This is a genomic window from Streptomyces sp. NPDC046931, assembly GCF_040644655.1.
Classification (GTDB): domain Bacteria; phylum Actinomycetota; class Actinomycetes; order Streptomycetales; family Streptomycetaceae; genus Streptomyces.
Map to the genome: position 1 here is coordinate 113927 of NZ_JBEYWX010000017.1, position 56702 is coordinate 170628.

At 71.7% G+C, this 56702-nt stretch carries 51 protein-coding genes, 2 pseudogenes and 1 riboswitch (2 of these 54 running past the window's edge); of the genes and pseudogenes, 20 read left to right on the forward strand and 33 right to left on the reverse strand.

Annotated features, from left to right (window positions below; translation table 11 throughout):
* The 4 genes from ABZ876_RS26640 to miaA all read right to left on the reverse strand — a co-directional run.
* Positions 1-2116 carry the 5' portion of an HD domain-containing protein gene (locus ABZ876_RS26640; protein WP_361786162.1) on the reverse strand. Its footprint begins 83 nt before the window's first position, so only the first 2116 of its 2199 coding nucleotides appear in the window; it begins with the start codon at positions 2114-2116; its stop codon lies beyond the left edge, outside the window.
* Between the two features lie 427 nt (positions 2117-2543).
* Entirely contained in the window at positions 2544-3413 is an 870-nt protein-coding gene (gene dapF / locus ABZ876_RS26645) for a diaminopimelate epimerase (RefSeq protein ID WP_361786165.1), read from the reverse strand.
* Positions 3414-3588: 175 nt separating this feature from the next.
* On the reverse strand, positions 3589-4077 hold the full coding sequence (locus ABZ876_RS26650; protein ID WP_361786312.1) for a hypothetical protein: 489 nt from the start codon (positions 4075-4077) through the stop codon (positions 3589-3591).
* 108 nt (positions 4078-4185) lie between these two features.
* A complete protein-coding gene (gene miaA / locus ABZ876_RS26655) occupies positions 4186-5124 on the reverse strand; it encodes a tRNA (adenosine(37)-N6)-dimethylallyltransferase MiaA (protein ID WP_361786168.1) in 939 nt (312 codons plus the stop codon).
* Between the two features lie 181 nt (positions 5125-5305).
* On the opposite strand from miaA, the gene ABZ876_RS26660 reads away from it, so the two are divergent.
* Together ABZ876_RS26660 and ABZ876_RS26665 are read left to right on the forward strand one after the other, a co-directional pair.
* Complete coding sequence (locus ABZ876_RS26660; protein ID WP_361786171.1) at positions 5306-5566, forward strand: hypothetical protein; 261 nt, start codon at positions 5306-5308, stop codon at positions 5564-5566.
* 25 nt (positions 5567-5591) lie between these two features.
* Positions 5592-5840 (forward strand): antitoxin, encoded by a 249-nt coding sequence (locus ABZ876_RS26665; protein ID WP_361786174.1) that lies wholly within the window; start codon positions 5592-5594, stop codon positions 5838-5840.
* Positions 5841-6042: 202 nt separating this feature from the next.
* Here the strand turns inward: ABZ876_RS26665 and ABZ876_RS26670 are convergent, their stop codons facing one another.
* On the reverse strand, positions 6043-6762 hold the full coding sequence (locus tag ABZ876_RS26670) for a class III extradiol dioxygenase subunit B-like domain-containing protein (RefSeq protein ID WP_361786177.1): 720 nt from the start codon (positions 6760-6762) through the stop codon (positions 6043-6045).
* A gap of 121 nt (positions 6763-6883) precedes the next feature.
* Entirely contained in the window at positions 6884-8413 is a 1530-nt protein-coding gene (gene miaB / locus ABZ876_RS26675) for a tRNA (N6-isopentenyl adenosine(37)-C2)-methylthiotransferase MiaB (protein ID WP_361786180.1), read from the reverse strand.
* Between the two features lie 92 nt (positions 8414-8505).
* On the opposite strand from miaB, the gene ABZ876_RS26680 reads away from it, so the two are divergent.
* Entirely contained in the window at positions 8506-9168 is a 663-nt protein-coding gene (locus tag ABZ876_RS26680; RefSeq protein WP_361786183.1) for a protein-L-isoaspartate O-methyltransferase, read from the forward strand.
* Between the two features lie 186 nt (positions 9169-9354).
* On the opposite strand, the gene ABZ876_RS26685 is transcribed toward ABZ876_RS26680, so the two are convergent.
* Positions 9355-10104, reverse strand: coding sequence for a PP2C family serine/threonine-protein phosphatase (locus tag ABZ876_RS26685; RefSeq protein ID WP_361786186.1), 750 nt, complete (start codon positions 10102-10104; stop codon positions 9355-9357).
* Between the two features lie 119 nt (positions 10105-10223).
* Positions 10224-10614 (reverse strand): annotated as a pseudogene (locus ABZ876_RS26690) (DUF2083 domain-containing protein); the annotation flags it as partial.
* Here ABZ876_RS26690 and ABZ876_RS26695 point away from each other — a divergent pair.
* A pseudogene (locus ABZ876_RS26695) lies at positions 10592-10874 on the forward strand (3-hydroxyacyl-CoA dehydrogenase family protein); the annotation flags it as partial. The pseudogenes ABZ876_RS26690 and ABZ876_RS26695 sit on opposite strands and share 23 nt — an antisense overlap.
* A gap of 256 nt (positions 10875-11130) precedes the next feature.
* Positions 11131-11721, forward strand: a complete 591-nt coding sequence (locus tag ABZ876_RS26700) for a histidine phosphatase family protein (RefSeq protein WP_361786189.1) — start codon at positions 11131-11133, stop codon at positions 11719-11721.
* A 20-nt stretch (positions 11722-11741) separates the two neighbouring features.
* Here ABZ876_RS26700 and ABZ876_RS26705 read toward each other — a convergent pair whose 3' ends face one another.
* The 3 genes from ABZ876_RS26705 to ABZ876_RS26715 form a co-directional block, all read right to left on the reverse strand.
* Positions 11742-12095, reverse strand: coding sequence for a hypothetical protein (locus tag ABZ876_RS26705; RefSeq protein WP_361786192.1), 354 nt, complete (start codon positions 12093-12095; stop codon positions 11742-11744).
* Between the two features lie 92 nt (positions 12096-12187).
* A complete protein-coding gene (locus ABZ876_RS26710; protein WP_361786195.1) occupies positions 12188-12940 on the reverse strand; it encodes a CbtA family protein in 753 nt (250 codons plus the stop codon).
* Between the two features lie 22 nt (positions 12941-12962).
* Complete coding sequence (locus tag ABZ876_RS26715) at positions 12963-13184, reverse strand: CbtB-domain containing protein (RefSeq protein ID WP_086692985.1); 222 nt, start codon at positions 13182-13184, stop codon at positions 12963-12965.
* Between the two features lie 36 nt (positions 13185-13220).
* Positions 13221-13362: riboswitch (cobalamin riboswitch) on the reverse strand.
* A 122-nt stretch (positions 13363-13484) separates the two neighbouring features.
* Between ABZ876_RS26715 and ABZ876_RS26720 the strand changes: the two genes are divergently transcribed.
* On the forward strand, positions 13485-13715 hold the full coding sequence (locus ABZ876_RS26720; protein WP_361786199.1) for a hypothetical protein: 231 nt from the start codon (positions 13485-13487) through the stop codon (positions 13713-13715).
* Between the two features lie 22 nt (positions 13716-13737).
* Here ABZ876_RS26720 and tatA read toward each other — a convergent pair whose 3' ends face one another.
* The 4 genes from tatA to ABZ876_RS26740 all read right to left on the reverse strand — a co-directional run bounded on the left by tatA (position 13738) and on the right by ABZ876_RS26740 (position 17754).
* On the reverse strand, positions 13738-13995 hold the full coding sequence (gene tatA, locus ABZ876_RS26725) for a Sec-independent protein translocase subunit TatA (protein ID WP_361786202.1): 258 nt from the start codon (positions 13993-13995) through the stop codon (positions 13738-13740).
* A gap of 141 nt (positions 13996-14136) precedes the next feature.
* Positions 14137-16626: a magnesium-translocating P-type ATPase gene (mgtA, locus tag ABZ876_RS26730; RefSeq protein WP_361786315.1), complete on the reverse strand. Its 2490-nt coding sequence runs from the start codon at positions 16624-16626 to the stop codon at positions 14137-14139.
* 79 nt (positions 16627-16705) lie between these two features.
* Positions 16706-17065, reverse strand: a complete 360-nt coding sequence (locus ABZ876_RS26735) for a metalloregulator ArsR/SmtB family transcription factor (protein WP_361786205.1) — start codon at positions 17063-17065, stop codon at positions 16706-16708.
* Between the two features lie 269 nt (positions 17066-17334).
* Positions 17335-17754, reverse strand: a complete 420-nt coding sequence (locus tag ABZ876_RS26740; RefSeq protein WP_361786208.1) for a MazG nucleotide pyrophosphohydrolase domain-containing protein — start codon at positions 17752-17754, stop codon at positions 17335-17337.
* 97 nt (positions 17755-17851) lie between these two features.
* Between ABZ876_RS26740 and ABZ876_RS26745 the strand changes: the two genes are divergently transcribed.
* Positions 17852-18850 carry a TAXI family TRAP transporter solute-binding subunit gene (locus tag ABZ876_RS26745; protein WP_361786211.1) on the forward strand — a complete coding sequence of 333 codons (999 nt, stop codon included), beginning with the start codon at positions 17852-17854 and terminating at the stop codon, positions 18848-18850.
* Between the two features lie 21 nt (positions 18851-18871).
* Here the strand turns inward: ABZ876_RS26745 and ABZ876_RS26750 are convergent, their stop codons facing one another.
* Together ABZ876_RS26750 and ABZ876_RS26755 are read right to left on the reverse strand one after the other, a co-directional pair.
* Positions 18872-20296, reverse strand: coding sequence for a HAMP domain-containing sensor histidine kinase (locus ABZ876_RS26750; protein WP_361786214.1), 1425 nt, complete (start codon positions 20294-20296; stop codon positions 18872-18874).
* Positions 20297-20305: 9 nt separating this feature from the next.
* Positions 20306-20992 (reverse strand): response regulator transcription factor, encoded by a 687-nt coding sequence (locus ABZ876_RS26755; RefSeq protein WP_361786217.1) that lies wholly within the window; start codon positions 20990-20992, stop codon positions 20306-20308.
* A 359-nt stretch (positions 20993-21351) separates the two neighbouring features.
* On the opposite strand from ABZ876_RS26755, the gene ABZ876_RS26760 reads away from it, so the two are divergent.
* From ABZ876_RS26760 to ABZ876_RS26795, 8 genes are all read left to right on the forward strand, one after another.
* A complete protein-coding gene (locus ABZ876_RS26760) occupies positions 21352-22128 on the forward strand; it encodes an amino acid ABC transporter ATP-binding protein (protein ID WP_361786220.1) in 777 nt (258 codons plus the stop codon).
* A gap of 88 nt (positions 22129-22216) precedes the next feature.
* A complete protein-coding gene (locus ABZ876_RS26765) occupies positions 22217-23134 on the forward strand; it encodes a glutamate ABC transporter substrate-binding protein (protein WP_361786223.1) in 918 nt (305 codons plus the stop codon).
* 164 nt (positions 23135-23298) lie between these two features.
* Positions 23299-23946: an amino acid ABC transporter permease gene (locus tag ABZ876_RS26770; protein WP_361786226.1), complete on the forward strand. Its 648-nt coding sequence runs from the start codon at positions 23299-23301 to the stop codon at positions 23944-23946.
* Positions 23943-24881, forward strand: coding sequence for an amino acid ABC transporter permease (locus ABZ876_RS26775; RefSeq protein WP_361786229.1), 939 nt, complete (start codon positions 23943-23945; stop codon positions 24879-24881). The genes ABZ876_RS26770 and ABZ876_RS26775 overlap by 4 nt, the downstream gene beginning before the upstream one ends.
* Positions 24882-25258: 377 nt before the next feature.
* A complete protein-coding gene (locus ABZ876_RS26780) occupies positions 25259-26854 on the forward strand; it encodes an FAD-dependent monooxygenase (RefSeq protein WP_361786232.1) in 1596 nt (531 codons plus the stop codon).
* Positions 26855-26966: 112 nt separating this feature from the next.
* Positions 26967-27038, forward strand: coding sequence for a putative leader peptide (locus ABZ876_RS26785; protein WP_311710492.1), 72 nt, complete (start codon positions 26967-26969; stop codon positions 27036-27038).
* Between the two features lie 73 nt (positions 27039-27111).
* Positions 27112-27675 carry a cysteine dioxygenase gene (locus tag ABZ876_RS26790; protein WP_361786235.1) on the forward strand — a complete coding sequence of 188 codons (564 nt, stop codon included), beginning with the start codon at positions 27112-27114 and terminating at the stop codon, positions 27673-27675.
* A complete protein-coding gene (locus ABZ876_RS26795) occupies positions 27672-28073 on the forward strand; it encodes a rhodanese-like domain-containing protein (RefSeq protein ID WP_361786237.1) in 402 nt (133 codons plus the stop codon). Before ABZ876_RS26790 ends, ABZ876_RS26795 begins: the two co-directional genes overlap by 4 nt.
* A 231-nt stretch (positions 28074-28304) precedes the next feature.
* Here ABZ876_RS26795 and recX read toward each other — a convergent pair whose 3' ends face one another.
* Complete coding sequence (gene recX, locus ABZ876_RS26800; RefSeq protein WP_361786239.1) at positions 28305-29081, reverse strand: recombination regulator RecX; 777 nt, start codon at positions 29079-29081, stop codon at positions 28305-28307.
* Positions 29082-29084: 3 nt separating this feature from the next.
* Positions 29085-30212: a recombinase RecA gene (gene recA / locus ABZ876_RS26805; protein ID WP_361786242.1), complete on the reverse strand. Its 1128-nt coding sequence runs from the start codon at positions 30210-30212 to the stop codon at positions 29085-29087.
* A 343-nt stretch (positions 30213-30555) separates the two neighbouring features.
* Here recA and ABZ876_RS26810 point away from each other — a divergent pair, with 343 nt between their 5' ends.
* On the forward strand, positions 30556-31395 hold the full coding sequence (locus ABZ876_RS26810; protein ID WP_361786245.1) for a hypothetical protein: 840 nt from the start codon (positions 30556-30558) through the stop codon (positions 31393-31395).
* 16 nt (positions 31396-31411) lie between these two features.
* Here the strand turns inward: ABZ876_RS26810 and ABZ876_RS26815 are convergent, their stop codons facing one another.
* Together ABZ876_RS26815 and ABZ876_RS26820 are read right to left on the reverse strand one after the other, a co-directional pair.
* On the reverse strand, positions 31412-32626 hold the full coding sequence (locus tag ABZ876_RS26815; RefSeq protein ID WP_361786248.1) for an AI-2E family transporter: 1215 nt from the start codon (positions 32624-32626) through the stop codon (positions 31412-31414).
* A 78-nt stretch (positions 32627-32704) separates the two neighbouring features.
* Positions 32705-32899 carry a DUF3046 domain-containing protein gene (locus tag ABZ876_RS26820; protein ID WP_361786251.1) on the reverse strand — a complete coding sequence of 65 codons (195 nt, stop codon included), beginning with the start codon at positions 32897-32899 and terminating at the stop codon, positions 32705-32707.
* Between the two features lie 80 nt (positions 32900-32979).
* Between ABZ876_RS26820 and ABZ876_RS26825 the strand changes: the two genes are divergently transcribed.
* Entirely contained in the window at positions 32980-33924 is a 945-nt protein-coding gene (locus ABZ876_RS26825) for a hypothetical protein (RefSeq protein WP_361786254.1), read from the forward strand.
* Positions 33925-33934: 10 nt separating this feature from the next.
* On the opposite strand, the gene ABZ876_RS26830 is transcribed toward ABZ876_RS26825, so the two are convergent.
* From ABZ876_RS26830 to ABZ876_RS26840, 3 genes are read right to left on the reverse strand one after another with little or no spacing between them, the layout of a single operon-like run.
* Positions 33935-34243 carry an AzlD domain-containing protein gene (locus tag ABZ876_RS26830; RefSeq protein ID WP_361786257.1) on the reverse strand — a complete coding sequence of 103 codons (309 nt, stop codon included), beginning with the start codon at positions 34241-34243 and terminating at the stop codon, positions 33935-33937.
* Positions 34240-35016, reverse strand: coding sequence for an AzlC family ABC transporter permease (locus tag ABZ876_RS26835; RefSeq protein ID WP_361786260.1), 777 nt, complete (start codon positions 35014-35016; stop codon positions 34240-34242). The genes ABZ876_RS26830 and ABZ876_RS26835 overlap by 4 nt, the downstream gene beginning before the upstream one ends.
* A 20-nt stretch (positions 35017-35036) precedes the next feature.
* Entirely contained in the window at positions 35037-35909 is an 873-nt protein-coding gene (locus ABZ876_RS26840) for an AraC family transcriptional regulator (RefSeq protein ID WP_361786263.1), read from the reverse strand.
* 110 nt (positions 35910-36019) lie between these two features.
* Here ABZ876_RS26840 and ABZ876_RS26845 point away from each other — a divergent pair, with 110 nt between their 5' ends.
* Genes ABZ876_RS26845 through ABZ876_RS26855 form a run of 3 tightly spaced genes read left to right on the forward strand, consistent with a single transcriptional unit; the run spans position 36020 to position 42641 of the window.
* Complete coding sequence (locus tag ABZ876_RS26845; protein WP_361786266.1) at positions 36020-40957, forward strand: ATP-dependent helicase; 4938 nt, start codon at positions 36020-36022, stop codon at positions 40955-40957.
* A gap of 46 nt (positions 40958-41003) precedes the next feature.
* Positions 41004-41846 carry a DNA-formamidopyrimidine glycosylase family protein gene (locus ABZ876_RS26850; protein WP_361786269.1) on the forward strand — a complete coding sequence of 281 codons (843 nt, stop codon included), beginning with the start codon at positions 41004-41006 and terminating at the stop codon, positions 41844-41846.
* 33 nt (positions 41847-41879) lie between these two features.
* On the forward strand, positions 41880-42641 hold the full coding sequence (locus ABZ876_RS26855; RefSeq protein WP_361786272.1) for an SDR family NAD(P)-dependent oxidoreductase: 762 nt from the start codon (positions 41880-41882) through the stop codon (positions 42639-42641).
* Positions 42642-43268: 627 nt separating this feature from the next.
* On the opposite strand, the gene ABZ876_RS26860 is transcribed toward ABZ876_RS26855, so the two are convergent.
* The 9 genes from ABZ876_RS26860 to ABZ876_RS26900 all read right to left on the reverse strand — a co-directional run.
* Entirely contained in the window at positions 43269-43739 is a 471-nt protein-coding gene (locus tag ABZ876_RS26860; protein WP_361786275.1) for a DNA starvation/stationary phase protection protein, read from the reverse strand.
* Positions 43740-43983: 244 nt separating this feature from the next.
* Positions 43984-44361: a helix-turn-helix transcriptional regulator gene (locus tag ABZ876_RS26865; RefSeq protein ID WP_055511872.1), complete on the reverse strand. Its 378-nt coding sequence runs from the start codon at positions 44359-44361 to the stop codon at positions 43984-43986.
* 109 nt (positions 44362-44470) lie between these two features.
* Positions 44471-45016 carry a CinA family protein gene (locus ABZ876_RS26870; RefSeq protein ID WP_361786278.1) on the reverse strand — a complete coding sequence of 182 codons (546 nt, stop codon included), beginning with the start codon at positions 45014-45016 and terminating at the stop codon, positions 44471-44473.
* Positions 45013-45831 carry a CDP-diacylglycerol--glycerol-3-phosphate 3-phosphatidyltransferase gene (gene pgsA, locus ABZ876_RS26875; RefSeq protein WP_361786280.1) on the reverse strand — a complete coding sequence of 273 codons (819 nt, stop codon included), beginning with the start codon at positions 45829-45831 and terminating at the stop codon, positions 45013-45015. The genes ABZ876_RS26870 and pgsA overlap by 4 nt, the downstream gene beginning before the upstream one ends.
* Positions 45828-47300 carry a 30S ribosomal protein S12 methylthiotransferase RimO gene (gene rimO, locus ABZ876_RS26880; protein WP_361786283.1) on the reverse strand — a complete coding sequence of 491 codons (1473 nt, stop codon included), beginning with the start codon at positions 47298-47300 and terminating at the stop codon, positions 45828-45830. The genes pgsA and rimO overlap by 4 nt, the downstream gene beginning before the upstream one ends.
* 125 nt (positions 47301-47425) lie before the next feature.
* On the reverse strand, positions 47426-48310 hold the full coding sequence (locus ABZ876_RS26885; RefSeq protein ID WP_361786286.1) for a RodZ domain-containing protein: 885 nt from the start codon (positions 48308-48310) through the stop codon (positions 47426-47428).
* A gap of 289 nt (positions 48311-48599) precedes the next feature.
* A complete protein-coding gene (locus ABZ876_RS26890) occupies positions 48600-51335 on the reverse strand; it encodes a DNA translocase FtsK (RefSeq protein WP_361786289.1) in 2736 nt (911 codons plus the stop codon).
* A gap of 189 nt (positions 51336-51524) precedes the next feature.
* Positions 51525-52208, reverse strand: a complete 684-nt coding sequence (locus tag ABZ876_RS26895) for a response regulator (protein ID WP_361786292.1) — start codon at positions 52206-52208, stop codon at positions 51525-51527.
* Between the two features lie 297 nt (positions 52209-52505).
* A protein-coding gene (locus ABZ876_RS26900) for a HAMP domain-containing protein (protein ID WP_361786295.1) crosses the window boundary here: on the reverse strand, positions 52506-56702 show its 3' portion. 1272 nt of this gene lie beyond the right edge of the window; the window shows 4197 of its 5469 coding nt (coding positions 1273-5469); the start codon falls outside the window, past its right edge — the gene reads right to left on this strand; it ends in the stop codon at positions 52506-52508.

Here is a 56702-nt window from a genome sequence, read left to right on the forward strand (position 1 = left end):
GAAGGTGTGCCGCGTCGGGGAGTTGCAGGGTGTACGTGTGGCGCACGCGCTGCTGGCTGGGCGGCTCGACGGTGGCGGAGACGATCGCCACCCCCTCCACGGCGATGGCCTCGGTGAGGTCCGCGAGAAGGTGGGGGCGCCCGAAGGACTCGACGACGAGGGTGACCCGGCAATCGGTGGTGTCGCCCCAGCGCACGCCGATCTCCGCGCGCCCGGCACTCTTCATGCGCGCCACTCCGGCGCATTCGACGCGGTGCACGGTCACCGCGCCCCCGCGCACGGCGAAGCCGGTGACCTCGTCGGGTGGTACGGGCGTACAGCAGCCCGCGAGACGTACGGAGGCGCCAGGCAGATCGACGACCGCGCTGGCGGCGCGTGCGCCGGGCGCGTCCGTTGTGGGGCGCCCGGGAGGCGCGGGTGGGCGTGCGGCGGTCTCGGACGCCGCGGTACGCGCTGCGGCGCCGTCCGGCGCGGCCTCGGTGTCGTGTCGCGCGGCGCCCGGCGCGGACGCGTCGCCGGACGGGTCCGCCGGCGCGGGGTGCGCCGCCAGCCGGCGCTGGATGGCGATCCGCGCGGCGGGCGTGCGCGCGTGGTCCAGCCACTCCCTGGAGGGCTCGGAGGCCGGGTCCTGGCCCATGAGGAGCTGCACGGTGTCGCCGTCCCTGAGGACGGTGCCCAGCGTCGCGAGCCGGCCGTTGACGCGGGCGCCGATGCAGGCGTGCGCGTCCTCTCCGTACTGCGCGTAGGCGGCGTCCACACAGCTCGCGCCCTCCGGGAGCCCCAGCGCGGCCCCGTCGGGGCGGAAGACGGTGATCTCCCGGTCCTGGGCGAGGTCCTCGCGCAGGGTCGACCAGAAGGTGTCGGTGTCCGGAGCGGCCTCCTGCCATGTCAGGAGCCGTGAGAGCCAACCGGGGCGGGTGGGGTCGGCGCGCTCGCCGTCGGAGGGGTCGTCGGACGCGGGGGCGTAGGGATTGCCGAGCGCGATCACGCCCGCCTCGGCGACCTTGTGCATCTGATGGGTGCGGATGAGGACTTCGGCGATCTCGCCGTCCTCGCGCGCGATCGCGGTGTGCAGCGACTGGTACAGGTTGAACTTGGGGACGGCGATGAAGTCCTTGAACTCCGAGACCACCGGCGTCATGCAGGTGTGCAGCTCACCGAGGACTCCGTAGCAGTCGGCGTCCTCGTTCACCAGGACCAGAAGCCTGCCGAAGTCGGCGCCGCGCAGCCGGCCCCGCTTGCGGGAGATGCGGTGTACGGAGACGAAGTGCCGTGGTCTGATGAGGACTTCGGCCTGGATGTCCGCCTCACGCAGCACGGTGCGCACCTGTTCGGTCATGTGGGCGAGCGGGTCGTCCCCGTGCGCCGCGTTCTCGAGGATCAGCTCCCTGGTGTGCTCGTACTCCTCGGGATGCAGGATCGCGAAGACGAGGTCCTCGAGTTCCGTCTTGAGCGCCTGGACGCCGAGGCGTTCGGCGAGCGGGATGAGGACGTCCCGGGTGACCTTGGCGATGCGTACCTGCTTCTCGGGGCGCATCACGCCGAGGGTGCGCATGTTGTGCAGGCGGTCGGCGAGTTTGATCGACATCACGCGGACGTCGTTGCCGGTGGCGACGAGCATCTTCCGGAAGGTCTCTGGCTCGGCGGCAGCGCCGTAGTCGACCTTCTCCAGCTTGGTGACACCGTCGACGAGGTAGCGCACCTCCTCGCCGAACTCCTGGCCCACCTGGTCCAGCGTCACATCCGTGTCCTCGACGGTGTCGTGGAGCAGGGAGGCGGTCAAGGTGGTGGTCTCGGCCCCGAGTTCGGCGAGGATCAGGGTCACGGCGAGGGGGTGCGTGATGTACGGCTCGCCGCTCTTGCGCATCTGGCCGCGGTGCGAGGACTCGGCCAACAGGTAGGCCCGGCGCAGGGGTTCGAGGTCGGCGTCGGGGTGGTGGGCACGGTGCGCCTCGGCGACGTGGCCGATCGCGTCCGGCAGCCGGTCGCGGGTGGCGGGGCCGAGCAGGGCGGCCCGCCCCAGGCGGCGCAGGTCGATCCGGGGGCGGCTCTTCCTGCGGTGCGCCCCCGGCGTCGCGGGGGCGGGGCTGGCAGGGTTCGTGGCCTCCGCACTCATGGGGCACCTCCGGCTCGTTGACCGGCGGACGGAGTGCCCCTTGCCCCACGCGGCGCAGGGGATGGCGTCGGTCCCCCGTCCGGGCCGGTGCTTGATGCTATCGAGCCCATCACGTCCGCCCGACCGGCTCTCGCCGAGCGTGAAACGGATCACCCATTCGAGCGATGAAACCGATGTTTGCGGCTTTCAGCCATGAGGCGAGGCATCGGCCGTCGATCCGAACACACTCCGCCGTCCTGGGCTGCGGATCGGAACGGTGCGGGGGGAGCGGGCTACGATCCGGAGCCTCGCGGGGTGTATCGGAGGGCGCTTTCCGGCCACCGGACTGTGCGGAGCATCACTGTCCGCGTGCTACCCCGTGCTTCAGCGCGCCACCCGTTCGCCCCCAAGGAGGCGCGGACCGGGGTGGGTTGGCGGGATGGCCGGGTCAGCGGGCCGCGGCCCGCAGCCGGTCGGTGTCGATCTCCCCCTCGGCGATGATCACCGCCGGACCGGTCATCTCGATCTCGCCGTCCGGGTGCTCGGTGATCCGGAGGGTGCCGCCCAGGACGTCCACGGTGTACGTGACCGGGGTGCCCGTGACGGCCGGGTCGGCGCCGTCGCGGCGGGCGGTGGCGACGGCCACCGCGCACGCGCCCGTGCCGCACGAGCGGGTCTCGCCGGAACCCCGCTCGTGGACGCGCATCGCGACATGCCGAGGAGCGCGGTCCACCACGAACTCGATGTTCACCCCGTCCGGGTACACGGAGGCCGGGCCGAACGGGGGCGGGGTGAACAGGTCACCCGCGTGCGCCAGGTCGTCGACGAAGGCGACCGCGTGCGGGTTGCCCATGTCGACGTTGCGCGCGGGCCAGCTGCGCTCGCCGACGCTCACCGTGACCTGTCCCTCCGGGAGGAGCGCCTTGCCCATGCCGACGGTGATGTCACCGTCCTTGGCGATGTGCACGGTCTTGACGCCTCCGCGCGTGGCGATCGCGAAATCGCCCTCGACCGCGAGCCCCGCGCGCTGGAGGTAACGCGCGAACACCCGTACGCCGTTGCCGCACATCTCCGCGATCGAGCCGTCCGCGTTGCGGTAGTCCATGAACCACTCCGCCTCGACGGCCATCTCCTCGGCCTCGGGGTGCGCGGCGGAGCGCACGACGTGCAGCAGACCGTCGCCGCCGAGACCAGCGCGGCGGTCGCACAGGGCGGCGACGGTGGCCGGGGGCAGGTCGATGACGTTGTCGGGGTCCGGGACGATCACGAAGTCGTTCTCGGTGCCGTGCCCCTTGAGGAAGGCGATCCGCGTGCTCATTCCTCGATCGTACGGGGTGGCCACGACACCCGGGACGACCGGTTCGGCGGGCGGACGGCCGGGGCGGACGGCCACGGCCGGGGGGGCTCACGGCGGAGCGGGCGCTCAGGCGTGGAAGGGGCGCTCGGGCGGAAGCGGGGCCCGGTGCGGCCGCGCCCGGTGCGGCCGTGACGGCTCAGCGCAGGCGGGCCACGCGCCACACGGCCAGCACGACCACCGCGGCGACCAGTACGGCGTAGCCGAGGACGACCCGCCAGTCCGGGCGCCGCCCGGAGCCGCGCTGCGGCAGGCCCGGCCACGTGTAACCGACCCGGCGGGCGGCCATCATGCCCCAGCCGGCCGCGCAGGAGAAGATCAGCAGACCGAGCATGGCGACCACGGCGCCGCCGTCACCGAACTCGAAGGCCAGCGGGAAGGCGAACATCAGGGAGCCCATCGCCGCCAGCGCCACGATGGGGGCGAGCTGCCAGATCCGCAGCCGGCGCTGCGGGCGCAGCTCGACCTCGACCTCGGGCCCGGCGGACAGTTCGTCCGCGCCCGGCCCGTCGTCCGTCACACCGCCCGGGGGCTGATCGTCGGGACCGTCGGAACTGAGCCTCTGGTCCCCGGCCTCCGCGGTGTCATGTTCCCCGCTCTGTGCGGTGTCGCGAGGGCCGGCCTCCATCGCCACGCGCCCTCCCAACTCGGACTCCACTTGGTCGATCGAAGCTCGATGATGGCATGCCGCCGCAGGCCCGTATGACGGGCGGGGCGTCCCGATGCCATCACGTGATCAGGCTGTAACCGGTCGTTCGACCAACGCCAGCGCGAGGTGCGGAAGTTCCCGCAGGTCCGCCGCGGCGCCGCTGAGCCAGTGCACCCGCGGGTCACGGCGGAACCAGGAATCCTGACGGCGCGCGAAGCGTTTGGTGGCACGCACGGTCTCCGTGCGCGCCTCTTCCAGCGTGCACTCCCCCGCGAGCGCCGTGAGCAACTGCTGGTACCCCAGCGCACGCGACGCCGTACGCCCCTCCCGAAGACCCTGCGCCTCCAGAGCGCGCACCTCGTCCACGAGTCCCGCCTGCCACATCCGGTCGACCCGCCGCGCGATGCGCTCGTCGAGTTCGGGGCGGGCCACGTCCACGCCGATCTGCACGGTGTCGTAGACCGAGTCATGGCCGGGGAGGTTGGCCGTGAAGGGCTTGCCGGTGATCTCGATGACCTCCAGGGCCCGGACGATACGACGGCCGTTGCCGGGCAGGATCGCCCGCGCTGCCTCCGGGTCGACGGCACCCAGGCGCGCGTGCAGCGCTCCCGGGCCGCGCAGGGCGAGTTCGTCCTCGAGCCGGGCGCGCACCTCGGGGTCGGTTCCGGGGAACTCCAGGTTGTCGACCGCGCCGCGCACATACAGGCCGGAGCCGCCCACCAGGATCGGCCAACGACCCTCGGCGAGCAGCGCGTCGATCCGGGCGCGGGCGAGGCGCTGGTACTCGGCCACGGACGCCGTGACCGTCACGTCCCAGATGTCCAGCAGGTGGTGCGGGATGCCACCGCGCTCCTCGGGGGTCAGCTTGGCGGTTCCGATGTCCATCCCCCGGTAGAGCTGCATGGAGTCGGCGTTGACGACCTCGCCGCCGAGGCGCTGGGCAAGGAATACACCCAGATCGGACTTTCCGGCCGCGGTCGGTCCGACGACGGCGATGACCCGCGGTGCGGGGGCTGCGCTACTCACCGGAACAGTTTCGCAAACCTACGGGCCCCACCTCGAACGAGCGACGTGACGCCCCGTATGCGGGGTCGTTGCCTGTTGCGAGGTTCCGGTCACCGGTTCGAGAGCGGGATGGCCGGGCGATGCAAACGGGCGCACCGAGCTACGCGGTATTTCGCCCGCACGAGTAACGTATGGAGTGGATATGGGCGTTTTTGCACGGCTCTTCCGGCGGTCGAGGACAACGGAGGAGGCGCAGTCCGCCGTGACGGAGGCCGCGCGGACGACGGCTGGGACGGAGGCGGAGGCGACGGACGAGGACAAGGGAGCGGCCGAGGCCGGGACCGGTTCGGAGACGGTGACGCAGGAGACCGCTCCGGCCGGTGACGACGGCGTCGCCATTCCCAGGCAGCAGTCCGCCGCGGAGGCCGCCGAGACCGAGGCCGAGGAGGGCGCCCGCACGTAACCGCGCTCCGCAGGGAAGGTGGACCATGGGTCTCGTGGACAACCTGATGGCCAAGGTCACGAACTTCGCGCAGCAGCACGAAGAGAAGGTCGATCGGGGCCTCGACAAGGCCGCGAAGATGATCGACGAGCGGACCAAAGGCAAGTACAGCGGCAAGATCGACACGGGCACGGGCAAGGCGAAGAACGCGATGGAACGCCTCGCGCACCGGGGCACCGGCCCTGCGACCGGTGACAGGACGCCGGGAGCACCGCCACCGCCCCCGGCCTCCTGACACGGCATGACGCATCGGCGGACGGCCGCGAGGCACACAGCCTCCCGGCCGTCCGCCGTGTCCGGGGCCGGGACGTCACCGGCCGCCGATCCGAGTCGCGCACGGGCACGCGCCCATGCCGGGCGCAGGCGCGCGCCGGGCCGTCCATGCCGCCGTCCATGCCGTCGTGGCGGTACGCCCCCGCCCCCGGTGGCCGAAGACGCTACGACCAGACCGCCACCAGATACCCCACGCCGTACGGCGCGTCGTCGTACAACAACGCGCCGGCGAGATCCGCGCCCTCCGCCGCCCCCGCGAGGACCTGCCAGGGAGCTCGGCCCCAGGCCTTCAGCTCGTGCGCAAGCCGGACGTCCAGCGACCTCAGGGCCGCCACATCGGCCGCGCCGAGCGCACGCGCCACGGCGGCGTCGAAGCCGGCCGCGCGCTCGTCCAGGTAGCCCGGCGCCTTGACCGTGCGGCACGCGCTCGCATCCCCCATGACCAGCAACGCCACCCGCTCGTCCTGCCGGGCGAGTTCCGCCCCCACCTCGACGCACCGCTCGGGGGCCAGGAGTTCGGGCACGCCGAGCCCTTCCACGGGCACGCCCTCCCAGCTCAGGCGCTCCAGGAGCCCCGCGGCGACGGCCAGCGAGAGCGGAAGCTCCCGCTCCGGCACTCCCGGATGCGTCCCCCCGTCGCCCAGCCGTACATCGACATCCACGCCGAATCCGCGAAACGATCCCCGCCCGCCCCGCGGATACCGTCCGCACCCGCTCTCCGGCGCGGGTCCGACGACCACCAGCCGGCCGGGGCGCGCGGCGGCCAGCACGCCCAGTGCGTCCCTGCACGCGGCACGGGCGCCCTCCAGCTCGGGCGCGGCACCCGCGGCGACCTCGGGCACGAGCAACGGCGGACAGGGGCAGACGGCGGCGGCGACAAGCACGATCCGCAGCGTAACCCCGCCGGACGGCCCCATGCCGCTGCCCGGGCACAACGGCGCCGTACGCGCAGGCCCCATGCGGCCATGCGCGCACGCCCTCACAGGTCCGTGACGCCGCTGTCCCTCAGTCGCAGCCGCACGCAGCCGCCGTGGCCGCCGGCAGCGGCTCCGGGATCCCGACCTTCGGCAGCCCCAGCATGACGCCGGCCGGCTTGGCGGCCTCCGCCGCGTTCCGCTTCGCCCACGCGTCGCCCGCGCGGGTGCGGCGCACGCCCAGGACGGGGCCCTCGGCGAGCAGATGGTGCGGGGCGGCGTACGTGATCTCGACCGTCACCACGTCACCGGGCCGGGCCTCCTCGTCCGGCTTGGTGAAGTGGACCAGACGGTTGTCGGGGGCACGGCCGGACAGGCGGTGGGTCGCGCCGTCCTTGCGGCCCTCGCCCTCGGCGACCATCAGCTCCAGCGTGCGGCCGACCTGCTTCTTGTTCTCCTCCCAGGAGATCTCCTCCTGGAGGGCGACGAGACGCTCGTAGCGCGCCTGGACGACCTCCTTGGGAATCTGGTCCTCCATGGTGGCCGCCGGGGTGCCGGGCCGCTTGGAGTACTGGAAGGTGAACGCCTGTGCGAACCGCGCCTCGCGCACCACATGCAGCGTCTGCTCGAAGTCCTCCTCGGTCTCGCCCGGGAAGCCCACGATGATGTCGGTGGTGATCGCGGCGTGCGGAATGGCGGCCCGCACCCTCTCGATGATCCCCAGGTAGCGCTCCTGGCGGTACGAGCGGCGCATCGCCTTCAGGACCGTGTCGGAGCCGGACTGGAGCGGCATGTGCAGCTGCGGCATCACGTTCGGCGTCTCGGCCATGGCCGCGATGACGTCGTCGGTGAAGTCACGCGGGTGCGGCGATGTGAAGCGGACCCGCTCCAGGCCCTCGATGGCCCCGCAGGCGCGCAGCAGCTTGCCGAAGGCCTCCCGGTCGCCGATGTCGGAGCCGTAGGCGTTGACGTTCTGTCCCAGCAGCGTGATCTCGGAGACGCCCTCGGCGACCAGGGCCTCGACCTCGGCGAGGATGTCGCCGGGACGGCGGTCCTTCTCCTTGCCGCGCAGAGCGGGGACGATGCAGAAGGTGCAGGTGTTGTTGCAGCCCACGGAGATCGACACCCAGGCCGCGTATGCGCTCTCGCGGCGCGTCGGCAGGGTCGAGGGGAACGCCTCCAGCGACTCGGCGATCTCGACCTGCGCCTCCTCCTGCACACGGGCACGCTCGAGCAGGACGGGCAGCCGGCCGATGTTGTGCGTACCGAAGACGACGTCCACCCAGGGCGCCTTCCTCACGATGGTGTCGCGGTCCTTCTGCGCGAGACAGCCGCCGACGGCGATCTGCATCCCGGGGCGCTCGGCCTTCCTGGGCGCGAGACGGCCGAGGTTGCCGTAGAGGCGGTTGTCGGCGTTCTCGCGGACGGCGCAGGTGTTGAAGACGACGACGTCGGCGTCGCCGTCCGACCCCTCGGGCGCGCGCACATACCCGGCCTCTTCGAGCAGACCGGCCAACCGCTCGGAGTCGTGGACGTTCATCTGGCACCCGTAGGTGCGGATCTCGTATGTCTTGGAGGATCGAACGTCCACTGCCGGGCTCCGGTCGCTGCTGCTGGTCATGCGTCAAGGGTAGGCGCTGCCGGCGGACGTCCGTCCCGCGTATCCGGCAGGGGGTGCGCGGCCGCCTAGCCTGGTGGTGTGGTGACCCGCTCATGAACCCTCTGCCCAGGCAGCCCGACGATCTCCTGCGGGCCCTTCGAGCCGCCGGGATCGGGGACGAGCGGCTGCTTCAGGCGGTGCGGGCCACGCCCCGGGCGGGATTCGTACCGACCGGTGAGGTGGCCGCCGCCTACCGGGATGTGCCCGTCGCGATCGGGCACGGACAGGTCACCACCCAGCCCTCGCTGTCCGCCAGGATGATCGAGAGCCTCGCGCTGGACGGGAGTGAGTACGTCCTCGAGGTCGGTACCGGTCTCGGCTTCCAGACCGCGCTGCTCGCCCGGCTGGCCGCCGACGTGGTCAGCATCGAGATGCGGCCGGACATAGCACGGCGGGCGCGCGCGAATCTCTCGCGGCAGGGCGTACGGAACGTGGAACTGCGGATCGGCGACGGCAGCGGCGGTGTGCCCGACCGGGCCCCGTTCGACGCGGTGGTGGTGTCGGCCGCGTTCCCGGAGGTGCCCGCGCCACTGGCCGCGCAGGTACGGCAAGGCGGCCGCCTGGTACAGCCGATCGGGCCGGGCGGGCACGAGGAGGTGGTGTGCTTCGAGCGCACCCCGTCCGGACTGGTGCGGCTGCGTGTGGTGACCCCGGCCTGCTTCGTCCGGCTGCATGGGCGGTACGGCTTCCCGCCGGACGGCACGGACGGCCTGTGACCGTTCCCCGAAGTGAGCGTCCCCGGCGAGAGATACGGAGATGTTCCTCCAGGCGCGCCGCATGCGGCCACGCGCGGACGCGCCCTCATGCCGCCACGCCCGACGCACCCCATGCCGCCATGCCCGGACACGCCCCATGGCCGCCGCGCCCGGACACGCCCCATAGCCGCCGCGCCCGGACACGCCCTATGCGTCCGCGACGCGTACGACCGCCAGCGTGATGTTGTCGGGGCCGCCCGCCGCGATGGCGGCCTGCCACAGCTCGAAGACCGCCCGGCCGTCGTCGTGCTCCCGCATCACCCCGTCGAGCACGTCCGTCGGCACGGGATCGGTCAGACCGTCGCTGCACACGAGGTAGCGGTCGCCGGGGGACAGGGACTCCGCCGTCACATGGGGCTGGACGGCCCGGTATGTGCGGGTGCCGCCCAGGCACTGGGTGACGATGGACGTGGTGCGCCGCCCGGGTTCGAGTGGGGGGCTGTCGTCGACGCTCACCTGGCGCAGCCCGTCAGGGGAGGCCGCCAGGACCCGGCTGTCGCCCACGTTGAACACCAGCAGCGAGCCGGGCCGCACAACGGCCCCGGCGACCGTCGTCCCCATGGCCGCGAGCTCACCTCCCGCATCGCCGCCGGCGGCCTCGTACACGGCGCGGTTGCAGGCGTTCAAGGCGTCGCGCACCGCCTCCTCGCTGCTCAGGGCGGGTCCGATCGAAGCGATCCGGCGCACGACCAGGGCGCTGGCCACATCGCCGCCGGGATGCCCGCCGAGCCCGTCGGCTACGGCGACGACCAGGGGTGTCCCGAGCGGGAAGACCAGGGTCTGCGGACTTTCGGTCACCGTGGCGCACAGGGTCCACGGCCCGATCACCAGGCTGTCCTCGTTCCGTTCGCGGAGCAGTCCGGGATGACTCAGCGCACTCACCGCCACGTACCGCATGCAACGCCACCGCCTTGCCGCCGGTCATGGCTCAAGCGTAGGCGGTGTCCGGAAACCGCTCCCCCCGGCGCTCGCGGGCAGCGGATCACCGGATGGCGGCCGCCGGGATCGCCGCCGGGTCACGGCATGGAGTCGGTCACGGGGTACGGCACGAAGGTGCTGGTGTTCTGGTCGATGCGCAGGGGACGTCCCAGCGGCGGCGCGGCTCGCTGGGGGCAGTCGAGGCGTTCGCAGACGCGGCAGCCCATGCCGATGGGGGTGGCGGCGGAGGTGTGGGCGAGGTCGAGTCCCTCGGAGTAGACGAGTCTGTGGGCGTGGCGGATCTCGCAGCCCAGGCCGATGGCGAAGGTCTTGCCGGGTTGCCCCAGCCGCCGCGGTGCCGGGTGACGGCTCGGGCGGTCCACAAGTAGCGCTGCCCGTCCGGCATTTCGGCGATCTGGACATGGATGCGCCCCGGGGGCGGCGAAGGCCTCGTACACGTTCCACAGGCTTCGTCGTCAACGCCCTGCTGGTCCCGTATCTGCTGTCGGCGATCCGCATGGCGGAGTCCGGCTTCGCCACCGCCGCCGACATGGACACCGGCACGGAGCTGGGCTGCGCCCACCCCATGGGACCGCTCAAACTCGCGGGCCTGATCGGGCTCGACACCGTCGCCTCGATCGCCGAATGTCTCTACGACGAGTTTCGGGAACCCCTCTACGCCCCTCCCACTGCTCCAGCGGATGGTGGAGGCAGGGCTGCTGGGCCGCAAGACCGGGCGGGGGTTCCACGTGTACGCCTCGACGATCCGAGCTTCGGCCCGGGAAGCCTGGGCTAGGCTGGCCGCGGCAGCGGGTTCGCCCGGCCCTTCAGGCGGGAGACATCACAAGAGAGCTGTGTCCCCGCCAGGGCCGGGAGCCAGGGACAGGGCCGGGAGCCGAAGAAGGCGATCGAGGGCTACCGGAAGAAACGCGTCACCACCGACGCCCTGTGCGCCACCACCGCCGTACTGCCTCAGCCCCTGGGCGAGCCACAAGGAGCAACCGCGTGACCAGCCGTGTCACCCTCATCTCGCCGGCGATCACGCCGTCGCTGCGGCGGGCCCGCTTCGACGACGGTGACTCGATCGAGGACAGCGCAGCCGTACGCGCCGGATCGGCGGCGCTGTCCCTGCCCGCCGCGGCCCGCGTCTTCGCCTCCCCCAGCGTGCGCTGCCGGGAGACGGCCTCGGCACTCGGCCTCGACGCCTCGGAGCACAGGGAACTCGCGGGCCTGGACGTCGCCCGCTGGCGCGGGCGGACGCTGGACGAGGTCGGCGCCGCCGAACCCGAGGCGGTGGCCCACTGGCTGGCCGATCCGGGCGCCGCGCCGCACGGCGGGGAGTCGGTACGGGAGCTGTGTGAGCGGGTCACGCGCTGGTGGGAGACGGCCGGGGCGGCCGAGGGCAGGACGGTCGCCGTGGTGGAGCCGGAGGTCGTGCGGGCCGTGGTGGTACACGTGTTGGGCGCGCCCGAGGCCGCGTTCTGGCGCGTCGACGTCCCACCGCTCACGGCGACGGAGTGCACCGGCCGTTCCGGGCGCTGGAATCTACGGGTCGGACACGTCCTCGCCTCCCCAGGCGACGTCTCGGATCGCTGAGCCGGTCGTATGACGTGTGCTCAGCAGGCCTCGTCCCGGTGGCGACGCAGCAGCGCCGCGATGGCGCAGCGCAGGCAGTCGGTGTCCCCGTCGCCGGTGGCGCCCTGGTGGCCGCGGCACTCGGCCGCCCGTGGGAACCCGGCCTCCTCGTCCTGCGTGCGACAGGCCGGCGCGGTGGCACCGACCAGGGCCTCCAGCTCCTGAAGCAGTCGCTCGGTCCGTTTGGCCTGCTGGCCGAGGACCCGGACGCGCGCGCTCTGGCCGCCGATCTGACGTCGGCTGGCGATGAGTTGTTCGTACTCCTCCAGGGTCAGGGCGACCGCCTCCCGTCCACCGAGAGTGATGTGGCTCGGTCGGGGATGTCGTCTGGGCACGGGGCTCCTCCGCTCGTCGCCTGCGCCGGTGTCCCGGGAACGCCAGAGGGCCCTCGGACAATTCCGGAGGGCCCTCTGGTGTCGTGAAGGGTTCAGTGCGCGGCCGGAACCGCCCGCCCCGACGCGGAGGCCGCGGGCTTCGGATTCAGCAGCCGCTCGGCCAACTCCCCGAAGACCAGGCCGAATCCACCCCACAGCACCGCCTGCATGGCCAGGGCGGACAGGCGGAACCGCCACAGCAGGGTGGCCGGGAAGTCCTTCGGCACCTCGTTGACGACCGGCAGGAAGGCGTACGCCAGACCGATCACGAGGACGAAGCCGGCCACCGCGACGACGGTCGCGTACCAGGTGCCCAGATTGGGTGCGAGCCGTTTGCCCAGCATCGTCGCGGCGATCGCGAGGAGGACGCTGAGCACCATCATCAGGAAGTACAGGCCGGTCCGCTTGCCGATGGTGTCGGGGTCGCCGACCGACGGCGGGTTGGCCGGGTACTTCAGGAACGGTACGACGTACACGGCGAGAAGCGCGCAGCCGGACAGCAGCAGTGCGGTCGCCCGCGGGCCGAAGCGGCCGACACGGCCGAGCGCGAAGCAGAAGGCGAGTGCGGCTATGCCGCCGAAGGCGACTCCGTAGACCAGGACACCGGTGGCGAGACCGGCGGTGGACTGCAGAGAACGCGAGACGACCTCCATCTCGTGCTCATGGGAGTGGGCCTCCTCGAAGCCGATCGCGCTGTCGACGTTCGGCTCGCCGAGGAAGTAGGCGGCGATCAGGGCGAGCACGCCGGCACCAAGGCCGGCGAGCATGCCCCGCACCAGGAGATTTCTTACCGTTGCGGAGTTCATCGGGTGCGCGGCGCCCCCCGCGTCAGTGGCAGGGGAAGCCGAGCAGGTGGCGGGCGTCGTGCACCCACTCATGGACGTCGGTGCCGTTGAAGACGGAGGTGGCGCCCTGCTCGGCGCCGACGAAGTAGAGCAGGACGAGCATCAGGATGCCGAAGAAGACCGCCCAGGGGGCTATCGCCTTCAGCGGCAGCGTGGCGGGAACGGCGGGGGTGGTGGCTGTCGGCTGGGCGACGGTCTGCGCCATGGCAGGACCTCCTCTGGGAGTTCGCGTCCCATCTCGGTGGTGCACAGGACGACGGCCACGGGTCTGACTTACGAACTGCCCGGGGGCGCTCGCATACAGTGGCGCGACCGTGCCGGACTCCCACCGGCTTCCGTCGTACCGTCGTCGATATCGCACAGACCGTACCGCGTGGCGCGTGCATGGCCAAGACCGCGTCCGCCTGGGTGATCTTCCTCTCCCCGAACGGCCCCGGAGCGCGGACCGCAGGGAGGTGGCACAGCTCACAACACTTCAGCGATTGCGCAACTTTAAGGTACAGACATGGATCTTCATGTCCCGACGAAGTGGGAGACGGCGGTGCTGGCGGGCGGGCCGGCCGACGGCATGCGCATGCAGGTCGCGGGCCGGCCCTCGGTGGTGCAGGTGACCCGTCCCTGCCGGGTCGAGACCCCTGCGGACGGCGTCCAGGTGGCGGCGCTGTACGTATACCGGCGCCGGCTCGGCGAAACCGGTGGGATCCTGACCTACGGCTACGACAGCGCCAGCCCCTGAGCCGGCCTCCGACGGACCCGGGTCAGGAGGCCGCGGCCGGAGGCTCGGCCGCAGCGGCCTCGGCGGACGTGCGGACCTCCGACGGCGCCACGGGGACTGACGGGGAGGCGCCCGGCGAGGGAGCGTTCTCGTTCTTCATCGCCTTCGCCTCGCTCTTGAGGATGCGCAGGGACTTGCCGAGCGCGCGGGCGGTGTCCGGCAGTTTCTTCGAGCCGAACAGCACGATCACGACGATCGCCACGATCAGCAGGTGCCAGGGTTCCAGTCCGTTGCGGAGCATCGGCCGCGCCCGCCCTTTCCTCGCTCGGCCGAGGACGGTTTCCGTCGCTCGACCGTCCAGTAATGCTTGCCACTTTGCGCAACTGTACAACCGTCAGGGCGGATCGGAACGGAGGAGGGGGCGCTCGGTCCGAAACGTGACCTAGGGGTGGTCGTCGCTCGCCGCGCGCCGGCGCTCGTAGCGCGCCCTGACCGCCCACAGGGCGAGCGCGTACAGCGCCAGGACGGCGGCGAGCAGCAGGTAGTACCCCACCGGCAGCGCGATCATGCCGAGCGTTGCACCGAGCGGAGTGAAGGGCAGCAGGAGGGCGACCGCGGCGAGGACGGCCGCGGCCCGCCCGACCGGGCCCGGGGCACGTCCCTCGGCAAGGCTCCGGCCGGAGCGCAGGAGCACCATCACCAGGGCCTGGGTGAGCAGGTTCTCGGTGAACCACGCCGAGTGGAAGACGGCTTCGTCGTCGAGCGCGTCGGGCCCGTACAGCGAGAGCGCGAGGACGCCGAAGGTGGCGAGGTCGGCGACGGCGTTGAGCAGGCCGAAGCCGGTGATGAAGCGGAGCAGGTCACGCGGGCCCAGAAGGGTCGGGCGGGTGAGCACCGCGGGCGCGGGGCGGTCGTGGGCGAAGGCGAGCTGGGCCGCGTCGAAGCACAGGTTCTGGACCAGGACCTGGGCCGGGAGCATCGGAAGGAAGGGCAGCAGCAGACCGGCGGCGAGCATCGCGACGACATTGCCGAGGTTGGAGGAGAGGGTGACGCGCAGATAGGTGGCTATGTTGCCGCTGCTGTGCCGGCCTGCGGCGACGGCGTGGTCGATGGCGGTCAGGTCCTTGTACGCGAGGACGGCGTCCGCGCTCTCGCGGGCCACGTCGACGGCGTCGCGCGGGGCGATCCCCACGTCGGCGGCGTACAGCGCCGGTACGTCGTTGACGCCGTCGCCCAGGAAGCCGACCGTGTGCCCGGCCCGGCGCAGCCCGGTGACGATCCGCGCCTTGTCCTCGGGGGTGCACCGGGCGACGACGGTCGCGGTGTGGTCGTCCGCGGCGCCCGCGGTCCGTACGTCACCCGGGTCGAGGCCGAGGTCGCGGCAGACGCGGGCCGCCGTGCCCGGGTGGTCGCCGGTGAGGACCCGCACGCTGACACCGCGGGCGGCGAGGTCCCGCAGCGCCCGCGCGGCGGTCGGGGCGAGGGCGTCCCGGAAGGTGACGAAGCCTCGGAAGGTGAGCCCGCGCTCGTCGGCGGGGGTGTAGGGGCGGGTGCGGGCGGGGCGGGTGCCGGTGGCGACCGCGACCACCCGCAGGCCCTCCCGTGCCTCGCGGGCGGCGAGCGCGAGCAGCCGCTCCCGCTCGTCGGGCTCCAGCGCACAGCGCTCCAGTACGGCCTCGGCGGCGCCCTTGACGAGGAGGGTGTGCATGCCGAGGCCACCGCGGACGACGGCGGTGGCGAGCCGGCGGACCGGGTCGAACGGCACGACGGCGACGCCTTCGTAGGCCTCCCAGCTTCCGTCCGCCGCGTCCAGGAGCGCCTCGTCGAGGGCGTCCGGGGCGGGCAGGTCGGCGAGTTGGAGGGTCCACCAGGCGGCCGTGGCGGCCTGGCGCAGCACCTCGGGCGCGTCCTGCCCGGTCCCGTCCAGGGCCCGCTCGACGACCGGCCGGTCCTGGGTGAGGGTGCCGGTCTTGTCGAGGCACAGCACGTCGACCGCGCCCAGGTCGTGCAGGGCGGGCAGGCGTTTCACGATCACGCCGTGGGTGCGGGCGAGCACCCGGGCGCCGCGGGCCAGGCAGGTGGTGACGATGACCGGCAGCATCTCGGGGGTGAGACCGACGGCGACCGCGACGGCGAAGGGCAGCGTCTCCAGGCCCCGGTCGCGCAGCGTCGCGTTGGCCATCAGCACCAGCGGCGGGGTGAGCAGCATGAACCGGATCAGCACCCAGGAGATGCCGTGCACGGTCCGCTCGAAGGCACTCGCCGCCCGCCGGGCGGGGGCTCGGTGGGCCCGGGCGAAACGGGTCCGGGCGCCCGTCTCCAGGACGAGCGCGGTGCCGCCGCCGGTGGCCACACCGCTGCCCTGGAAGCACAGGTGGGGCTGCTCGAACGGGCCGGCTTCGGCTGGTGCGGGCGCGTCGAGCGCGTGCTTGGCGACCGGTGCCGACTCCCCGGTCAGCGCCGCCTGGTGGACCGTCAGGCCGTGGGTGCGCAGCAGTCGTACGTCGGCCGGGACCAGGTCGCCGGGCGCGAGGCGGATGACATCGCCCGGCACCAGCTCGGCGGCGGGCACCTCCCGTTCCCGTGGCGGCCGGTCCGGGTCCGGGCGGCGCAGTAAGGTCGCGGTGGTGGCGACCAGGTCGCGCAGCGCGGCCATCGAGCGGTCGGCCCGGTACTCGCCGGAGGCGCGCAGCACACAGCTGACGACGACGAGACAGAGGATCACGCAGGCGGTGCCCCAGGCGCTTACCGTCGCGGACACCAGGCCGAGGCAGAGCAGGACCGTGGTGAACGGATCGCGCAGGCCGCGCACGAAACGGCGGGACCAGGAGGGTGTGCGGGCCTCGGGGAGCGCGTTCTCGCCGATGTCCGCGAGCCGGGCCTCCGCCTCCGCGTCGGTCAGCCCGCGCGGACTGCTGCGCAGGCGGCGCAGTTCCTGGAGGGAGGTGGGCGCCGCGGCATCGCGGCCGAGGCCGGCGTCGGCGGGCCGGGCCGGTGACGGTGCGGCGCTCTCAGAGGCCACGGAGCCGGGATGCCGGGGCGCGGGTGCGTGCGGCGCGATCACTGAGCTGGTCCACCACGAGGCGGACCACGGTCACGACGTCCGCGTCGTCGACGAAGTAGACCTGGCGGCGGCCCTCACGACGGGAGCGGACGAGTCCGGCGAGCTTCAGCTTGGTCAGGTGCTGGCTCACTGCGGGCAGCGCGCCGCCGACGCGCTCGGCGAGGCCGGTGACATCGCTCTCGCCCTGCGCGAGCGCCCACACGATGTGCAGCCGCGCGGGCGAGGCCAGCAGCCCGAACGCGGCGGCCGCCTCCGACAGCACCTCGGCGGACGGGTCCTCCGCGAAACCACCGCCACCTGCCGCCACCGTCGTCGTCCCCTTCCCGTTACGGGTCCTGTCCTGGAAGTCGCCCCAGTCTAGGGGCGGCCGCCGGGCCCGGCCCCGCGAGGGCACCGGGCCGCCGACGCGCGAGGGTTCCGGTGACCGGCAGGGACGACGGACGGAGATGCGACCACGCGGCGGACGGAGAGCCGACCACGGGACGGACGGAGAGCCGACCGGGAAGCGGACGGTTCACGGCCGTGGAGCGGTTTCTTCGCCGCTGAGGGCGTTCGGCCCCGGCGGCGCGGCGCTTCCTACGCCGACGAGGGCGTCCATCCCTGGCGGCGCAGTACCGCCGAGACATCCGGGGCACGGTAGTGGTCGCCCTTGAGGACCTTCCCGTCCGCCCGCCGGGCGACCGCCCCGTCCGGGCCGATCTTGGTCATGTTCGCGCGATGGATCTCGGCGATCACGGCGTCGAGGTCGATGCCGTGCACAAGGGCCGTGCCGTAGGCCACGTACACGAGGTCGGCCAGCTCGTGCGCCAGCCGGTCCAGCGGACCGGCGACCGCCACCTCGGCGACCTCGGCTGCCTCCTCCGCGAGCAGCTCGCCGCGGTGCGCGGCCAGCTCCGCGGACACCTCGGTCGGCACGGTACGGGCGTCGAGGCCGAAGGCGCGGTGGAACTCACGGACCAGGGAGGCGGGCGAGAAGGAGTCGGACGAAGGGTGCATTCGGCGACCCTACCGGTCACCGCCGCCGTGCCGCCGGCGGTCCACGAGCGCACCCCGCCCTGGTCAGGGGTGCGTGCGGCCTGGCAGGATCGCCCGCATGCTCCAGGCACTCCCCCGTATCGGCAGGCGTCGCGCGCTGCTGGCCTCGACGGCCGCCTTCGCGGTCTTCGGGCTGCTGCTGTGGTGGCTGCTGCCGCTCGGCGAGGAGTCCCCGAGCGGCACGGTCACCCTCAGCACCGGCACTCCGACCGGCGTCTACGAGAAGTACGGCACCCTGCTCCAGCCCGCCTTCGCCAAGGACCTGCCGGAGCTGCACGTACGGCTGCTGCACAGCGACGGCTCGCAGGAGAACGTGCGGCGGGTGGCCACGGGCCGGGCGGACTTCGCGATCGCCGCGGCCGACGCCGTCGAGACATACCGGCTGGAGAACAAGCCGGGCGCAGACCGGCTGCGCGGCTGCGCACGCCTGTACGACGACTATGTGCATCTGGTGGTGCCGCGCTCGTCACCCGTGCAGTCCGTGGCGGACCTGAAGGGGCGGACGGTCGCCGTCGGACCGGGCGGATCGGGGGTCCGGCTGATAGCGGAACATGTGCTCGCCGCGGCCGGGCTGAATCCGACGAAGGACATCACCGCCCTGCCCGACGGCATCGGTACCATGCCCGACCTGCTGAAGCGGCACAAGATCGACGCGTTCTTCTGGTCGGGCGGGCTGCCCACCAGCGCGATCACCCAGCTGTCACGGCACTCCGCGATCCGCCTGGTGCCCATCGGCAGCGATCTGGTGGCGAAGCTGCACGAGCAGGGCAGCGCCTCGCGCTACTACCGGGCCGCGGTGATGCCCGCCGACGCCTACCCGGACATCGAGCAGGGGTCCTCCGTGCAGACCGTGGCCGTGGCGAACCTCCTGATCACCCGGGAGGACATGAACGCGGACCTGACCGAGAAGCTCACCCGTACGGTGATCGACAGCCGCGACCGGATCGGCGCCCAGGTGCACGCGGCCCAGCTGGTGGACCTGCGGACGGCGATCTACACGGATCCGTTGCAGCTGCACGAGGGCGCGCGGCGGTACTACCAGTCGGTGAAGCCGTAGCCGCCCGACGCGGCCTCGTCCTCAGGCGCCGGGCGTGCCGGACCTTGGAGCCGTCCGTGGCACCATGACCGTCACCTTCAGCCCGTGCGGCTCGTGACGCGCGTACACGATCGATGCCCCGCCCGCCGCGAGCAGCGCCCGTGAGATCGACAGCCCGAGTCCCGAGCCCTTGATGTTCTGGTGGCCGGCACTGCGCCAGAAGCGGTCCCCGATGCGGGCCAGTTCCTCGTCGCCGAGTCCGGGACCGCCGTCGGTGACCACCACCGTCGCCCACTCCCCGTCCGCCGCGACCTCGACCTCGACTCGCTCCCCCTCCGGGGTGAACTTCACCGCGTTGTCGATGACCGCGTCCAGCGCGCTGGAGAGGGCGATGGAGTCGGCCCAGGCGGTGGTGGCCGGGCAGTTCCCGGTCAGCGCCACCCCCTTGGCCTCGGCGGCAGGGCCCCACGCCGCGACCCGCTCGGCGGCCAGCTCGCCGACGTCGGTGACGCACAGGTCGGCCTCGGCGTGCTCGGCGAGCGCGAGGTCGAGCAGGTCGTCGAGGACCTGCGCGAGGCGCTTGCCCTCGGTACGCACCGAGGCGATCTCCTCATTGCCCTCGGGCAGTTCCAGGGCGAGCAGCTCGATGCGCAGCAGCAGCGCGGCGAGCGGATTGCGCAGCTGGTGGGAGGCGTCCGCGACGAAGGCGCGCTGCTGCTCCAGGACTTCCTCGACGTTGTCCGCCATCTCGTTGAACGATCGGGCCAGGCGCCGGAGTTCCGGTGGTCCGCCGGCGGCCGCGACCCGGGACTTCAGGCGCCCGGTCGCGATGTCGTGGGTCGTCGCGTCGAGGACCCGTACGGGTCTGAGCACCCAGCCCGTCAGCCGCAGCGCCGCACCCACCGCCAGCAGCATCGCGGCGATCTCCCCGGCGCCGATGAGCAGCCAGCCGTGCAGGATCCTCGACCGCATCTGCCCGGTGGGCGAGTCGGTGACGACGACGGCGACGACGTCACCGTCGCGGATGACCGGGGAGGCGACCACGAGCCCGGTCCGCTGCCAGGGCCACACCTGCTGCGGGTCGTGACTCCGGCGCCCGAGGAGGGCTTCGTTGAAGGCCTCCCGGCCGTCACCCTCCTGGAGGAGGTACCAGTCCTCCGGCGCATTGGCCATGGGTACGTCGTCACGGTAGAAGACACCGGCCTTGATGCCGTAGACGCTGTAGTACATGGCGAGTTCCTTGCGCAGGGTCTCGCCGCGCTCGTCCTCCTTCCCCACCCGGGAGCCGGTGGTGGGCCGGTCGGTGACGAACTGCGCGAGGGCCGCGAAGCGGGCCGTGTCGTCGATCCGGTCGACGACGACCCGCTGCTGCTGTGCGGCCGCGAGGCTCACCGCGAGCGGCACGCCGAGCGCGAGCAGCACGGCGGCCATCAGGACGATGAGCAGCGGAAGCAGTCGTGAGCTCACCCGTCCCCGCTACGCGGCCGGGGCGACGAGCCGGTACCCGACGCCACGCACGGTCTCGATCAGCGCGGGCATGCGCAGCTTGGAGCGCAGGGAGGCGACATGCACCTCCAGAGTGCGCCCGGTCCCCTCCCAGCTGGTCCGCCAGACCTCGCTGATGATCTGCTCACGGCGGAACACCACACCCGGGCGCTGGGCCAGCAGGGCGAGCAGATCGAACTCCTTGCGGGTCAGCTGGACCGTGGAACCGTCCACGCTGACCCGGCGGGTGGGCAGGTCGATGTGCACCGGGCCGAGGCGCACCACGGTCTCGGTGGCGCCGGTGTCGTCCAGGTGCGGGGTGCGCCTGCTGACGGCGTGGATGCGCGCGAGCAGTTCCCCGGTGTCGTACGGCTTGACCACGTAGTCGTCGGCGCCGAGGTTCAGGCCGTGGATCCGGGAGCGCACGTCGGAGCGCGCGGTGACCATGATCACCGGAGTGCTGGTGCGCTTGCGGATCTTGCCGCAGACCTCGTAGCCGTCCTGGTCGGGCAGGCCCAGGTCGAGCAGGACGACGCCGAAGCCGGAGCCTTCGGGGACCAGCGCCCGCAGGGCCTCCTCGCCGTTGCGGGCGTGGGTGACGTCGAAGCCGTGCCGCGCCAGCACGGCGGACAGGGCGGCCGCGACGTGGTTGTCGTCCTCGACAAGAAGCAGTCTCATGCCGGCCCCCTCCGGTCTCAGGTCCAAGGTCCCCGCTCGGTGTCGGCCTGTACAAGGGCCGGTCAGCGCCCTGTACTGGAAGGCGTCATCCACACGAGCGAAGGCGTCATCCGCACGAACAGGTGCACGCGTGCGCGTGCACCATGGCAGTCACGCCGATGAACACGGACGGCGTCAAGAGGCTTCCGGTTGCGGAGGCCTACCGTTATTCAGCCGGTACCGGGCTGAGCACTCCGGCTACGGCATGTGTCCGGCCGCTACCGGATCGTGATGCTCAGATCTCCCTCAGATGTAATGACGCTGGTCGCACCACGTTATTACTGTCCTCCGAAACCGAGTGAGGACGGAGCCAACCAGCAATGACCGCAGTATCGGTGGCCAAGGACTCGGTGGCCGCGACCGACGAACTGGTCGTCCTGAAGAACGTCAACAAGCACTTCGGCGCGTTGCACGTGCTCCAGGACATCGACCTGACCATCACCCGTGGTGAGGTCGTCGTGGTCATCGGCCCCTCGGGGTCGGGAAAGTCCACCCTGTGCCGCACCATCAACCGCCTGGAGACCATAGACTCGGGCGAGATCCTGATTGACGGCAAGCCGCTGCCCCAGGAGGGCAGGGAACTGGCCCGGCTGCGCGCCGATGTCGGCATGGTCTTCCAGTCCTTCAATCTGTTCGCGCACAAGACCGTGCTCGAGAACGTGATGCTCGGCCAGCTCAAGGTCCGCAGGACGGACAAGAAGAAGGCCGAGGAGAAGGCGCGTACCCTGCTCGACCGGGTCGGCGTCGGCACCCAGGCGGACAAGTACCCGGCGCAGCTCTCCGGCGGCCAGCAGCAGCGTGTCGCCATCGCTCGGGCGCTGGCCATGGACCCGAAGGTGATGCTTTTCGACGAGCCGACCTCCGCCCTGGACCCCGAGATGATCAGCGAGGTCCTGGAGGTCATGCAGCAGCTCGCCCAGGACGGCATGACCATGGTGGTCGTCACACACGAGATGGGCTTCGCCCGCTCGGCCGCCAACCGGGTGGTGTTCATGGCCGACGGCCGGATCGTCGAACAGGCTGCTCCCGACCAGTTCTTCAGCAACCCGCGCAGCGACCGGGCCAAGGACTTCCTGTCGAAGATCCTCCACCACTGACACCGGCCCCGCGTCGCCGCCCGTGCCCGCTGCGTCCGGGTCGGGTCCCAGACAACGCCGAAACCCGCCGACTCTAAGGATGTCCACCATGAAGTTCCGCAAGTCCGCCCCCGCAGCAGTCCTCACCGCCCTGGCACTGGCCTTGACGGCCTGTGGCGGCGAATCCGGCAACGCCGGTGACCAGCCCGCCGGCGAGAGCACCGGGGCGAACGCGCCCAAGCTGCCGACGTACGCCGTCGCCGGCGATGTGAAAATCGACTCGGCCACGCTGAAGAAGGCCCAGCAGGCGGGCAAGCTCGTCATCGGCGCCAAGAACGACCAGCCGTACCTCGGCTTCGAGGACACCACCGGCAAGCGGTCCGGCTTCGACATCGAAATCGCCAAGATGGTCGCCGCCGACCTCGGTTTCAAGCCCGACCAGATCGAGTTCAAGACCGTGGACTCCAACGTCCGCGAGACCACCATCTCCAAGGGCGAGGTCGACCTGTACGTCGGCACGTACACGATCAACGACGAGCGCAAGAAGCAGGTCGGCTTCGCGGGACCGTACTTCCTGGCAGGCGCGGACCTGCTCGTGCGCAAGGACGAGCAGGGCATCACCGGTCCCGACTCGCTCAAGGGCAAGACGGTCTGCTCCATCAAGGGCTCGACGCCGTTGCAGGAGATCAAGAAGCCGAAGTACGGCGCGAAGACCGTCGAGCTGTCGAAGTACTCCGAGTGTGTGCAGCAGCTGCTGAACAACGAGGTCGACGCTGTCACCACCGACGACGCGATCCTCAAGGGCTATGCCGCGCAGCGCCCCACCAAGCTCAAGGTGGTCGGCAAGCCGTTCACCAAGGAGCCGTACGGCGTGGGCATGAACAAGGACGACAAGGCGCTGCGTGACGCCGTGAACGACGCGCTGGAGAAGCACGAGAAGAACGGCGACTACAAGAAGGCGTACGAGGCGACACTCGGCCTGTCCGGCTCCCCGTACTCGGAGCCGCCGGCCGTCAGCCGCTACTGACGCGCCGCTGAGACGTCGCCCTCGCGGCGTCGAGTGAGCCGGCCGCCGCCGACCCGGTGCCCTGCGGGTCGGCGGTGGCCGGTCGGCCCGTCCCGGCGACGCCTCCGGCGCCATCGCCCCCGACACGGCCTTCCCTGCCCGCACATCGCCACGAGGACCTCCCCGTGAACGTACTGCTCGACCATCTCGCGGAATTCCGCGAGGGGTTCATCGGCACCGTCCTGCTGACCCTCGCCAGCGGACTTCTCGCGATGACACTGGGTGTCGTCATCGCCGGGTTCCGCGTCTCCCCGGTCCCTCCGCTGCGGATGTTCGGAACCGCGTGGGTCACCCTCTTCCGGAACACCCCCCTGACGCTTCTCTTCCTCATCGCCTGGTTCGTCGTCCCGGTCATTTTCGTGCCGGGCCTGAGCCCGTGGACGAAGGCCCTGCTCGCGCTGGGCTTCTACACATCGGCGTTCGTCTGCGAGGCGGTGCGGTCGGGCATCAACACCGTGCCCCTGGGTCAGGCGGAGGCCGCCCGCTCCCTCGGCATGACCTTCTCGCAGACACTGCGCATGATCGTCCTGCCGCAGGCGACGCGCACCGTGATCGCGCCGCTGAGCTCGATCTTCATCGCGCTGACGAAGAACTCGGCGATCGCGGGCGCGTTCAGCGTCACCGAGTTGTTCGGTGTGCAGAAGCTGCTGAGCGACAAGGGCTTCGCCATCACCTGGATCTTCCTCTGGGTGGCTCTGGGTTATCTCGTCGTCACCTTCTCGATCAGCGGCCTGTTCCGGCTGCTGGAGCGGCGCCTGGGGGTCGCGCGATGACTGCAAGCGTTCTGTACGACGCGCCGGGCCCCAAGGCCCGGGTGCGCAACCGCATCTACTCGGTGCTCGGCTCGCTGGCGCTTGTCGCGCTGCTCGCCTTCGCCGTGTACCGGCTCGATGCCAAGGGCCAGCTGGATCCGAAGGTCTGGGAAATCTTCAACAACGCCGGCGTGCGCACCAACATCCGCGACGGTGTGCTGACCACCTTGAAGGTGTTCGCCGTGGCCGGGGCGCTGTCCCTGGTCGTCGGGCTGCTGCTCGCCGTGGCGCGGCTGTCGGAGCACCGGGCGGTCCGCTGGTTCGCGACCGGATTCATCGAGCTGTTCCGTGCCGTCCCGCTGCTCATCACCATCTACGCCCTGTGGGTGCTGTTCCTCACCTACAAGGAAGACCTCGGCGTGATCGGGGACAACACCGCGTTCTGGGGTCTCGTCATCGGTCTGACCATCTACAACGGCTCGGTGCAGGCGGAGGTGTTCCGCGCGGGCATCAACGCCGTGCCCCGGGGACAGGTGGAGGCTGCCTACGCGCTCGGCCTGCGCAAGTACCAAGTGATGACGACGCTCCTGCTGCCGCAGGCGATCCGCTCCATGCTGCCGACGATGATCAGCCAGTTGGTGGTGACCCTGAAGGACACCTCGCTCGGCTACGTCATCACCTACACGGAGCTTCTGTTCGCCACCCGGACGATGGCCAACAACATCATCGTCAATGGGGAGAACCCGTTCACGGCGGTCACCATCGTCGTGGGCGCGATCTACATCGCGATGTGCCTCGCCCTCTCCTCGCTCGCGAACTGGATCGAACGACGGGGGCGCCGCGCGAAGACCGGTGTCGCCGTGGCGGCGGCGGCCGAGCCCGCCGAAGCGCCCGGAGTGCTCGACGCCTCGGGCGGCCCACTCGGTCCCACGACCGACCGCGAGCCGCGGCCCTGACGGGCGGTCGTGGGCCCGCAACGGCAAGACGGCCGGTTCCTTCCGCGGCATGGCGGATGGAGCCGGCCGTCACGTCACCCCTGGAAGCGCCGCGGGAGCCTGCGAACGACTACGCCCGGCACCTGATGCGCGGGGCACGGGCCGTGCTGCTTCGAGTCCACGCCCACCGGATTGTCACCGATCACCATGGTGTGGCCGGCGGGTGATCTCCTTGCCGACGGCGATCGGGGGGGCGGCGGCTCCCGGCCCGGGCCACTGCCTCGCTTGACGGCAGCCTCGGCAGTGGGTTGCATACGTTCTGTGATCGTTCGCCCTGCTCCCCTCCTGTGTTCGTACCAGTCCGTCAGAACACCGCTGCGGGCAGGGGGCGCCGCGCCGTGGACCCGGTGATCGTCGTCGGAGCGGGGCCCGTCGGGCTCACGCTCGCACTGGCGCTGGCCCGTCAGGAGGTGCCGTCGGTCGTCCTCGACGAGGGGCCGGGCAGGGACGCGCCACGTGCGGCGCGCACGGTTGTGCTGCGCGAGGACACGGCCACGCTCGTGGAGCGGCTTGCGGGGGCCCCGCTCGGGGGGACCGGGCTGCACTGGGTCGGCTGGCGGTCGGTCAGGCGCAGGCAGGTGATGCGCGAGGTCTCCTTCGGCGATGCCGAACCCGCCCCTCTGCACATCGCCCAGCATGCCCTGACCGGCGCCCTGCGGGCCGCCGTCGCGGCCGAGCCGCTGGTCGAGCTCGCCGCGGACAGCCGCCTCGACACGATCGAACAGGAGTCCTCGGGCCTCACGGCCCACACCCGCGGCCCCAAGGGCACGTGGTGGCGCGGCAGTTACCTCGTCGGCTGCGACGGCCCGCGCTCGACCGTGCGCAAGCTCCAGGACATCCGCTTCCCCGGCCGTACGGCGGTGGAGCGGCACGCCGTCGCTGCGCTGCGGACGGAACTGCCCTGGCCCGGCCAGGCGTTGCTCCACCGGACGCCGCCGTGGCGGATGCCGGGCCCCTCGGCCGGGGAGATCACCGCGCGCCCTCTCCCGGACGGCGTCTGGCGCCTGGACTGGCTGCTGCCGCCCGGCAAGGACCTGGTCACGCCCGAGCTGCTGATCGCCCGTATCCGGGAGACGCTGACCGGCTGGACCGGTGAGCCGGCACCGTCGTACGAACTGCTGGACACCGGAGTCCATACCGTCCACCACCGGCTCGCCCGCCGCTGGCGCGTCGGCCGGGTCTTCCTCGCCGGGGACGCCGCGCATCTGCTCGGCACACTCGGCACCCAGGGCCTGGACGAGGGGCTCAGGGACGTGGACAACCTCGCCTGGAAACTCGCCTTGGCCTGGCACCACAGCCCGAGCGAGACACTGCTCGACAGCTACCAGGCCGAGCGCCGTGCCGTGGTCGCGGCCCGGCTGCGCGCCGCCGACCAGGCGCTGCCGTTGCTGCGCGGCGGCGGAAACCTGCGGTCGTACGTTCCCGGGTCCGCGCGCGGCCAGGACGCGCTGCTCTCGGACGGCCATCTGGGGCGCGGAGCGCTGGGTGCGCCGGGCACATACGCCGGCTCACCGCTCACGCCTGCGCCGAGCGACTCGGAGGCACGGCTGGACACCGAGCCGGGCGCGGTGGTCGCGGATGTGCGGGTGACCGCCGAGGACGGTTCGTTCGTACGGCTGCGGGACCGGCTGGGGCGCGGATCGCTGCTGGTGGTGCTGGTGGCGCCGGGCACCGGGGTGTGGGAGCGCAAGCATTGGGTGTCGGCCGGGATCATGCCCCGGCTGGCGGCGGCGGTGACGGCCCTGCCGCACCCCGCGGAACTGCTGGTCGCCGAGAGCTACCCGGGCGCGGCCGCCCATACGGTCCTTCTGGTCCGCCCGGACGGTCATCTGGTGACGGCGCTGAGCGGGGTACGGCCGGCGGACCTGTACCGGGCGGCGGAGGCGACGCTGGGCGGCCCGGCGAAGGAACAGGCCGCCGCGAACGCTGGGTGAGAGGCACGGGACGCCTCCCTCGCACTCACCGTCACCACGGGGTCCACATGGTGACGGTGAGTTGACCCGTCGGCACCACCATGGTGTACTCCGGATCGTGACCGACACCTGTGTGCACCTGTGGCGGAGGGTCCATATGGACCTCGTCCGCTATGCGGGCTGCGTGTGTCGTCCGTCCTGCTGATCTCGCCACCCCTTCACCCGCGCGCGCCGTCTGGCACCACCGCGCGCTCCACGCGAACCTCAGGACGGTCCCGTTGTCTCTGCACCCTTCTGTCTCATCGGTCCCCCCTGTCTCTCCCCTCCCCTCCTCTTCCGGCCCCGCCCCCGCCCCCACACAGACCGAGCTGCTCGACTTCGCGCGCCGCACGGCGGCCGACGCGAAGCTGGTCTCCTCGCTCCCCCTCGACCCCGAAGGCCGTACCTGGGTACGGCTGAAGGGCCCCGGTGGCAGCGAGGCGTGGCTGATCGGCTGGCCGCCCGGCACGGGCACCGGCTGGCACGACCACGCCGACTCGGTGGGCGCCTTCGTCACCGCATCGGGCGAACTGAAGGAGAACTCCCTCGCGGCCCGGCTGCCGTCCGACGGCTGGAAGACCCTGGAACTCACCGAGGGGGTGGACCGGGAGCGACGGCTGACGGCGGGCAGGGGCCGCTCTTTCGGGCAGCACCATGTGCACGAGGTGCTCAACGAGTCCCCCGACCGACATGCGGTCTCGGTCCACGCCTACTACCCGCCCCTGCCGCGGATCCGCCGCTACAGTCGCACAGGGCAGGTACTGCGCCTGGAGCAGGTCGAGCGCCCGGAGGACTGGCAGTGACGTCCGTACCCGAAAACCCCACAGGCATCGACGTGTTGCTGGAACGGGTCCGTGAGGGCCTCGACCGCGTGGAGGCGAAAGAGGCGTACGAGGCCGCAAGCGCCGGGGACGTCCTGCTCGTGGACATCCGCTACGCGGCCCTGCGCGACCGGGACGGGCTGATCCCGGGCGCCCTCGTCGTCGAGCGCAATGAACTGGAGTGGCGCCTGGATCCACAGGGCAGCCACCGTGTCCCCGAGGCCACGAGCCACGACCTGCGCGTGGTGATCGTCTGCAACGAGGGCTACGCGTCGAGCCTCGCCGCCGCCTCCCTGCGCCAACTGGGGCTGCACCGCGCCACGGACCTGGTGGGCGGCTTCCAGGCATGGAAGGCTGCGGAGTTGCCGGTGGCACCGTAGGCCGCGGCGGGCGGGCCTTACGAGCCCTGAACGCGATCGGCGCCCCCGCGCGTCCACCGCGTTCAGGGCTCGCGTCCCATGCCGGGCGCACCGGGCCGCGTATCGCTCCCCACCGGACCGCGTATCGCTTCCGACCGGGCCGCGTGTTGCCTGCCGAGCCGTGTCGCCTGCGACCGGGACCTCATCCCGCGTCCCGCATACCGCTTCCGTGCCACCGAGCGGCCCGCGCGCTCAGAACTCCCCCTCGTCCAGCCCTTCCGTGTCCTCCCCCTCGTCCTCCAGTGCCTGGCGGACCACCCGCAGGGCCATCCCCTCGGGGTAGCCCTTGCGAGCGAGCATGCCCGCGAGGCGGCGCAGGCGCTTGTCGCGGTCGAGGCCCCGTGTCGAGCGCAGTTTGCGGGCGACGAGTTCGCGCGCGGTGGCCTCCTCCTGCTCGGCGTCGAGCTGCCCCACCGCTTCGTCGATCAGCGCGGAGTCCACGCCCTTCGTACGCAGCTCCTGCGCGAGCGCCCGGCGGCCCAGGCCCCGGCCGTGGTGCCGGGACTCCACCCAGGCGTCCGCGAAGGCACCGTCGTCGATGAGCCCGACCTCCTCGAACCTCGACAGCACCTCCTCCGCCGCCTCTTCGGGAATCTCCCGCTTGCGCAGGGCGTCCGCGAGCTGCTTCCGCGTACGCGGTGTCCCGGTGAGCAGGCGCAGGCAGATCGCCCGTGCCCGCTCCACCGGGTCCGCCGGGGGCTCCCCCTTCTCGGCCCTCGACGAGAAAGCGGACCCTCCGTCCTGTGGACCGTCGGCCGGTTCCCCGGAACCCCGCCGCCGCTCCCGTCCGCGCCCCCCGTGCGCGCGGCCGTCGCCCCACGGAGTGCCCGCACCCCGGGCATCCGCGTCGCCCCGTATGTCCTCGTACGCCCTGTCGCCGCCCCCGGCCGACCCCCCGTCGCCCCGGCTCCCCCGCCCCTTGGGGGCCACCGGGAGGGTGTACTCGGCCCAGTCGGTTCGCCGTGTCACGGGCTAGCTCTTGGCCGCCGGAGCCTTGGCCTTGGTCGCCTTGGCCGTCGGTGCGGACGCCGTCTTGGCGGTCTCCGCGGCGGCGGGCGTGCCACTCGCCGCGTCCGCGCCCGGCTCGGCGGCGGGCTCCTCGGGCCGCACGCCGACGCCCAGCTTCTCCTTGATCTTCTTCTCGATCTCGTTGGCCAGGTCGGGGTTGTCCCTCAGGAAGTTGCGCGCGTTCTCCTTGCCCTGGCCGAGCTGGTCGCCCTCGTACGTGTACCAGGCGCCGGCCTTGCGGACGAAGCCGTGCTCGACGCCCATGTCGATCAGGCCGCCCTCGCGGCTGATGCCCTGTCCGTAGAGGATGTCGAACTCGGCCTGCTTGAAGGGCGGGGCGACCTTGTTCTTGACGACCTTGCAGCGGGTGCGGTTGCCGACCGCCTCCGTGCCGTCCTTCAGGGTCTCGATGCGGCGGATGTCGATACGCACCGAGGCGTAGAACTTCAGCGCCCGGCCACCGGTCGTGGTCTCCGGGGAGCCGAACATCACGCCGATCTTCTCGCGGAGCTGGTTGATGAAGATCGCGGTGGTCTTCGACTGGTTGAGCGCGCTGGTGATCTTCCGCAGGGCCTGGCTCATCAGACGGGCCTGAAGGCCCACATGGCTGTCGCCCATCTCGCCCTCGATCTCCGCGCGCGGGACGAGCGCGGCGACGGAGTCGATGACGATGAGGTCGAGAGCGCCGGAGCGGACCAGCATGTCCACGATCTCCAGCGCCTGTTCGCCGTTGTCGGGCTGGGAGAGGATCAGGTTGTCGATGTCGACGCCCAGCTTGCGCGCGTACTCGGGGTCGAGGGCGTGCTCGGCGTCCACGAAGGCGACCTGGCCACCGGCCTTCTGGGCGTTCGCCACCGCGTGCAGGGTCAGGGTCGTCTTACCGGAGGACTCCGGTCCGTAGATCTCCACCACTCGGCCGCGGGGGAGACCGCCCACGCCGAGGGCCACGTCGAGCGCGGTCGACCCGGTCGGGATGACCTCGATGGGCTCCTTGGACCGCTCGCCCATGCGCATGACCGCGCCCTTGCCGAATTGCCGTTCAATCTGTGCGAGCGCGGCGTCCAGGGCCTTCTCGCGGTCGGTACCTGCCATGGGTTCCACCCGGTTTGCTTGAGTCGATCGCTTCACGTCAAAGACGCTAACGCCTGCCACTGACAATGCGCCCCGACGCTCGTCCGGCCTGTGGATAACTCGGGCACTTCTCCAGGAAAACCGCGTCGAAGTCCCGCGGATCCCGCGGAGAGCCGAGCCGGAGGCTCCATAAGAATGGATGTTCGATTTTTGTGTCAAGCGCACCGCGTGGCATCTCCGAGCCTACGTTCGCGGACCGACAACGCCGGTGCCCGGCCGCGGCGGGACTCTGCTTCGCGGGGCGTACGGCAGGAGTCTCCGTCGGTACGACGACCCGGCGGCCCCTCGCCCCGACGCTGTCCCCATGGACCGACACGGAATCCGCATCGCCGCCGCCACCGCCCCGGCCCGCCCGTCCGGCGCCGCCGCCCCGGTCCCCGCCGGCCGGGCGAGCACGGTGTGGCGCGCCGCCCGCCCCGGCGAACGCCTCTGTCTGGCGACCGGCACCGCCCTCGTCCTGTCGGGGCTGGCCCATCTGCTGGTGTTCGCCGTCGACGGCGGCCCCTGGGACGGTCCCGTCTCCTGGCGCAAGCCCATCACGTTCGGGCTCTCGTTCGGACTGACGCTGATCGCGGTCACCTGGGTGACGTCGTACCTGCGCATCGGTGCGCGGGCGCGCACGGCGCTGCTCGTCGTCTTCGCCGCCGACTGCGTCGTGGAGGTCGCCGGAATCACCCTCCAGGCGTGGCGTCACGTCCCCTCGCACCTCAACACCTCCACGCCCTTCGACACCGGGGTCGCGATGACGCTCGCGGCGGGCGGCGGCGTCCTGGCCGTCGTGCTCTCGGTGTTCGCCGCCGCCGCGTTCCGGCACGTGCCCGACGGCCCCCCGGGCATGCCGCTCGCACTGCGCTGCGGTTTCGCGATCCTGATCGTGGCGCTGCTGTCGGGAGCGGTGATGATCGCGCGCGGGGTCGTGCTGTCCCGCACCGGGCACCAGGAGGCGGCATACCACTCGACGGCGCCGCTCAAGCCCCTGCACGCGGTCGGCCTGCATGCGGTGCTGGTGCTGCCCGCACTGGCCTGGCTGCTGTCCCGCACCGCCTGGAGCTCCGCCGCGAGGCAGCGCATCGTGCGCGCGGCGGCCGGCGGTTACACGGCCGCCGTGCTCGGCGCGGGAGTCTGGGCGGCGCTCACCTGGTGAGCCCGGCCGGCGGCGCTCAGCGGGTGAAGAGCCGCCGCAGGCGCACGGTGAGGTTCCCCGAGCCGCGGATCCGGTGCCCGTGGACACGCGGGTCGTCCGTGACGGCGTACCGCTTCACATACGCCCCCAGGAACGCCTGGAGGGTCGCGACCGCGGGGATGGCGATCAGCGCGCCGACCGCGCCGAGCAGGGCGGTGCCCGCGATGACCGACCCGAAGGCGACCGCGGGGTGGATGTCCACGGACCGCGCGGTCAGCTTGGGCTGGAGCATGTAGTTCTCGAACTGCTGGTAGACCACGACGAAGACCAGCACCCACACCGCGTACCAGGGGTTCACGGTGAAAGCGATCAGCATCGGAAGGGCGCCCGCGAGATAGGTGCCGATGGTGGGGATGAACTGCGAGACCAGACCCACCCAGACGGCGAGCACGGGCGCGTACGGGATGCCCAGCGCCTCCAGCAGGACGTAGTGCGCTATGCCCGAGATGAGGGCCATCAGTCCGCGCGAGTACAGGTAGCCGCCCGTCTTGTCGACCGCGATCTCCCAGGCGCGCAGCACCTCGGCCTGGCGGGCGGGCGGCAGCACCGAGCACAGCGCGCGCCGCAGCCGGGGCCCGTCGGCGGCGAAGTAGAAGGAGAACAGCCCGACCGTCAGCAGCCGGAAGAGACCGCCCAGCACCTGCGCGGAGACGTCCAGCACGCCGGTGGCGCTGTTCTGGACGTACTTCCTGAGCCAGTCGGAGTGGATCAGGCTGTCCTGCACGTCCACGCGTCTGAGCTGGGTGTGGAATGTGGTGTTGATCCAGTGGATGACGGAGTCGAGGTAGGCCGGGAAACCGTCGACCATCTTGATGATCTGGCCCGCGAGCATCGAGCCGAGCAGCGTGACGAATCCGGCCACAGTGATCGCCAGACCGAGGAAGACCAGGAAGGTGGCCAGTCCCCGGCGCATGCCGTGGGAGGCCATCCAGCTCACCGCGGGCTCGATGGCCAGCGCCAGGAAGAACGCGATGAGGATGTTGATCAGCAGGCTGGTGAGCTGGTGGAACGCCCAGCTGCCCAGCTGGAACACCGCGATGAGGGCGAGCGCCAGCACCATGGCGCGCGGCAGCCAGCGCGGCATGCGGGCGCGCGGCACGGCGCCGTCACCCGCCGGGGGCCGGTCGGGCGGGGGTGTGCCGAGCGGTGATTCCTGCTGGGCGACCTGTGCGGTCTCGTCTGTCGGGGCCACGGGGCAAGTCTCCCCGACGCGAACGACAATCGGGTACCACCTGCGGATCCTCGGGCGCCGGGCGCTTCCGGGGTGCCCTCAGCGCTTCTCGTGCGGGACGTCCATGGCCCGGCACACCACCCGCCACACGTCCCTGGCCTCCCAGCCGGCGTCCAGTGCCTGGTGCACCGTGCGACCGCCCAGCTCCGCCATCACATGGTCGCGCGCGAAGGTGTCGGCGTACGCCTCACCGAAGTGATCCGCCATCCTCTGCCAGAAGACCGTCAACCGCATGACACCAGTATCACGCCCCTGAGAGTGGGCCCTGCCCGGTACCTCTCGCCGAGACCGCTTTCCGTCCTACGGTCTGACCCATGGCCGAATCCGGAGCATCCCCACTCCCCGCTGCGCCCCCGGCGCACACCCCGCTCTCCCGCGCCGAGCAGTTCGTCTGGCTCACCGCGCGCGTGCTGGAGCAGCGCCGCTTCGCGCACCACTTCCTGGGCGGTGGCGCCGACCCGGTGGAGACCGCGCTGGCCGCCTACCGAAACGAGGACGAGGGGTACGGTCATGCCCTCGAACCCGACCTGCGGGGCCCGGTCAGCCAGCCTCTGCACACCGCGCACGCGCTGCGCGTCCTGGACTCGATCGGGCGCTGCGGCGGACAGCGGGTGGAGCGTGTGTGCCGCTATCTGACCGCCGTGTCGACACCGGACGGTGCTCTTCCGGCGATCCATCCGAGCCAGCGCGGCTACCCGGCGGCTCCCTTCGTGCCGGTCGTCGACGATCCGCCGGGCGACCTGCTCGCCACCGGGCCGGTGGTGGGCCTGCTGCACCGCAACGAGGTGTGGCACGCATGGCTGTTCCGGGCCACCGACTTCTGCTGGCAGGCCGTCGAGTCCCTGCGGACCACGCATCCCTACGAGGTGGAGGCGGCGGTGGCGTTCCTGGACTCCGCGCCCGACCGGCCGCGCGCGGAGGCGGCCGCCGACCGGCTGGGCCGCCTGGTGCGGGAGCAACGGCTCGCCTGCCTGGACCCCGGCCACCCGGAGGCTTACCCCGTCGCGCCCGGGTACGCGCCGGACGAGCACCACTTCCCGTACGACTTCGCGCGTACGCCGGACTCCCTCGCGCGCGCGTGGTTCACCGACGAGGAGATGGCCCGTGCCCTGGACCACCTCGCGGGCGAACAGGGGCAGGACGGCGGCTGGCCCGTCCGGTGGCGCCAGTGGGCGCCGGGCACGGCCCTGGAGTGCCGCCCCATGGTGACCATCGAGGCGCTGCGCACGCTCCGGGCGTACGGACGGGCCATCGGCTGACGCCGGTCGTTCAGCCCGTCAGTGCGCGCAACCCCGCCGTCACCACGACCGCGGCCCCGACGACGACCAGGAAGGGGGCCCGCACAAGCAGCGCTACGGCGGCCGCGGCGAGCCCCGCGGCCCTGGCGTCCAGCACCAGGACACGACCGTCGGCGAAGGTCTGCTGGGCCGTGAGGGCGGCCAGCAGGGCGACGGGCAGCAGGGCCGCGAGCCGCTGGACGAGCGGCCTGTCCAGGACCCCGGCCGGAACGAGCAGACCGAGGAGCTTGACGGCGTAGCAGCCAAGGGCGGTGGCACCGATCGCGATCCAGACGTTCAACGGTCTCCCCCCTGTTCCCCGTCGGCCCCCTGCGGGGCATCGGTCCCCGCGCCCCGAGCGGCCGCCGACCGGCGGCCCTCCAGAAAGAGGACGACCGGGGCCGCCAGCGCCGCCGCCAGGACCGGGACACCGGCGGGCAGGACCGGCAGCAGCCCGAGCCCCAGTACGACGGCCGCGCCCGCCACAGCACGCTCCGTGGCCGTCCGCAGCATCGGCGCGAGCAGCGCCAGGAAGACCGCGGGCCCGGCGGCGTCCAGACCCCACGCCCTGGTGTCGCCGATGGCCTGCGCGCCGACGGCCCCCAGCAACGTGGTCAGGTTCCACAGCACGTACAGGGACAGCCCGGTCACGGTGAAGCCGATGCGGACACTTCGCCGGGTCGGCTGGGCGAGCGCCACGGCGGTGGTCTCGTCGATGACCCACTGGGCGGCGAACGGCCGCACCGCGCGCGGGAGGGCCAGCAACTGCGACAGCCGCAGCCCGTAGAACGCGTTCCGCACCCCCAGGAAGAAGGCACCCGCGGCCGCCGTGAACGGGTTGCCTCCCGCCGCGAGCGCGCCTACGAGCGCGAACTGCGAGGCGCCGGTGAACACCAGGAGGCTGAGCGCGCAGGTCTGGAGCAGCGTGAGCCCGCTGCCGGCCGAGGTCACCCCGAAGGCGAAGCCGGACAGGCCGACCGCGACCCCGACCCCGAGGGCGTCCCGGACGACGGCGGCGTCCGGCTTCCCCCCGTCCGACCTGTGTATGTCCGCGAGAGCGGTCTGTTCCGTCACGCCCCGGACGGTACAGGCAGTCACTCCCCCGGGTCTTGTACGTTCTTGCGCCCGGAGGCCCGGGCGCCGTCCCCCCTGCGCTCCCTCTGGTAGGCCCCCGGAGGCACGCCCACGATCCGCGTGAAGTGACGGTTGAGGTGCGGCTGGTCGGTGAAGCCGACCGCGACCGCCGCCTGAGCGGGTGCGGTCCCGGCGTCCAGCAGCCGCCGCACCCGGCGGACGCGGGCATCGGTCAACCAGGCGTGCGGTGGCATGCCGTAGGTGTCACGGAAGGCACGCAGCAGCGAGAAGGGGCTGATGCCGAGGTCGGCGGCGAGCCGTTCCAGGGTCGGGGGCTGCGTCATCCGCTCCTCGAGCACGGCACGCGCGCGTGCGGCGGCACGGGCTCCCGCGGTGCGCACGGCCCGCTGCGGCATCGGCCCGCCACCCCGCCGCAGCAGCCGGGTCACGGCGACCCGCAGCAGGGTGTCGGCGGCGAGCGCGTTGCCCTCGTCCGCGGCCCGGAGCACCTCGTGGACCAGGCCGACGGTGTACGGATCCTCGAGCACCGGGACGGCGAAGCCGGGGGTGCCGCGGATGGCCGTGGTCTCGGCGGCGATCTCGGCCACCAGCTGCGGCGACGGGTAGACCGCCCCGTACCGCCAGCCTTCCGGCACGCCGGCCCGGCCCGTGTGCGCGGTGTCCGGGTTGATCAGCGCCAGGGCTCCCGGACCCGCGTACTGGTTCGAACCACGGTGGTGGAAGATCTCGACGCCGTCGGCGATGGCCGCGATCACGAAGTTCTCGTGGGTGTGCCGCACGAAGGTCTTGTGGATGTAGCGGGCCCGCAGCAGGTCGACGCCCGGCAGGTCCTCGTACTGCCAGTGCCGCGCCCGCTCCCCGGAACCTGCCATGGCCCCATTCTGCGGCACGGCCCGGCGGAACCGGACCGGCCCGCCATCCGCGATGCGCGCGTCTGCCCAGGTCGGAGTGGTTGTCAGTGGGCGGGTGCAGGATTGAGGACATGGTCAGTCCCGCACACCGAGCCCTGGACGGCTTCTCGCCCGCGACCCGCGGCTGGTTCACGGGGGCGTTCTCCGCGCCCACCGCGGCCCAGGCCGGGGCATGGCGTGCCATCGGCGAGGGCTCGGACGTGCTCGTGGTCGCCCCGACCGGCTCCGGCAAGACGCTGGCCGCGTTCCTCGCCGCGCTCGACCAGCTGGCGTCGACCCCGCCGCCCGCCGACCCGAAGAAGCGCTGCCGGGTGCTGTACGTGTCCCCGCTGAAGGCCCTCGCGGTCGACGTCGAGCGGAACCTGCGCAGTCCGCTGACGGGCATCCGCCATGAGTCGGTCCGGCTCGGCCTGCCCGAGCCGGAGGTCAAGGTCGGCATCCGCTCCGGCGACACCCCGGCCGCCGAGCGCCGCGCCCTTGCCACGCGTCCGCCGGACATCCTGATCACCACGCCGGAGTCGCTGTTCCTGATGCTGACGTCCGCCACGCGCGATGCGCTGACGGGCGTGGAGACGGTCATCCTGGACGAGGTGCACGCGGTGGCGGGCACCAAGCGGGGCGCGCATCTCGCGCTGTCCCTGGAGCGCCTCGACGAGCTGCTCCCGAAGCCCGCGCGCCGCATCGGCCTGTCGGCCACCGTCCGCCCGGTGGACGAGGTGGCGCGCTTCCTCTCCCCGCGCCGCAAGGTCGAGATCGTCCAGCCCGGGTCCGGCAAGGAGTTCGACCTGTCCGTCGTGGTCCCCGTCGAGGACCTCGGCGAGCTGGGCGGCTCCCCGGTCAGCGACGGGTCCGAGGGTGCGGAGCGCCCGTCCATCTGGCCGCATGTCGAGGAGCGGATCGCCGATCTGGTCCAGGCCCACCGCTCCACGATCGTGTTCGCCAACTCGCGCCGTCTCGCGGAGCGGCTGTGCAACCGGCTGAACGAGATCGCCTACGAGAGGGCCACCGGCGAGTCACTGGAGGAGCACCACTCCCCCGCCCAGCTGATGGGCGGCTCGGGCGCGGCGCAGGGGGCTCCGCCGGTGCTCGCACGCGCCCACCACGGCTCGGTCTCCAAGGAGCAGCGTGCCCTGGTCGAGGAGGACCTGAAGGCGGGCCGGCTGCCGGCCGTGGTCGCCACCTCCAGCCTCGAGCTGGGCATCGACATGGGTGCGGTGGACCTCGTCGTCCAGGTCGAGTCGCCGCCGTCCGTGGCTTCCGGGCTCCAGCGCGTGGGCCGCGCGGGACACCAGGTAGGAGCGGTCTCCACGGGTGTGGTCTTTCCCAAGTACCGGGGCGACCTGGTCCAGGCGGCCGTGGTCACCGAGCGGATGCGTTCCGGCTCGATCGAGTCGCTGAGGGTTCCGGCCAACCCGCTGGACGTGCTGGCTCAGCAGCTCGTCGCCATGACGGCGCTCGACACCTGGCAGTTCGACGATCTCCTCGCCACGGTCCGCCGGGCGGCCCCCTTCGCCTCGCTCCCCGAGTCGGCCTTCACCGCGGTGCTGGACATGCTCGCGGGCCGCTATCCCTCCGACGCCTTCGCGGAGCTGCGCCCGCGCGTGGTGTGGGACAGGGTGGCGGGCACGATCACCGGGCGCCCGGGTGCCCAGCGACTCGCTGTCACCTCCGGGGGCACGATCCCCGACCGCGGGCTCTTCGGGGTCTTTCTCGCCGGGTCCGATCCGAAGAAGGGCGGCGGCCGGGTCGGTGAGCTGGACGAGGAGATGGTGTACGAGTCCCGGGTCGGGGACGTGTTCACGCTGGGCACCAGCTCCTGGCGGATCGAGGACATCACACGCGACCGCGTGCTGGTGTCCCCCGCGCCCGGTGTCCCCGGCCGGCTGCCCTTCTGGAAGGGCGACCAGCTGGGCCGCCCGCTCGAACTGGGACGGGCGGTGGGTGCGTTCCTGCGCGAGGTCGGCTCGCTGTCCGCGCAGGACGCGCGGCTGAGGCTGCTGGCCGCGGGACTCGACGCCTGGGCGGCGGACAATGTGCTGTCGTATCTGGCCGAACAGCGGGAGTCCTGCGGCCACGTCCCGGACGACCGCACGATCGTCGTGGAGCGCTTCCGTGACGAGCTGGGCGACTGGCGGGTCGTGGTGCACTCCCCGTTCGGTGCGCAGGTCCACGCCCCGTGGGCGCTCGCCCTGGGCGCCCGGCTGGCCGAGCGGTACGGCATGGACGCCCAGGTGATGCACGCCGACGACGGCATCGTGCTGCGGCTGCCCGACGCCGATCTGATGGGCCTGGACCTGCTCGACCAGGAGCCGTCGAAGGCGGGCGGGGGGTACGACGCCGAGCAGGCACCCGTAGGCGCGGCGGACGTCGCCTTCGACAAGGGCGAGGTCGACCAGATCGTCACCGACCAGGTCGGCGGGTCGGCGCTGTTCGCGTCCCGGTTCCGCGAGTGCGCGGCCCGTGCTCTGCTGCTGCCGCGCCGCAACCCCGGCCGCCGTACCCCGTTGTGGCAGCAGCGCCAGCGGGCGGCCCAGCTGCTCCAGGTCGCGAGCGAATTCGGCTCGTTCCCGATCGTCCTGGAGGCGGTCCGCGAGTGCCTCCAGGACGTCTTCGACGTTCCCGGTCTCGTCGAGCTGATGGGGGACATCGAGTCCCGCAAGGTACGGCTCGTAGAGGTCACCACCCCGGAACCGTCCCCGTTCGCCCGCTCGCTGCTGTTCGGGTACGTCGCCCAGTTCCTCTACGAGGGGGACTCCCCGCTCGCCGAGCGGCGCGCCGCCGCGCTGTCGCTGGACTCCCGGCTGCTGGCGGAGCTGCTGGGCCAGGCGGAGCTGCGGGAACTGCTCGACGCGGAGGTGCTGGTCGAGCTGGAGCGGGAGCTCCAGTGGCTCACGGAGGACCGGCGGGTCAAGGACGTCGAGGGGGTGGCGGACGTGCTGCGGCTGCTGGGCCCGCTCACCGACGCCGAGCTGGTGGAGCGGGGGGCCGAGCCGCACTGGGCGCCCGAGCTGGCCGCCGCCCGCCGCGCGATCAAGGTCCGTGTCGCGGGCGCCGACCACTGGGCGGCGGTAGAGGACGCGGGCCGGTTGCGGGACGCGCTGGGCACGGCGCTGCCGGTGGGTGTCCCCGAGGCCTTCACCGAGCCGGTCAAGGACCCGCTCGGAGACCTTCTCGCGCGATATGCGCGCACCCATGGTCCCTTCACATCGGCCACCGCGGCGGCGCGTTTCGGCCTCGGGGTGGCCGTCACCGAGGGCGCGCTGCAACGGCTCGCGGCGTCCGGCCGGATCGTCCAGGGCGAGTTCCATCCGGCGGGGATCGGCCAGGAGTGGTGCGACGCGACCGTGCTGCGCAGGCTGCGGCGGCGTTCGCTGGCGGCGCTGCGGCATGAGCTGGAGCCGGTGCCCGAGGCCGCGCTGGCGCAGTTCCTGCCGCAGTGGCAGCACGTCGGCAGCGGGCACGGTCTGCGGGGCGTGGACGGTCTGGTGCGCGCGATCGAACAGCTCCAGGGCGCGTCCGTGCCCGCTTCCGCCCTGGAGAAGCTCGTCCTGCCGTCCCGTGTCGCGAACTACACGCCCGCGATGCTGGACGAGCTCACGGCCGCCGGCGAGGTGGTGTGGGCGGGCGCGGGTGCGCTGCCCGGCAAGGACGGCTGGATCTCCCTCTACCTCGCGGACACGGCCCCCCTGCTGCTGCCCGACCCGCGTCCGCTGGAGCCGACCGCGCTCCACGAGTCGGTCCTGGCCGCCCTCTCGGGGGGCTACGGCCTGTTCTTCCGGCAGATCGGAGACCAGGTCCGGGCCACGACACACCCGGACGTCACCGACCCTCAACTGGCCGACGCCATCTGGGACCTGGCCTGGTCGGGCCGGCTGACGAACGACACACTGGCGCCGATGCGGTCGCTGCTCGGCTCGGGCCGCACGGCGGGTTCCACCGCACACCGCGCCAAGCGCGCCCTCCCGCGCGGCCGCTACGGCTCGCTCACGGCCGCCGCCCGTCCCCAGTCCCGTACGGGCCCACCGACCGTCGCGGGCCGCTGGTCACTGCTGCCCGCCCGCGAGGCGGACCCCACCGTCCGCGCCCACGCCCTGGCCCGGACCCTGCTGGACCGGCATGGTGTCGTGACCCGGGGCGCGGTGGCGGCGGAGGGCGTGGAGGGCGGCTTCTCGGCCGTCTACCGTGTTCTGTCCGCCTTCGAGGACAGTGGACAGGCCCGGCGTGGCTATGTCGTCGAAGGGCTCGGTGCGGCACAGTTCGCGATGGACGGCGCGGTGGACCGGCTGCGCGCGGTGGCGAACGCACGCGAGCGGGGCGAGCCGCTGCCCGGGGCGGGGACGGCCACGGGCAACGGCTTCGCGAACGTCTTCACGAACGGGCCCACCGGGGCCTACGCACCATCGTCCGGCACCGGAGACCACGACGGCTTCGGTGCCCCGTCCGCCACTGGGTTCGACGACCCCTTCACCATGGATCCGGCGCTCTCCGACCCGCTGTCCGCCCCTGGTTTCGGAGGCCCGCGCTCTGGTTCCGGGCCCGCCGTGGAATCCGGCCCCCGCTCGCCGTACGGGCAGCGTGGACCCGGGCTTCCGCCGAACCGCACCCGCTCCACCGGCCCGGCTCGCACGGTGGTCCTCGCGGCCGCCGACCCGGCCAACGCATACGGCGCTGCGCTCGCCTGGCCCGAGCCGCCCACGGGCGCGGGGCACAAGCCCGGGCGCAAAGCGGGTTCGCTGGTGGTCCTGGTCGACGGCGAGCTGGCGATCTACATGGAACGCGGCGGCAAGTCCCTGCTGGCCTGGCCCTCCGACCCGGAGGCCAAGCCGACGGACGACGCGCGTCTGCGAGCGGCCGCCGAGGCTCTGGGGTCGGCAGCGCGGGAGGGCGCCCTGGGCACGGTCACGGTCGAGCGCGTCAACGGCACGTCCGCCCTCACGTCTTCCTTGGGCATCCTCCTGGAAGGAGCCGGGTTCGTCGCGACCCCGCGAGGGTTGCGCATCCGCGCGTAAGCCTCCGGCGCCCCGGCGACGGCACCCGACGTGTCACCCTTGACCCATGCCCGAAGGCGACACCGTGTACCTGGCCGCGAAGCGTCTGCACGGGGCGCTCGCGGGGAAGGTGCTGACCCGTTCCGATCTGCGGGTGCCCCGGTACGCCACGGCCGACCTGACCGGACGTACCGTCCTCGACGTCACCCCGCGCGGCAAACACCTGCTGACCCGGATCGAGGGCGGACTCACCCTGCACTCGCACCTGAAGATGGACGGCGCCTGGAGGATATTCGCGGCAGGAGAGCGCTGGAGCGGCGGCCCGGCCCACCAGATCCGGGCGATCCTCGGCACCGCCGACCGCACGGCCGTCGGCTACCGGCTGCCCGTTCTGGAGCTGCTCCGCACCGCCGACGAGCCCCGCGCCGTGGGCCACCTCGGCCCGGACCTCCTCGGCCCGGACTGGGATCCGGATCTGGCCCTGGAGAACCTGCTGCGCGACCCCGCCCGGCCTCTCGGCGAGGCCCTGCTGGACCAGCGCAACCTGGCGGGCATCGGCAATGTCTACAAGAGCGAGCTGTGCTTCCTGCTCCGGGTGACCCCATGGCTGCCCGTCGGCGCCCTCCCTGCCGAGCACGCCGCACGGCTGCCTGCCCTCGCCCGGCGGCTGCTGGAGGCGAACCGCGACCGCCCGGCCCGCAACACCACGGGACGGCGCGAGCAGAACCTCTTCGTCTACGGCCGTGCGTCCCGTCCCTGCCTGCGCTGCGGCACCCCGGTCGGGGTGGCCGACCAGGGCGACGGCTCCCGTGAGCGCCCCACCTACTGGTGCCCGGCCTGCCAGTGGGGGCCTGCTCCGCCGCAGGGCCCGGCAGACCTCCCTGACAACCGCCCTCGTCCAGCTAATTGACGACCCGTCAGATAGCCTCGTACCGTCGGGGCCATGCCCGTCACGGCGTACGACCTCAGCGGACGCACCGCCTTCGTCACCGGCGCCGCCGGCGGTATCGGCCGGGCCTCGGCCGTGCTGTTCGCGGAGGCGGGCGCGACCGTGCACTGCGCGGACCGGGACGCACACGGTCTGGAGGCGACGGCGGCCTTGATCAAGGATCGCGGCGGCACGGCACACCTCCACCCGCTGGACGTGACGGACCGAGCGGCGCTGGAGCAGGCGGTCGCCTCCTGTGAGCGCCTCGACGCGATGGCGGCCATCGCCGGGATCATGCACAGCAGCCCCGTGCTGGAGACCCGGGACGAGGACCTGGACCGGGTGCTGGCCGTCAACTTCAAGGGCGTGCTCTACGCCTGCCAGGAGGCGGCCCGCCGCATGATCGCGGACGGTGTCCGAGGCAGCATCGTCACCATGGCGTCGGGCGCCATCGACACCGGCGGTCCGGGGCTGCTGTGCTACGGCGTGGCGAAGGCGGCCGTGGTGCAGCTGACGAAGACACTGGCGGCCGAGGTCGGACGGCATGGGATCCGGGTCAACGCGGTGGCGCCGGGATGGACCCGTACACCGATGACCGACCGGCACGGGGAGACCCGGGAACGGACGGAGGCGTCGATGGCCCGGCTGTCACCGCTCGGCCGGGTCGGTGAACCGCAGGACATCGCCCACGCGGTCCTGCACCTGGCCTCCGACGCCGCCTCGTTCACCACGGGCCAGATTCTCCGCCCGAACGGCGGTGTCTCGATGCCCTGGTGAGACACCCCTGGCCTGTGTCGGTGCGCGGCCGCGCGGTTCCACGCAGAAGCCGTTCCGGCCTGGCGGCCGGGCCGGCCACAAACCGCCCCCAGGAGCCACCTGAATGCCCCCGGACGCCGTCTCCAGCCGACCCCGCACGCCCCCCTGCACCCACCCTCACCCCGGTTGCGCGCCCCTCCCGCGCTCCCTCGCGGTCCACCACCGGCGCCAGGACCGAGCCCACCGGTCCGACCCGCCCGCCCCCACGGCCCGGGTCTTCGGCACACAGTGCACCGGCAGCAGGCTCAACCCCCACCCCCCGGCTGCGACCGCACCTTCCAGCACCCCCGCATCGGGTGCCAGCACGAGTCGGAGTGCCCCCCACCACCACAGCGCACCCAGCGCCAGCGTCGCCCCCCAGCGCGCCGCGCGCCCCGCCATGGCCGTCACCTCCAACCCGAGGAACCAGACCCTAGACCGCCCTGTCACCACCAGGGAGGGCGCACCAGCGGCACACAGGCGCACTGGACCCAGCGCATGACCCCGGCATCTGTCGCACACGGCGCATCCCGCGCACGCCCTCCCCCGCGCCCGGCCCCACCAGGCGAGCCGGTGGCCCCTCGTGGCACGCCCGCGCGCCCGTTCCTCTCACCCGTTCTCCGCCTGGAACATCCAGTGGTGCTTCTCGAGGTCCGCGGTGATGCCGATGAAGATGTCCTGGCTCACCGGGTCCGGCTGGGCGGTCGCCTGTACCCGCTCCCGCATACGTGCGATCACCGCGCCGAGCGCGGAGACGAGCGTGCCCACCGCGTCGGTGTCCTTGACCCAGCCCTGAGGCACCGCTCCGATGCCGCTGCGCTGGGCGATGGTCACGGCGCGCCCGTCCGGCGGAACGCCGAGCGCCGAGGCCCGTTCCGCCACCGTGTCGGAGTGCCGCCGCGCCAGCTCGACGACCTCGTCGAGCTGGAGATGGATGGAGCGGAAGCGCGGCCCGATCACGTTCCAGTGCACCTGTTTGGCCACGAGAGAGAGGTCCACCAGGTCCACCAGGGCTCCTTGGAGGGCCTCGGAGACGGTCTTGAGGTCCGTGTCGGACAGCGGGCTCTTTACGACGTACATCGGCATCCTCCGTGAGCGTGCGTACGGTCCCGAGCCCCCGCCACTCCACGATGACCGGACCCCACGGGCCCGGCAAACGGGCCGCGCGCCCGCCGGGCCGGCCCCCTGTGGCCCCGGGCGGCACCGGCCGAGGTCACCGCCCAGGACGCACGAGAGCCCCGGCCGCACCGCCTCCAGGTCTTCTGGAGGGGCCCCGGCCGGGGCTCTCGCACACATCACCGCCTGCCCGCCCTGTGTGCGGGTGTCAGGCGGCGACCACGTCCACTGCCTCGGTGGGCGCCTTGATCGTGACCCGTTCCGGTGGGACACCGGCGACGGACACGGAGTTGAGCATCGGGCGACGCACCGGTGCGGGCACCGGCTCGGTGGCCGCTGCCGACTGTGCCAGCTCGGCGAGCGCGAGCTCGTCGCTCACTTCTCTCATGAGCTCGGACATCCGTACGTCCAGCGCGTCGCAGATCGCGGAGAGCAGTTCGGAGGACGCCTCCTTCTGCCCCCGCTCCACCTCGGAGAGATAGCCGAGCGAAACTCGGGCGGACGAGGAGACTTCGCGCAGAGTACGGCCCTGGCGCTGGCGCTGCCGACGCAGCACGTCACCCAGCAGGCGACGGAGCAGAATCATCGGTGGCTCCCTCCTCGGACCGCGTAGCCGCATCCTTCACGCCCCACCGTACCGCCTTGCGCCGCGGCCGTGCGGGGAGCGCTGTTGTGTTCACTCAGGGCTGCAAACATCAAGTCCCCCCGTTCTGTTCCGTATCCTGTGCCCGCTCATTCCCGGTCTGTTCGCCCGCAAGCTGCTCCAGAAGCAGGGCGAGTACGCTCCGTACACTCTCCATACGGATTTCCGCACGGTCGCCGTTCAACCGCAGCGCGGCCACTTTCCCGCCACCAAGTTCGTCGGACACTCCTTCGAACGGCCCGTCCACGGCCACGAAGACCGTGCCGACGGGCTGCCCGTCCTGCGGATCGGGGCCGGCCACGCCGGTCGTCGCAAGCCCCCAGTCCGCGCCCAGCGCCTTGCGCACACCTGCCGCCATCTGGGCGGCGACCTGCGGGTCCACCGCTCCCCGCTCGGCCAGCAGGGTGCCGTCCACCCCGAGGACGTCCTGCTTCAGATCGGTGGCGTAGGCGGTCACGGAGCCACGGAAGACCTGGGAGGCCCCGGCCACCGCCGTGATCTCCGCTGCCACCAGACCACCGGTCAGCGACTCGGCGACGGCGAGCGTCTCGCCCCTCACCGTCAGTAGTCGCAGCACGTCGGCGGCCAGGGAATTCAACGCTCCGCCTCCTCGGCCGCGGCACGGCGCTCGTCGATGCCGCGCCTGCGCAGCACAATGGCCTGTCTCACATAGTCGAGCCCGGTGACGACGGTCAGCACGAGTGCGACGGCCATCACCCAGAACCTCAGGGTCGCCAGCCACCCCGTGAGCGCCAGGACGTACATCCCGACGGCGACGCCCTGCGTCAGTGTCTTCAGCTTGCCGCCTCGGCTCGCCGGTATCACCCCGTAGCGGATGACCAGGAAGCGCAGCAGGGTGATGCCCAGCTCACGGCCGAGGATCACCCCCGTCACCCACCACGGCAGGTCGCCGAGCCAGGACAGACAGATGAGGGCCGCTCCCATGATCGCCTTGTCGGCGATGGGGTCGGCGATCTTCCCGAAGTCGGTGACCAGGTTGTACGTACGCGCCAGATGACCGTCGAACAGATCGGTGATCATGGCGATGGCGAAGGCCGCCCAGGCGAGCGAGCGCCACGCCGGGTCGTATCCGCCGTCCGCCAGCATCAATGCCACGAAGCCCGGTACGAGGACCAGGCGCAGCATCGTCAGGAGGTTGGCGACGTTCCAGACACTGGCCTGGTTGACCGCGGCGGCCGTCAGCTTGCCGCCCCGCGGCGGCCGTACCCCGTCCGGGGAGTCGGAGGAGCCGGGTGCATCCGGGCCCGGGACCGCCTGGGCGGCCGGCGCACCGGAAGGTCCCTTGCCCGCCTTGGGGCCGGACATGGCCGAGGCGCCAGTGGCGCCCGGCATGGACGCCGCGCCCCGCGCGCGGGAGGAGCCGCCCGCCGCGGATGCCGGGATTCCCGTCATCTGCCCGCCTCCTCAGGACACCCGAGCGAGCCCGCGAGCGGCTCGGCCACCAGGTCGACACCCTCCGTACCGACCACCTTCGCCTCGACCATACGGCCCACGGTCAGACCCGCGCCCTCCGTGAACAGCACCTGGCCGTCCGTCTCGGGCGCCTGGTGCGCGGCGCGGCCGTAGGCCCCCTCCTCCGCGTCCACCGACTCCACGAGCACCTGGACCGTCTCGCCGACGCGCTCCTCCGCACGCTGGGAGACCAGCTCCTCTGCGAGCCGGGAGATGTGGGCCAGCCGCTCGGCGACGACGTCCTCGTCGAGCTTGTCGTCGTACGTCGCGGCCTCCGTGCCCTCCTCGTCGGAGTAGCCGAAGACACCGATCGCGTCCAGCCGGGCACCGCTCAGGAAGCGCTCCAGTTCGGCCAGGTCGGACTCGGTCTCGCCGGGGAAGCCCACGATGAAGTTGGAACGCACACCGGCCCCCGGGGCCTTGCTTCTGATGGTGTCCAGCAGCTCCAGGAAGCGGTCGGTGTCACCGAAGCGCCGCATCGCGCGCAGCACGCCGGGCGCGGAGTGCTGGAAGGAGAGATCGAAGTAGGGCACGACCTTCGGCGTCGAGGTGAGCACGTCGATCAGGCCGGGCCGCATCTCGGCCGGCTGGAGGTAGCTGACGCGGACCCGCTCGACGCCGTCCACCTCGGCGAGCTCGGGCAGCAGGGACTCCAGGAGACGGATGTCACCGAGGTCCTTGCCGTACGAGGTGTTGTTCTCGGAGACCAGCATGATCTCCTTCACGCCCTGCTCGGCCAGCCAGCGCGTCTCGTTCAGCACATCGCTCGGGCGGCGCGAGATGAAGGAGCCGCGGAAGGAGGGGATGGCGCAGAAGGAGCAGCGCCGGTCGCAGCCGGAGGCGAGCTTCACCGAGGCGACCGGGGAGCCGTCCAGACGGCGGCGCAGCGGCGCACGGGGGCCCGAGGCCGGGGCGACGCCCTCCGGGAGGTCGGCCGGACCGTGGCCCGGCAGCGCGACGCCCGCGGCGGACTCCTGCCGCTCCGCCGGCGTGATCGGCAGCAGCTTGCGCCGGTCGCGCGGGGTGTGGGAGGCGTGGATGCCGCCGTTCAGGATGGTCTGGAGGCGGTCCGAGATGTTCGCGTAGTCGTCGAACCCGAGCACACCGTCGGCCTCGGGGAGGGCCTCGGCCAGTTCCTTGCCGTACCGCTCGGCCATGCAGCCCACCGCCACGACGGCCTGCGTTCTGCCGTGTCCCTTGAGGTCGTTGGCCTCCAGGAGGGCGTCGACGGAGTCCTTCTTCGCGGCCTCGACGAAGCCGCACGTGTTCACCACGGCGACGTCCGCTTCCTGGGCGTCCTCCACGAGCTGCCAGCCGTCCGCCTCCAAACGGCCTGCGAGCTCCTCCGAGTCCACCTCGTTACGGGCGCAGCCAAGGGTGACGAGTGCGACGGTACGGCGTTCAGACATGGGCTCAAGACTACTTCGTCCCGCTGACAGCCCACGTCGACGGGGTTGGCCGATCTTGGCCAACCCCGTGTGTCCGTGTCCCTTGCGTACCGCCCGGCGGCTTTCCCGGGCGCGGCGGCCGTCCGTCACCCGGTGACGGGGTCGCCCTTCGTATAGGTCAGGCGCTCGACCTGACCCGGCTGGAAGTCGTCCTGGATCTTCTTTCCGTTGACGTACAGCTCGATGGCGCCCGCGTCACCGAGGACCAGGTCGATCTTCTCCTTGTCCTGGAAGGTCTGCGAGTCGCCCTTCTTGAGCAGCCCGTCGAACAGGGTGCGTCCGTTGTGATCCTTTGCGGAGATCCAGCTTCGGCCGTCGGCGGCGCTGACCTGGACGGTCACCTTGTCGCGGGGCGCGGCCGCGATGGCGCTGTCGGACGGCTCGGGCTTGGGCTCGGCGGGCTTGCTGCTCTTGGGCGTGGCCGAGACGGGCTTGCCGGTGCTCGCCTGGGGGCCCTTGGCGATCGGCGTCTTGGCGCTCTGCCCGGCGTCGTCGCCTCCCTTGACCAGGGTGAACCCGACGAAGCCGATCACGGCGACGATCGCCGCGACCATGGCCGCGGTCCAGTTGGGCCCGCGGCGCTCGGGGCGGATACGTTCCGCCTCGAAGAGCGGGGCCGCCGGGGTCGGGGCGGGCCGTCCGCCGTGCTCGGCGGCGAACTGTTCGAGCAGTGGGGCGGGGTCGAGGTGCACGGCCCGTGCGAGCGTGCGAATGTGGCCGCGGGCGTAGACGTCGCCGCCGCACGGTGCGAAGTCGTCGTGTTCGATCGCGTGCACGATGGCGATGCGGACCCGGGTGGCATTGCTGACCTCGTCGACGGTCAGCCCGGCCGCGATGCGCGCCTGCTGCAGGGCCCGGCCGACCGAGGGGCGGTCCGACGCCCCGGCGTCTTCACGGGCGTCTTCTCGGTCGTCGTCGAAGGGACGTGCGTCCTTTGGGGAGTTGTCGTCAGGGGAGTTGCCGATGGACACGGGGACGCCTTTCGAGCGTGTAGCCACCTGTGCTGGAAGTTCAGTCTAGGGGGGTAACGAAAGGGTGGGGCAACCGGGCGGTAGGACTTTGTACGCCATCAGAACGGCCGGTCATCCTGATGGTGGGACATATTCCTGTCGTCTTGCTCAGCTTGACGTACGTGGCGGGGGAACGGTTGCTCACGGAACACTTACGAGTGGGTCACGGTCCAGCGCCGGGCGCGCCGCCGGGGGTGCCGGCGATGCGCCCGGCCCACCCGCTCGTACGGTGGACCGGGAACGTCCGGACCTACGGTTGAGACTCCCCGCGAATCAGGGCGAGCACTCCGTCCAGTTCGTCGGGTTTCACCAGGACGTCGCGGGCCTTGGATCCCTCGCTGGGGCCGACGATGTTCCGCGACTCCATGAGGTCCATCAGACGGCCGGCCTTGGCGAAGCCGACGCGCAGCTTCCGCTGGAGCATCGAGGTGGATCCGAACTGGGTGGACACGACCAGTTCGGCCGCCTGGCACAGCAGGTCGAGATCGTCGCCGATGTCCTCGTCGATCTCCTTCTTCTGCTTGCCGCCGACCGTGACGTCCTCCCGGAAGACGGGCGCCATCTGCTCCTTGCAGTGCCGGACGACCGCCGCGACCTCCTCCTCGGTCACGAACGCGCCCTGCATACGGGTCGGCTTGTTCGCGCCCATCGGCAGGAAGAGCCCGTCGCCCTTGCCGATCAGCTTCTCGGCGCCGGGCTGGTCGAGGATGACGCGCGAGTCGGCCAGGGACGAGGTGGCGAAGGCCAGCCGGGACGGCACGTTCGCCTTGATCAGACCGGTGACGACGTCCACGGACGGCCGCTGCGTGGCGAGCACCAGATGGATGCCCGCCGCGCGCGCGAGCTGCGTGATGCGCACGATCGCGTCCTCGACATCGCGCGGCGCGACCATCATCAGGTCCGCCAGCTCGTCGACGATCACCAGCAGGTAGGGGTACGGCTGGAGTTCGCGCTCGCTGCCCTCGGGCGACTTGATCTTGCCGTTTCTGATCGCCTCGTTGAAGTCGTCGATGTGCCGGAAGCCGTACGCCGCGAGGTCGTCGTAGCGCAGGTCCATCTCCCGTACGACCCACTGGAGCGCCTCGGCGGCCCGCTTCGGGTTGGTGATGATCGGCGTGATCAGGTGCGGGATGCCCTCGTACGCGGTCAGCTCCACGCGCTTGGGGTCGACGAGCACCATGCGCACGTCCTCCGGGGTCGCGCGCATCATGATCGAGGTGATCAGGCAGTTGATACAGGACGACTTGCCGGAGCCGGTGGCACCGGCGACGAGGATGTGCGGCATCTTCGCGATGTTCGCCATCACATAGCCGCCCTCGACGTCCTTGCCGAGCGCCACCAGCATGGGGTGGTCGTCCTCGGCGGCCTCCGCGAGGCGCAGCACGTCACCGAGGTTGACCATCTCCCGGTCGGTGTTGGGGATCTCGATGCCGACCGCGGACTTGCCGGGGATCGGACTGATGATCCGCACGTCGGGACTGGCGACGGCGTACGCGATGTTCTTGGTGAGCGCGGTGATCCGCTCCACCTTCACGGCCGGGCCCAGCTCCACCTCGTAGCGGGTGACCGTCGGGCCGCGGGTGAAGCCGGTGACGGCCGCGTCGACCTTGAACTCGGTGAAGACGTTCGTGAGCGCGGCGACGACGGCGTCGTTTGCGGCGCTGCGCGCCTTGCCGGGGCCGCCGCGCTCCAGAAGGTCCAGGGCGGGCAGGGAGTAGGTGATGTCGCCGGAGAGCTGGAGCTGCTCGGCGCGCGGCGGCAGGTCACGGTGTTCCTGCGGAGGCGCCTTGGTGAGGTCGGGCACCGCCGGCTCGGCCGTGAGCCGCTCCTGCTGGGGCCGTGCGGCCGGCACGGGCGTCGGCGTCGTCGGCTCGCGGTCCCCGACGCTGACCCCCTGGGTGAGGTCGGCGACGAGCGGGGACGGCGGCATGCCGTGCAGGACGGCGCCGTCCAGGGCGGCAGCGGCGGCCGCCGCGACGTCCACGGCGTCCGTCTGCCGGTCCATGGCGGGCTGCTGCACGGCGGGGCGCCGGGAGCGGCCGCGCCGCCGTGCGATCGCGTCCCGCTCGGCCGCCTCCGGGTCGTAGGACTGGTCGGCGGAGCCTCGTCGCCGGGAACGGGGCAGCGCCTCGCGCCACTGCTCGTCGTACCGCTCGTCGTCCTCGCCGGGGAAGTCGTCCGGGGCGTGCAGAAGGCCCAGCTTCACACCGAGCAGCCGCAGCCGCTGCGGAATGGCGGTGACGGGTGTGGCGGTGACGACGAGCAGCCCGAAGAAGGTGAGCAGGACGAGCAGCGCCACCGCGAGGGCATCGCCCATGGTGTACGTCAGCGGTGTGGCCGTGCCCCAGCCGATGAGGCCGCCGGCGTCCCTTATCGCCTGCATGCCGTCGCTGCGGGCGGGACCGCCGCAGGCGATGTGCACCTGCCCGAGCACCCCGATCACCAGTGCGGACAGGCCGATGACGATACGGCCGTTGGCCTCCGGCCGCTCCGGGTGCAGGATCAGGCGCACCGCGATCGCGCCGAGCAGTATCGGCACGAGCAGGTCCAGCCGGCCGAACGCGCCGGTGACCAGCATCTCGACGAGGTCGCCCACGGGGCCGCGCAGACTGGCCCAGGTGCCCGCGGCGACGATCAGCGACAGGCCGAGCAGCAGGAGCGCGAGGCCGTCCTTGCGATGCGCCGGGTCGAGCCCCTTCGCGCCCCGCCCGAAGCCCCGAAGCATCGCCCCGACGGCGTGCGCGAGGCCGAGCCAGAGGGCGCGTACGAGTCTGTACACGCCCGCGGTCGAGCTGGGCGCCGGCGCGGGGGCGGGCTTCTTCACCACGGACTTCCTGGCGGGCGCCTTCTTCGCGGCGGCCTTCTTCGCGGGGGCCCTCTTCGCCGGAGCCTGCCTCGGAGCGGCCGCCTTCTTCGCGGGCGACTTCTTGGCTGCGGGACGTGAGGCCATGAGTGTGAGGTTACCGGTGGAGGCGACAGGGGACACGCGTGGCCACTGCTTCACCCGTTCGTGTCGCCCTGGGGGAGGCACGAAACTGACGCGGGCTCAAGCGGCTGCGCCGCTTGGCGGAGAAGCGTGGCCGGACACAGGACTGACACCAGAGCTCCGGGACCGGCACCGGGGGCCACGACCCGCGGCCGTCGCCCTCCTGCTCACCCGTGGAGCGAACCCCCGTCAGCTCTGGGACGGAACCGGCGCCGTGCCGCTGCCCGTGCCCGGTTCCAAGGCGTCCAGGGCGCGGCGCAGGCCCGTGAGTTTGCGCTCCAGATGGGCCGCGGTCGCCACCGCCGCCGCGTCTGCCGACTCGTCGTCGAGCTGCTTGGACAGCGCCTCGGCCTGCTCCTCGACCGCTGCGAGCCGAGCGGACAGCTCGGCGAGCAGCCCGGCCGGCTCCTTGCTCTCGCCGGCCGCGGACTTGCCGCCGCCCTCCAGCTGGAGCCGCAGCAGGGCCGCCTGCTCGCGCAGCTGGCAGTTCTTCATGTACAGCTCGACGAACACCGAGACCTTCGCGCGCAGCACCCACGGGTCGAACGGCTTGGAGATGTAGTCCACCGCGCCTGCCGCGTACCCCCGGAAGGTGTGGTGCGGGCCGTGGTTGATGGCGGTCAGGAAGATGATCGGGATGTCACGTGTCCGCTCCCGCCGCTTGATGTGCGCGGCGGTCTCGAATCCGTCCATACCCGGCATCTGGACATCCAGCAGAATGACCGCGAAGTCGTCCGTCAGCAGTGCCTTGAGCGCTTCCTCCCCGGACGATGCCCTGACCAGCGTCTGATCGAGCGCGGAGAGGATGGCCTCCAGCGCCAGCAGATTCTCCGGCCGGTCATCGACCAGGAGGATCTTGGCCTTCTGCACCATGGCCCGCCCTCCTCGCCCCGGCGTGGGGCCTCCCCTGTCCTCAGGACTCGGAGTGACACCTTCCGGAGCCACCCCAGGGGACGACTCCCTTGCGCCGCCCGTCCTTGTGCCGGTCATCGTAGCCGCACCCCGCCTGTCGCCACACCCTGTCACCGCGATGTCACTGTGCACATAACAGAAACGCGGCCGGGGACCAGAAGGTTCCCCGCACACCGCACTTCTACACGGCCCCGGCAACACCCGATCAGCAACTCCGAGTGAACATTCGGCGCCCCTTCCACCGCCCGGACGTCCACGTCACTGCACACGCATCCACTGTTCCATCACGGAGAGGAGATGATCGGGGTCGACCGGCTTGGTCACATAGTCCGATGCGCCCGACTCGATGGCCTTCTCACGGTCCCCCTTCATCGCCTTCGCCGTCAGCGCGATGATCGGCAGCCCGGCGAACTGCGGCATCCGCCGGATCGCCGTGGTCGTGGCATAACCATCCATCTCGGGCATCATGATGTCCATCAGGACGACCGCGACATCGTCGTGCTGTTCCAGCACCTCGATGCCCTCCCGGCCGTTCTCGGCGTACAGCACCGACAGGCCGTGCTGCTCCAGAACGCTGGTGAGCGCGAAGACGTTGCGGATGTCGTCGTCGACGATCAGCACCTTCTCGCTGTCGAACCGCACGCCCTGCCGCACCTTGGGCCCCTCCTGCTGCTCAGCGGGCCACTGCTCCTGCCCCCCGACGGCGCCGCGCTGCCCACCCGCGGAGACCGCCCTGCGCCGCCGCCGGAAGAGGGCCGCGGGCCCGTTCTGGGTCTCCTGGTACGACTTGACCTCGGCCGGGGTCTCGATGTCCGGCGCGGACAGCTCCGCCTCGGACGCCAGCAGCTCGTCCGCCTCCATGGCGGGCGCCAGCTGCGAGTAGCCCTGCGGCGGCAGTTCACTGGGATGCAGCGGCAGATACAGGGTGAACGTCGAACCGCGTCCGGGTTCGCTCTGCGCATGGATCTCGCCGCCCAGCAGCCGCGCGATCTCGCGCGAGATGGACAACCCGAGGCCCGTGCCGCCGTACTTGCGGCTCGTCGTGCCGTCCGCCTGCTTGAACGCCTCGAAAATCACCCGCATCTTGCTCGCCGCGATGCCGATGCCGGTGTCGGCCACCGAGAAGGCGATCAGTTCCGCGTCCGGCTCCCGCAGCGCGCCGGCCTCCAGCAGCTGCTCCCGGATGGCCAACGGCACATCGCTGCCCGCCGGGCGGATGACCAGCTCCACGGCCCCGGTGTCGGTGAACTTCACCGCGTTGGACAGCAGGTTGCGCAGCACCTGAAGCAGGCGCTGCTCGTCGGTGTGCAGCGTGGCGGGCAGCTCCGGCGACACCCGTACGGAGAAGTCGAGTCCCTTCTCCGCGGTCAGCGGCCGGAACGTGGCCTCCACGTAGTCGACGAGCTGCACGAGGGCGATACGCGTCGGCGAGACGTCCATCTTGCCCGCCTCGACCTTCGACAGGTCCAGGATGTCGTTGATCAGCTGGAGCAGGTCGGAACCGGCACCGTGGATGGTCTCCGCGAACTCCACCTGCTTCGGCGAGAGGTTCCCCTCGGCGTTGTCGGCGAGCAACTTGGCCAGGATCAGCAGCGAGTTGAGCGGCGTGCGCAGCTCGTGCGACATGTTGGCCAGAAACTCGCTCTTGTAGCGCATGGAGACCGCGAGCTGCTCGGCGCGCTCCTCCAGGACCTGCCGCGCCTCCTCGATCTCGGTGTTCTTTACCTCGATGTCCCGGTTCTGCTGGGCCAGCAGCTCGGCCTTGTCCTCCAGTTCGGCGTTGGAGGCCTGGAGTGCCTTCTGCCGCTGTTCCAACTCCTCCGACCGGAGCCTGAGTTGCTCGGTCAGCTCCTGCGACTGCTTCAGCAGCACCTCCGTCTTGGTGTTGACGGAGATGGTGTTGACGCTCGTCGCGATCATCTCGGCGATCTGGTTGAGGAAGTCCCTCTGGATCTGCGTGAACGGGGTGAAGGACGCCAGCTCGATGACGCCGAGCACCGTCCCCTCGAACAGCACCGGAAGGACGATCACCTGCGCGGGGGGCGCGTCCCCGAGCCCGGAGGAGATCTTCAGATAACCGCTCGGAGCGTTCTCCACGAGGATCGTGCGCTTTTCCTTGGCGGCCGTGCCGATCAGCGCCTCACCCGGCCGGAACGACGTCGGCATGGAGCCCATGGAGTAGCCGTAGGACCCCAGCATGCGCAGCTCGTACGCCTCGTCCGCGTCGGCCGCCAGGTCCTTGCCGTCGACCAGCGGCATGGAGAGGAAGAACGCGCCGTGCTGCGCGGAGACCACCGGCGTCAGCTCGCTCATGATCAGCGAGGCCACGTCCTCCAGATCACGGCGGCCCTGCATCAGGGCGGAGATGCGGGCCAGGTTGCCCTTGAGCCAGTCCTGCTCCTTGTTGGCGATCGTGGTGTCACGCAGGTTGGCGATCATCTTGTTGATGTAGTCCTGAAGTTCCTGGATCTCGCCCGCGGCATCCACATCGATCTTCAGGTTGAGGTCGCCGCGGGTCACCGCGGTCGCCACGCGCGCGATGGCACGCACCTGCCGAGTCAGGTTCCCGGCCATCTCGTTCACCGACTCGGTGAGGTCCCGCCAGGTGCCGTCGACGTCACGCACGCGTGCCTGACCGCCCAGCTGTCCCTCGGTGCCCACCTCGCGGGCCACCCGGGTGACCTCCTCGGCGAAGCTGGACAGCTGGTCGACCATCGTGTTGATCGTCGTCTTCAGCTCGAGGATCTCACCGCGGGCGTCAATGTCGATCTTCTTCGTCAGGTCACCCTTGGCGATGGCCGTGGTGACCATGGCGATATTGCGCACCTGACCGGTCAGGTTGGACGCCATCTGGTTCACGGACTCGGTGAGGTCCTTCCACGTGCCGGCCACGCCGGGTACGTGCGCCTGACCGCCGAGGATGCCGTCCGTGCCCACCTCACGGGCCACCTTGGTGACCTGGTCGGCGAACGAACTCAGCGTCTTCACCATGGTGTTGAAGGTGTCGGCGAGCTGCGCGACCTCGCCGCGCGCCTCGATCGTCACCGTCCGCGTCAGGTCACCGTTGGCGACGGCCGCCGCGACCTGGGAGATGTTGCGCACCTGCATGGTGAGGTTGTTGGCCATGAGGTTGACGTTGTCGCTGAGGTCCTTCCAGATGCCCGTCACGCCGGGCACGTGCGCCTGGCCGCCGAGGATGCCCTCGGTGCCCACCTCGCGGGCCACCCGCGTCACCTGCTCGGCGAAGGACGACAGCTGGTCGACCATCGTGTTGACGGTGGTGACCAGCTCGAGGATCTCGCCCTTGGCGTCGACGGTGATCTTCTTCGACAGGTCGCCCTTGGCGACGGCGGTGGTGACCTCGGCGATGTTGCGCACCTGGATCGTCAGGTTGTTCGCCATGAAGTTCACGGACTGCGTGAGGTCCTTCCAGGTGCCCGAGACACCCTGCACCTCGGCCTGGCCGCCGAGGATTCCCTCGGTGCCCACCTCACGGGCCACCCGCGTCACCTGCTCGGCGAAGTTGGAGAGCTGGTCGACCATCGTGTTGATGGTGTTCTTCAGCTCCAGGATCTCGCCGCGCGCATCCACGTCGATCTTCTGCGACAGATCACCCCGCGCCACCGCCGTCGCGACCTGCGCGATGTTGCGCACCTGGGTGGTGAGGTTGCCCGCCATGCCGTTGACGGAGTCGGTCAGGTCGCGCCACACACCGGCCACGCCCGGCACCTGCGCCTGACCGCCGAGCCTGCCCTCCGTACCCACCTCACGGGCCACCCGCGTCACCTGCTCGGCGAACGCCGAGAGCTGGTCCACCAGGTTGTTGATGGTGTTCTTCAGCTCCAGGATCTCGCCGCGCGCATCCACGTCGATCTTCTGCGACAGATCACCCCGCGCCACCGCCGTCGTCACCTGGGCGATCTGCCTCACCTGCGAGGTGAGGTTGCCCGCCATGAAGTTGACGGAGTCGGTGAGCTCCTTCCAGGTGCCGGAGACACCCGGCACCACGGCCTGGCCGCCCAGACGGCCCTCCGTACCGACGTCCCGGGCCATGCGCGTGACCTGGTCGGCGAACGCGGACAGCTGGTCCACCATCGTGTTCACGGTGTTCTTGAGCTGGAGCATCTCACCGGACACGTCCACGGTGACCTTCTGCGACAGGTCGCCGTTGGCCACCGCCGTCGTGACCTGCGCGATGTTGCGCACCTGACCGGTGAGGTTGCGGAACGCCGTGTTGACGGAGTCCGTGAGGTCCTTCCAGGTACCGGCGGCGCCCGTCACCTGCGCCTGGCCGCCCAGCTCACCCTCGACACCGATCTCCCGCGCCACCCGGGTGACCTCGGCACCGAAGGCGGACAGCTGGTCCACCATCCCGTTGACGGTGTTCTTCAGCTCCAGCATCTCGCCGGCGACGTCGACGGTGACCTTCTGCGACAGGTCACCGCTGGCCACCGC

What these genes read in the sequence shown, in the direction of transcription:
- dapF (WP_361786165.1), bottom strand. Translation starts at nt 3,413, where the DNA reads ATGAGCACGCGGATCGCCTTCCTCAAGGGGCACGGCACCGAGAACGAC.
- ABZ876_RS26650 (WP_361786312.1), bottom strand. Translation starts at nt 4,077, where the DNA reads ATGGAGGCCGGCCCTCGCGACACCGCACAGAGCGGGGAACATGACACC.
- ABZ876_RS26660 (WP_361786171.1), top strand. Translation starts at nt 5,306, where the DNA reads ATGGGCGTTTTTGCACGGCTCTTCCGGCGGTCGAGGACAACGGAGGAG.
- ABZ876_RS26665 (WP_361786174.1), top strand. Translation starts at nt 5,592, where the DNA reads ATGGGTCTCGTGGACAACCTGATGGCCAAGGTCACGAACTTCGCGCAG.
- miaB (WP_361786180.1), bottom strand. Translation starts at nt 8,413, where the DNA reads ATGACCAGCAGCAGCGACCGGAGCCCGGCAGTGGACGTTCGATCCTCC.
- ABZ876_RS26680 (WP_361786183.1), top strand. Translation starts at nt 8,506, where the DNA reads ATGAACCCTCTGCCCAGGCAGCCCGACGATCTCCTGCGGGCCCTTCGA.
- ABZ876_RS26685 (WP_361786186.1), bottom strand. Translation starts at nt 10,104, where the DNA reads ATGCGGTACGTGGCGGTGAGTGCGCTGAGTCATCCCGGACTGCTCCGC.
- ABZ876_RS26710 (WP_361786195.1), bottom strand. Translation starts at nt 12,940, where the DNA reads ATGAACTCCGCAACGGTAAGAAATCTCCTGGTGCGGGGCATGCTCGCC.
- ABZ876_RS26715 (WP_086692985.1), bottom strand. Translation starts at nt 13,184, where the DNA reads ATGGCGCAGACCGTCGCCCAGCCGACAGCCACCACCCCCGCCGTTCCC.
- ABZ876_RS26720 (WP_361786199.1), top strand. Translation starts at nt 13,485, where the DNA reads ATGGATCTTCATGTCCCGACGAAGTGGGAGACGGCGGTGCTGGCGGGC.
- tatA (WP_361786202.1), bottom strand. Translation starts at nt 13,995, where the DNA reads ATGCTCCGCAACGGACTGGAACCCTGGCACCTGCTGATCGTGGCGATC.
- ABZ876_RS26740 (WP_361786208.1), bottom strand. Translation starts at nt 17,754, where the DNA reads ATGCACCCTTCGTCCGACTCCTTCTCGCCCGCCTCCCTGGTCCGTGAG.
- ABZ876_RS26745 (WP_361786211.1), top strand. Translation starts at nt 17,852, where the DNA reads ATGCTCCAGGCACTCCCCCGTATCGGCAGGCGTCGCGCGCTGCTGGCC.
- ABZ876_RS26755 (WP_361786217.1), bottom strand. Translation starts at nt 20,992, where the DNA reads ATGAGACTGCTTCTTGTCGAGGACGACAACCACGTCGCGGCCGCCCTG.
- ABZ876_RS26760 (WP_361786220.1), top strand. Translation starts at nt 21,352, where the DNA reads ATGACCGCAGTATCGGTGGCCAAGGACTCGGTGGCCGCGACCGACGAA.
- ABZ876_RS26765 (WP_361786223.1), top strand. Translation starts at nt 22,217, where the DNA reads ATGAAGTTCCGCAAGTCCGCCCCCGCAGCAGTCCTCACCGCCCTGGCA.
- ABZ876_RS26775 (WP_361786229.1), top strand. Translation starts at nt 23,943, where the DNA reads ATGACTGCAAGCGTTCTGTACGACGCGCCGGGCCCCAAGGCCCGGGTG.
- recA (WP_361786242.1), bottom strand. Translation starts at nt 30,212, where the DNA reads ATGGCAGGTACCGACCGCGAGAAGGCCCTGGACGCCGCGCTCGCACAG.
- ABZ876_RS26810 (WP_361786245.1), top strand. Translation starts at nt 30,556, where the DNA reads ATGGACCGACACGGAATCCGCATCGCCGCCGCCACCGCCCCGGCCCGC.
- ABZ876_RS26820 (WP_361786251.1), bottom strand. Translation starts at nt 32,899, where the DNA reads ATGCGGTTGACGGTCTTCTGGCAGAGGATGGCGGATCACTTCGGTGAG.
- ABZ876_RS26825 (WP_361786254.1), top strand. Translation starts at nt 32,980, where the DNA reads ATGGCCGAATCCGGAGCATCCCCACTCCCCGCTGCGCCCCCGGCGCAC.
- ABZ876_RS26840 (WP_361786263.1), bottom strand. Translation starts at nt 35,909, where the DNA reads ATGGCAGGTTCCGGGGAGCGGGCGCGGCACTGGCAGTACGAGGACCTG.
- ABZ876_RS26845 (WP_361786266.1), top strand. Translation starts at nt 36,020, where the DNA reads ATGGTCAGTCCCGCACACCGAGCCCTGGACGGCTTCTCGCCCGCGACC.
- ABZ876_RS26850 (WP_361786269.1), top strand. Translation starts at nt 41,004, where the DNA reads ATGCCCGAAGGCGACACCGTGTACCTGGCCGCGAAGCGTCTGCACGGG.
- ABZ876_RS26855 (WP_361786272.1), top strand. Translation starts at nt 41,880, where the DNA reads ATGCCCGTCACGGCGTACGACCTCAGCGGACGCACCGCCTTCGTCACC.
- ABZ876_RS26860 (WP_361786275.1), bottom strand. Translation starts at nt 43,739, where the DNA reads ATGTACGTCGTAAAGAGCCCGCTGTCCGACACGGACCTCAAGACCGTC.
- ABZ876_RS26865 (WP_055511872.1), bottom strand. Translation starts at nt 44,361, where the DNA reads ATGATTCTGCTCCGTCGCCTGCTGGGTGACGTGCTGCGTCGGCAGCGC.
- pgsA (WP_361786280.1), bottom strand. Translation starts at nt 45,831, where the DNA reads ATGACGGGAATCCCGGCATCCGCGGCGGGCGGCTCCTCCCGCGCGCGG.
- rimO (WP_361786283.1), bottom strand. Translation starts at nt 47,300, where the DNA reads ATGTCTGAACGCCGTACCGTCGCACTCGTCACCCTTGGCTGCGCCCGT.
- ABZ876_RS26895 (WP_361786292.1), bottom strand. Translation starts at nt 52,208, where the DNA reads ATGGTGCAGAAGGCCAAGATCCTCCTGGTCGATGACCGGCCGGAGAAT.